Here is a 56,887-nt window from a genome sequence, read left to right on the forward strand (position 1 = left end):
TCTTCGCGTTGCATCGAATTAAACCACATACTCCACCGCTTGTGCGGGCCCCCGTCAATTCCTTTGAGTTTCAGTCTTGCGACCGTACTCCCCAGGCGGCGAACTTAACGCGTTAGCTTCGATACTGCGTGCCAAATTGCACCCAACATCCAGTTCGCATCGTTTAGGGCGTGGACTACCAGGGTATCTAATCCTGTTTGCTCCCCACGCTTTCGTGCCTCAGTGTCAGTGTTGGTCCAGGTAGCCGCCTTCGCCACGGATGTTCCTCCCGATCTCTACGCATTTCACTGCTACACCGGGAATTCCGCTACCCTCTACCACACTCTAGTGACCCAGTATCCACTGCAATTCCCAGGTTGAGCCCAGGGCTTTCACAACAGACTTAAACCACCACCTACGCACGCTTTACGCCCAGTAATTCCGAGTAACGCTTGCACCCTTCGTATTACCGCGGCTGCTGGCACGAAGTTAGCCGGTGCTTATTCTTTGGGTACCGTCAGAACAATCGGGTATTAACCGACTGCTTTTCTTTCCCAACAAAAGGGCTTTACAACCCGAAGGCCTTCTTCACCCACGCGGCATGGCTGGATCAGGCTTGCGCCCATTGTCCAATATTCCCCACTGCTGCCTCCCGTAGGAGTCTGGACCGTGTCTCAGTTCCAGTGTGGCTGATCATCCTCTCAGACCAGCTACGGATCGTCGCCTTGGTGGGCCTTTACCCCGCCAACTAGCTAATCCGACATCGGCTCATTCAATCGCGCGAAGCCCGAAGGTCCTCCGCTTTCACCCGTAGGTCGTATGCGGTATTAGCGTAAGTTTCCCTACGTTATCCCCCACGAAAGAGTAGATTCCGATGTATTCCTCACCCGTCCGCCACTCGCCACCCATAAGAGCAAGCTCTTACTGTGCTGCCGTTCGACTTGCATGTGTTAGGCCTGCCGCCAGCGTTCACTCTGAGCCAGGATCAAACTCTTCACTTAAAATTACATGTCCGAAGACAAATACTTTAGCTGCAGAAGTTCAACCACTGACAACTTATCGCTTGCAAAGCAATTAATATGTTGCTTTTTGATTAAACGTCTGCAAGATGGACAATCATCCTTCCTGCAGGCGTCCGCACAAATTACCTGCGCACACTGTCAAAGAACATTGGGAAGTGGCCTCAGCGCCGTTCCCGTCAGCTTCGTCGTTTCCGTCGAAGCGAGCCGCCCATTATAGCGGACTTTTTCTTGCCGTCAACACCTCATTTCGAGGAGGTTGACGCTGCTTCGTTTCGACCCGAAGGTTTTCTGCGAAGCGAGCCGGCCATATTAGCAGGCTTTTCATCCTCGTCAACCCCTCGTGAAGAGGAAGTTGCCGCCGCTGCACTTCAATCCGCCGTAGCGTCTTTCCGTGTAGCGAGCCGCCCATCATAGCCGGCTTTTTCGTTTCGTCAACACCTTAATTTCAAGGAGTTTTCGAACCCTTTCTGCTTTGGCGCCGTGTTTGCGGGCCGTTGCGTCGGGGGAGGCGAACTATATGCCCAGAGAACGGATTTGGGAAGGGTTTTGTGAAAAATTTTTCACTAAGCTGCCAAAAACTTGCGCTATGGCTCACTCAACCCCGGATCAGCCTCTTGCACATCTACGAATTCACCCTCTCTATCTAATGGCGTGGTTCGTACAACCGTCGAGGTTGCCGCCCTACAGCAACCTCGAATCGCTCCAGGCCAGTCACGAGTCAGGCACTCACGAGCGACACCCGGGCGAAATTGCGTTTGCCCACCTGGATGACACCTTCGAAGCCGTGGGCGAAGACGCGGCTGGCATCTTCCATCACTTCGCCGTCGATCTTGACCGCGCGCTCCTTGAGCTTGCGGGTGGCTTCGGAATTGCTGGGCGTCAGGCCGGCGGCTGTCAGCAAGCTGGCGATGCGCAGGCCTTCGGCCGGCACGACCACTTCCTGTAGTGGCAATAGGCTGGTGTCGCCCTGCCCTGTCACTACGGCGTGCCAGCCGGCAATGGCCTGCTCTGCGGTGGCCGCATCGTGGAAGCGCGTGGCCAGTTCGCGCGCCAGACGTAATTTGACCTCACGCGGGTGCAGCTCACCGGAGGCAACCTGTTCCTTCAGACGCGCGGCCTCGGCCATGCTGATCTCAAAGGACAGCAGGTCGATCCAGCGCCAGGTCAGCTCATCGCCGATCTTCATGGTCTTGGTGACGATGTCGATGGCCGGTTCGTTGATGCCAATGTAGTTGCCCAGCGACTTGGACATCTTGGCCACGCCGTCCAGGCCTTCCAGCAGCGGCATGGTGATCACGATCTGCGGCGCCTGGCCGTAGTGCTCCTGCAGGCCACGACCCATCAGCAGGTTGAACTTCTGATCGGTGCCGCCCAGCTCGACATCGGCTTTCAAGGCGACCGAGTCGTAGCCCTGTACCAATGGATAGAGAAATTCGTGGATGGCGATCGGCTGCTGGCCGCCGAAGCGCTTGGCGAAGTCGTCGCGCTCGAGCATGCGCGCCACCGTGTGCTGGGCGGACAGCTTGATCATGTCCGCCGCGCTCATCTGGCCGAACCACTCGGAGTTGAAGCGCACTTCGGTGCGTTCGCGGTCCAGGATCTTGAAGACCTGCTCCTCATACGTACGGGCATTGGCCAGCACGTCCTCGCGACTGAGCGGCTTGCGGGTGACGTTCTTGCCGCTCGGGTCGCCGATCATGCCGGTGAAGTCACCGATCAGGAAGATGACCTGGTGCCCAAGCTGCTGGAACTGCCGCATCTTGTTGAGCAGCACGGTGTGGCCCAGGTGCAGGTCCGGCGCGGTGGGATCGAAGCCGGCCTTCACCCGCAGCGGCACGCCGGATTTCAGTCGCGCTTCGAGCTGATCGAGCTTGAGGATCTCTTCGGCGCCACGGCCGATGAGTGCGAGGGATTCTTCGATAGTGGCCAACCACAGACTCCAGCGGCGCTTGCCGTCAAAAACGTGAATGATGTTAAACGCGGGTTAATTTCGCGCCAAGTGAAAATAATGAACAGGCTCAATGGTTTGACGCGCTGTTACAGGCTGTCTATGGTACCGGCGATTGGGCTCGCACTTCGAGCCAGCGAGGAATTTGAACGATGCAGAACTCAGAGCAGGGCCGTGCACGCAAGCGGCGCTTTCACGAACGCCTCCACGTCCTCCACGACACTGCACTGCATCGCAAGCTCAAGGCGCATCTTCCGGCGGCCTTCAATGACCGTTGGACACGCCGCCATTGGATCCACGCCAGCCTGTTCGCCACCATCGGTGCGTTGGTGGCCACCATTGTGCCGGGCTTTTCCAACGCCATCGATACGCCACTTTCCAGTCATTCGACGCTGGCATTGCCGTTGCCGCCGCTGGTGCCCAGCCGCAAGCAACTGGCGCCAAGCACCGATTGGGAGATTCTGCAGGTCAAGTCGGGCCAGACGCTGAGCACCTTGTTCGGCGAGCTGGGAATCCCGACGGCGGTGATGTATCAGGTACTGGCGCATCCGGGCACCAAGGAGGCGCTGACCAAACTGCGTCCCGGTACTGAAATTGCGTTTGACATGCCGACACCCGGCCAGCTGCGGGCGCTGCGCTTCGATCGCGATGACAGCCACCGGGTGGAATTGCGCCTGCTGGGCGACAGCGTGCGCGAGCATGTGACCGAGCGGGCGACCACCACGCGCACGGTGGTGGCCAGCGGGGAGATCAGCAGCTCGCTGTATGCCTCTGCCGGGAAATCCGGGCTGTCGCCGGCGGCGGTGGCGGTCATGACCGATGAAATCTTCAAGTACGACATCGACTTCGATAAAGACCTGCAGCCGGGCGACCGTTTCAGTGTGGTGATGGACGAGACCTGGCGCGAAGGTGAGCGGATCAGCACCGGCGACATCCTGGCGGCGACCTTCACCACCGGTGGCAAGACGTACACCGGCTTCCGCTTCGAGCGCGCCGGCAAGCCGGCCGAGTATTACGACATCACCGGCCGGCCCTTGAAGAAGAGCTTCATCCGCATGCCGGTGGCTTATAGCCGGATCAGCTCCACCTTCGGTGCGCGCAAGCACCCGGTGCTGGGCACCATGCGCATGCACAAGGGCGTGGACTATGCGGCCGCTTCGGGCACGCCGATCATGGCGGCCGGCGATGCGCGGGTGGTGTTTGTCGGTACCCAGCGCGGCTACGGCAATGTGGTGATCCTGGACCACGGCAAGAACTACAGCACGCTGTACGGGCACATGTCGCGCTTCGGCAAGATCAAGGCCGGCCAGCGCATCAACCAGGGCACGGTGATCGGCTATGTCGGCATGACCGGCCTGGCGACCGGCCCGCATCTGCATTACGAATTCCGCGTGGCCGGGCAGCAACGCAACCCGATGTCGGTGACGATGCCGCCGCCGGAGCCGCTGCAAGGTGCCGAGCTCGCGGCCTTCCGGGCGCAGACGGCGCCGGCCCTGGCGCGAATCGAAGGCATGGAAAAGTTGATCTATGCCGACGCCGCCAAGCCGGCCAAGGGCAAGTCGCGCGGTTGAGCGGCTGCGGCCAGGCAACCGAGGCAGTTGCTGCAACGGTGACGCGGCGCGGGCCGCGCAGAACGCCGACCACTGTATGCGGTCACGCTGGGTGGCTGATCCATCCGCAGCCACCGTTGTGGTCTGCTGGGTGTCGTAAGCGCCAGTAGCTCCCACACCCTGCCTTGGTCTCACTGCCGTCCGTTACTGCGATAGGTGCGGTGGCCGGAGAGGCCTGAGATCTGCGGGGAAACTGCGCGCCGCCGTGGCCCTGGCGGCACGCGTCCCGGTAGTGAGGTCCGGTGGCGACGCGGGTATCGCGCATCAGTGGCGCGCGCGAGACCGGTTGACGGACCTGGCCCGGCTGCACAAGCTGGCCGACCGTGCATCTCTGGCTTCGGCATGTCTGTCCTGGAACGCGTTGACTCTCCGCTCTATCTTGGCCTGATGTCGGGCACCAGCGCCGATGGCATCGATGCGGCCCTGGTGCGTTTTGCCGATGACAGCCACCGCCGCTGCGAACTGGTTGCGGGCACGACCGTGCCATGGGCGCCGCCGCTGCGCGCTGCCCTGATCGCACTAGGCCAGGGCGCCGAGACGGTGGCCATCGATGCACTGGGGGAACTGGATGCGCAGGTGGGGCTGGCCTTTGCGGACGCCGCCAACCGGTTGATCGCAGAGAGCGGCGTTGCGCGGCAACATATCCGCGCGATCGGCTCGCATGGGCAGACCATCCGCCACCGGCCCAAGGCCGACCCGGCCTTTACCTGGCAGATCGGCGATACCAGCCGGATTGCCGAGCATACCGGCATCACCACGGTGGCCGATTTCCGCCGCCGCGACGTGGCCGCCGGTGGCCAGGGCGCGCCGCTGATGCCGGCCTTTCACGTGGCCATGCTGGGTGCGGGCGATGAGGATCGCGCGGTACTCAACCTGGGCGGCATCGGCAACCTGACGCTGATTCCGCGCGATGGCACGGTACGGGGCTTCGACACCGGGCCGGCCAATGCGTTGCTGGACAGCTGGTGTCAGCAGCACCGCGGCACGGCCTTCGATGCCGATGGCCTGTTTGCTGCCAGTGGGCACGTCGATTCGGTCCTGCTGCAGGCACTGCTGACCGACCCGTGGTTTGCGTTGGCACCACCAAAGAGCACCGGGCGCGAGCAGTTCCATCTGGCCTGGGTCCGGGAGGCGATGGGCAGCACGGCGCTGCAGGCGGCAGATGTGCAGGCGACCTTGCTGGAACTCACGGCGGCCACGGTGGCCGAGGCCTTGCTGCGGCTGCAGCCGCAGACCCGGCGCGTGCTGGTGTGCGGCGGCGGCGTACGCAACCCGGTGTTGATGGCCCGCCTGGCAGCCCGGTTGCCAGGCGTGGTGGTGGAATCCAGCGCGCGGCACGGGCTGGATCCGGACTATCTGGAAGCGATGGGTTTTGCCTGGCTGGCGGCCGAACTGCTGGCCGGACGCCCGGCCAATCTGCCCTCGGTGACTGGGGCTGCGGGGCCACGGCTGCTGGGGGCGATCTATCCGGCGTAAGCGCAACAGCGGGCCGAACGGCCGCGCCGCTCGCCGGTGGTGGCTGCTTGCGCAGGTGCATGCATGGTGTGTCGACCGGCGCTGCCGCTGGACCGGACTACGGTTGACGCGGCAAGCCGCTGGCGATGGTCTGCGTGAACTGCGCGAGCGGCCGGCAGGCAGACTCCTCGTCAGCGCTATCGCCGATCGTCCGTCTTCCGGGTCGGCGCCGGATGGTCCGCGCCAGCACCACCGGCATCCGCTGTCAGGGGTTGTTGCCCGCCGGCAGCGCCTTGAGCGCGGCGATCGCTTCGGCCAGGGCATCGACCTCCGGATGCTGCAGGCCACCGGTGACTTCATATTCGCTGGCGAACAGGCCTTGTTCGAGCAGATGCATGACGGTCTGGTGCTGGGTCCAGCCACGTGCGACGGAAATGCGACGGATGCGGTCTACCAGCACCGGGTCGATGTCACGCAATACCAGATCGGTCATGCTTATTCCTTGTCTGCGAGGCACCGTCCCCTCGGCGCGTCGAGCGATCATCCCGTAACGATGGGGCGGCCCACAACGATTACACGACAGCCGTCTGCCGGCGCTGCTGCAGGATCAGCATCCCGCACAAGACCACAACCGGAATCGCAACTAGCGCGGTCCCGATAAAGAACAAGGCGTAGCCTTCCATCAACGTTCGCCCCTGCGTCAAGACCTGCACCGACCATCCAGAAAAGCCTTTCAGGGCTTTGCCAGGCATGGCGTAGAACGAACTCAATAAGGCGTACTGGGTTGCGGTATAGCCAATACTGGTCAGGCTGGACATGTACGCGATCAACGCGGTGCCGGCAAAGCCATTGGCAAAATTGTCGATCGCCATTGCTACTGCGAATTTGGTTGTGTCCGGACCAACATAGGCCAGCCAGGCAAATGCCAAATTTGAACAAGGTCCAAGTACCGCACCGGCCATCAGGGTCACCAAAACACCCCAACGCACTGACACTAAGCCAGCCGCCGCGATGCCGATGAAGGTCGCCACCAGACCCACCGATCCGCGGATGGTGCCGACGGTGTCTTCAGACAAGCCAAGGTCGACGTAGAACGGGTTTGCCATTGGCCCCATCACGAAGTCGGCCATGCGGTAAACACTGATGGCCACCAGGATCAGGATGGCGCCGCCACGATGTTCGCGGACGAATGCCAGAAATGGCCCGGCGATCGCGTCGAATAACCCTCCAGGCGTCCACAGTGACGCAGCCCGCGTCTTCACGGCGACCGCTTCGCGGGCCGGCTCTCGGGCCATGGTGACGGCGACCACGCCCAGCACCATCAGGGCGGCCATCACTTCATAGGACATCTGCCAGCCGACACGTGCGGCGATGATCAAGATCAGAGCATCGGTAACTAGCAGGGCCGAGCGATAGCCCAGTGCAGAAGCGGACGTGAGCAGGCCGAGCTGTTCACTGTTGTCGGCACTCTCGATGCGCCAGGCGTCAATGACGATGTCCTGCGTGGCCGAGGCGAAGGCAACCACCACCGCCGCCGCCCCAAAGACCACCAGGTGCTCCCAGACGATACCCATCACGAGCACCTCACCGCCCTTGGGCTGAACCAGCGCCATGCCAATCAGGCCTATCGCCACGATCGCCTGCGATAACAGCATCCAGCCGCGGCGTCGGCCCAACCGGCCCAACAGCGGCACGTCCGTCTTGTCGACAATCGGTGCCCATAAAAACTTCATGGTGTAGGCCAGACCCACCCAGGACAGGAACCCGATCGTGCCTAGATCGATGCCTTCCTTGCGCATCCAGAAGCCGAGGGTGTTGCCCACCAGATACAGCGGCAGGCCGGAACTGAAGCCCAGCAGCAACATCGCCAGCACTTTGCGCTGGCGAAGGTTGTTCAGCACTTGCTGCCAGCGTCGGCGCGGTTTGGCGGTCTCACTCACAGCGCGTAATCCACGATGTAAGGCGCGTGATCGGAAAAGCGCTGCTCGCGATAGATCGCGCAGGCCTGCAGTGCCTCGCGCAGGCCAGGGGTGACCAATTGATAGTCGATGCGCCACCCCACGTTGTTGGCGCGCGCCGCGCCGCGGTTGCTCCACCAGGTGTAGTCCTGGCCTTGCGGGTGCAGGACGCGGTAGCTATCGACCCAGCCGCGGCCTTCGGCGGCGTTGGCGTCGTCTGCCGCGTCGGCGCACAGGCCGTTGAGCCAGTCGCGCTCGGGCGGCAGGCAACCGGAATTCTTCTGGTTGGACTTCCAGTTCTTGATGTCCAGCGCAGTACGCACGATGTTCCAGTCGCCGCACAACACGTACTGGCGGCCGCTGGCCAGCCACTCGTCCAGGATCGGCCGCAGCCATTCCATCACCTGGAACTTGTAGCCCTGGCGCAGCTCGCCCGAAGAGCCGGACGGGATATAGAAAGAGACCACGCTGAGGTTGCCGAAGCGCGCCTCGATGTACCGGCCTTCTTCGTCGAACTCGGGCCAGCCCAGGGCGGTGCGCACTTCGTCGGGTTCGCGCCTGGCATAGATCGCCACACCGCTATAGCCCTTCTTGGTGCTGGCATCGCGAAACCAGGCCTTGTAACCGGCCGGCAAGAATTCCGGCCCGGCCAGCTGATGCTCCTGCGCCTTGGTCTCCTGGATGCACAGCACGTCGGCATCCTGGGTGGCGAACCAGTCGAAGAACCCCTTGCTGGCGGCCGAGCGCAGGCCGTTGGCATTGAAACTGATGATGCGCATGGATGAGGAGCCGGGATTCGGGAATGGGAATTGGAGATTCGTGAAAGCGTACCGCATCAGCGGATGCCGCAAGGCGCGACCGGCTATGCTTTCCAATCCCGAATCCCTACTCCCCAATCTCGTCACCATGACCAACCACCGCACCCGTTTCCTGCAGCTGGCCCTGGGCGCCGATGCCCTGCGCTTTGGCGAGTTCACGCTCAAGTCCGGGCGCGTCAGCCCGTACTTCTTCAATGCTGGGCGGTTCGATTCCGGGGTCAAGACCGCGGAACTGGCGCACTGCTACGCCGATGCGATCGATGCGGCCGGCGTGGAGTTCGACCTGCTGTTCGGCCCGGCCTACAAGGGCATCCCGCTGGCCACCGCACTGGCCTGTGCCTATGCCGGGCGTGGGCGTGGGCGTGACCTGCCGCTGGCGTTCAACCGCAAGGAGGCCAAGGACCATGGCGAAGGCGGCACCCTGATCGGCGCGCCGCTGGCCGGGCGCAAGGTACTGATCGTGGACGACGTGATCACCGCCGGCACCGCCATCCGCGAGGCCCAGGGCATCATTCGCGCCGCTGGCGGTACGCCGTCGGGCATCGTGGTGGCGCTGGACCGGCAGGAGATCGCCTCCGAGCAGGATCGCCGGTCGGCGGCGCAGGCGGTGGCGGCCGAGGCCGGTATTCCGGTGATCGCAGTGGCCAACCTCGCCGATCTGCTTGCTTTTGCGGAAGGAAACGCCGACCTTGTCGGCTACCGGGAACCGCTGCTGGCCTATCGAGGCCGCTACGGAACCGACACCACAGGCTGACGGCAGGCGACAGGGGGCTGCGATGATGCCGAGACACACACGTTTGGCATTGCTCGCTGCCGTTGCGGCAGCCGTCGTCGTGGCCCCTGGCCTGGCGCAGGACAAGCCGACGGCCAAGAAACTGTATTGCTGGAACCAGAACGGCGCCCGGGTGTGCAGCGACACGCTGCCACCGGAGGCGGTGAACCAGGCGCGCGACGAGTTCAACGTCAAGAGCGGGCTGCGCAGCGCCGAGGTGCAGCGCGCGATGAGCAGCGACGAGCGTGCTGCCGCTGCGGCCAGCGAGCAGCAACGCCAGGCCGATCTGGCCGCCGAGCAGATGCGCCAGCGCACCGACCAGGCGATGCTGATGTCGTATCAAAGCGAAGACGACCTGCGCCGGGTGTTCAACGAGCGCATCGCCATCGTCGACAACAACATCCACACCGCGCGCTTCAATGTGACCAGCCTGCGCGAAGGGCTGGCCAGCATGCTGCGCACGGCCGGCGACCGCGAACTGGCCGGCCAGGCCGTGGCCGACAAGCTGGCTGGCGACATTCAGCAACGCCATCGCGAGCTGATGGCGCAGTTGCGCCTGCAGACCAGCTTCGAGCAACAACGGGTGGCGCTGGACGGCGAGATCGCCGACATCCTGCAGCGCTACCGCGCCATGAAGGAACCGCCCGGCGGCGCTCCGCCCGCCGGCTGAGCGGCGGCCGTCATTCCCGTCCAGGCGCACGGTCGCTGCGGGCGGCATTTCCCGATCCGACGCCCTGCCCGCATAATGGCCGGTCTTACTCCTTGCCCACGAGGCTCTCCCGCATGGCCCGGATCATCGCCATTGCCAACCAGAAGGGCGGCGTCGGCAAGACCACGACGGCAGTCAATCTGGCGGCCGGCCTGGCGCGCGCGCCCAAGCGTGTGCTGCTGGTGGATCTGGACTCGCAGGGCAATGCCACCATGGGCAGCGGCATCGACAAGCGCGATGTGGCCGCGTCCACCTGCGATCTGCTGCTGGGCGAAAACACCGCGGCCGAGATCCGGGTCACCGCGCCGGAAGGCTTCGACCTGCTGCCGGGCAACATCGACCTGACTGCCGCCGAGATCCAGCTGATGGACCAGGGCGAGCGCGAGCAGCGGCTCAAGCGCGCGCTGGCGCCGATCCGCGACGAGTACGACTTCATCCTGATCGACTGCCCGCCGGCGCTGTCGCTGCTGACGCTCAATGCGCTGACCGCGGCCGATTCGATCATCGTGCCGATGCAGTGCGAGTACTACGCGCTGGAAGGGCTCACCGCGCTGCTGGAAACCATCGAAGCGCTGCGCGCCAACCTCAACCCGGCGCTGGAAATCGAAGGCGTGCTGCGCACGATGTTCGACATCCGCAACAACCTGGCCAACGCAGTGTCGGCGGAGCTGACCGAGCATTTTGGCGACAAGGTGTTCCGCACCATCGTGCCGCGCAACGTGCGCCTGGCCGAGGCGCCCAGCCATGGCCAGAGCATCGTCGGTTACGACCGCAGCTCCCGGGGTGGCGTGGCCTACCTGGGGCTGGCCGGCGAAATCGTGCGCCGCCAGAACGACCGTAACAAGGCCGTCCGGCCCGTGGAGACCGTCTGATGAGCAAGCCGCCTCTGGCGAAGAAGCGCGGCCTGGGCCGTGGCCTGGAAGCGCTATTGGGACCGAAGGGCGCAGCAGCGGCAACGGCGCCCGGCGCCACCAGCGACGACGTGCTGCAGCCGGGTGACACATTGCGCCAGTTGCCGGTAGGCCAGCTGCAACCGGGCAAGTACCAGCCGCGCCAGGAGATGGACGAGGTCAAGCTGGCCGAGCTGGCGGAGTCGATCAAGGCGCAGGGCGTGATCCAGCCGATCGTGGCGCGCGAGCTGGCGCCGGGGCAGTTCGAGATCGTGGCCGGCGAACGCCGCTGGCGCGCCTCGCAGCTGGCCGGGCTGACCGAGGTGCCGGTGGTGGTGCGCGAACTGGACGACCGCACCGTCATCGCGATGGCGCTGATCGAGAACATCCAGCGCGAAGATCTCAACCCGCTGGAAGAAGCGCAGGCGCTGCAGCGGCTGATCGACGAATTTTCGCTGACCCATGCCGAGGCCGCTGCGGCGGTGGGCCGCTCGCGGGCCTCGGTGTCCAACCTGTTGCGGTTGCTGGAATTGCCGGTGGCGATCCGGGTGCTGCTGGAAACCCGCCGCCTGGAAATGGGCCATGCGCGGGCGCTGCTCACGCTGGCACCGGAGCTGGCCAGCAAGCTGGCGCAGGAAGCGGCTGACCAGGGCTGGTCGGTGCGCGAGGTCGAACACCGTGCGCAGCAATTTGCCGCCGGCAAGGTGCCCGGTTCGCTGCGCAAGGGCAAGCCGGTGGCCGCGGCCCCGCAGGCCGATATCGCCTCGCTGCAGACCGAACTGTCCGAGTCGCTGGGCACCAAGGTGGTGTTCAACCATGGCCGCGGCGGCAAGGGCAAGCTGGTGATCCATTACACCGACCTGGACACCCTGGAAGGCGTGCTGGAACGTCTGCGCGCGCAGCGCGGCTGATCGCGGCCGCACATCCAACAGGATCCTCGTCGGCAATGAATCCCGCCAAGGTGGACCGCCAGCATCTGCTGCAGCTGACCGACCTGCCCAATGTCGGGCCGGCCTGCGAAAAGGACCTGCGCCTGATCGGTATCCGCGTGCCTGCGCAGCTGCGCGGTCGCGATGCCTACGACATGCATGCACAGCTCTGCCTGCGCACGGGCGTGCTGCACGACCCCTGCGTGATCGATGTGTTCCTGTCGATCGTGCGTTTCATGGAAGGCGGGGCGGCGCAGCCGTGGTGGAAGTTCAGCGCCGAACGCAAGGCCAAGCTCGCCAGCGAAGCGCCGCTCGCGCTGCGGTGAACGACCACGCATGGCGCGTTGCCGTCCTTCGCTGGAGCACCGCATGAGCCGCGCCCACCGCGAGCCGAGCCTGGCGCCCTGCGCACTGCAGGCACGTCAGCAGCATCAACCCGCCGGCGCCGCATGCAGCCATGCCTTTGGCGGCTGGCGCATGCAGATCGATCGCACCGGCCTTTTGTTTCCGCATTTTTCAGGATCACAGCCATGACCATCCTCGTCACCGGCGCCGCCGGTTTCATCGGTGCCTACACCTGCCGCGCGCTGGCCGCGCGTGGCGACACGGTGGTGGGTCTGGACAACTACAACAGCTACTACGATCCGCAGCTCAAGCACGACCGGGTTGCCGCGTTGTGCCCGGACATCGATCTGCGCACGCTGGACCTGACCGACCGCGATGGCCTGGCGGCGCTGTTCGACGAGATCCGGCCCACCCGCGTGGTACATCTGGCCGCGCAGGCCGGGGTTCGCTACTCGCTGGAAAACCCGCATGCCTACGTCGACAGCAACCTGGCCGGGTTCGTCAACATGCTGGAGCTGTGCCGGCACCGCGGCGTACAGCACCTGGTGTATGCCTCCAGCAGCTCGGTGTACGGCGATTCGGCCACGCCACCGTTCTCCGAAGACCAGCGCGTGGACCAGCCACGCTCGCTGTATGCGGCGACCAAGGCCGCCAACGAATTGATGGGCTACACCTATGCGCAGTTGTACGGCCTGCGCGCGACCGGGCTGCGCTTCTTCACCGTGTATGGCCCGTGGGGCCGGCCGGACATGGCGCCGCTGCTTTTCAGCCGCGCGGTGCTGGCCGGGCGCCCGATCGAGGTGTTCAACCACGGCAGGATGCAACGCGACTTCACGTTCGTGGACGACATCGTGGCCGGCGTGCTCGGCGCGCTGGACGCGCCAAGCAGCGAGCCGATACCGCACCGGGTGTTCAACCTGGGCAACCACACGCCGGTGGAGCTGGAATATTTCATCGACGTGATCGCCCAGGCCGCCGGCCGGCCGGCCGACAAGGTCTACCGGCCGATGCAGCCGGGCGACATGATCCGCACCATGGCCGACACCCGGCGCGCGCAGGCGGCGTTCGGCTTCGAACCGGCCACGCCGGTCGAACGCGGATTGCCGCAGGTGGTGGACTGGTGCCGCAGCTACTTCGGCGAGCGCGCTTAGAGCGACTGACAACGCTGCTGCGCAGCCGCCAGGCGGGTCCGGCCGGTGCCCGGAATCGGCATGATCTGCTCGTACTCCGGTTCCTGCGCGCCGTCCGCTCCCACCTGACCACCGTTCACCAGGTCTAGCCCCTCTCGGCCCTGGGGTCGGGATCGGTGTGTTGGCGGCTGCCGGAGGCGCGCAGCATTGGCTTGCAGTGGCTGACCGGTGTGGTTTTGGGCTGCGAGGCGACATCGCATGGCCATCTTGCCGCCTCTCGTCGCCCGCGCAGCAGCTGATCGCAGGGCAGACCGCGGTGCAAGACCCTGGCGTGGCTGCGCTGACACGGCATGATCCGGGTATTGGCCCGCGCCGTTGCCGTCTCTGCTTGCGCCCAACCACACGCTACAGGCCGCTTGCGGGTCGCAGCCCGGCACATGAGGTGTGCTTGCTTCATGCCTGACTCAGACAGTCAGGGCACAATGCGCGATCTTTTTCGCTCAGCCTTCATCCGGCCACCACGAATCCATGAGCCAACCTCAGCTTTCCGTCGTCGTCCCGGTGTTCAATGAGCGCGACAACGTCGCGGCCCTGGTCGAGGAAATCACGCGCGCCTTGCGCGGGGTGGTGGCCTTCGAAATCGTCTATGTCGACGACCATTCGCGCGATGACACCCTGGCGGTGCTGCAAGGCCTGAAGGCCACCACGCCGGAGCTGCGCGTGCTGCATCACCTGACCCAGAGCGGCCAGAGCACGGCGGTACGCAGCGGGGTCAAGGCCGCGCGCGCCAGCTGGATCGCCACGCTCGACGGCGATGGCCAGAACGACCCGGCCGACATCCCCAAGCTGCTGATCGCGCGCAGCCAGGCACAGGCGCAGGTCAAGTTGTTCGCCGGGTGGCGGGTCAACCGCCAGGACTCCGGCTCCAAGCGCTGGGCCAGCAAGTGGGCCAATGCGATCCGCTCGCGCATGCTGCAGGACAACACGCCCGACACCGGCTGCGGCATCAAGCTGTTCGAGCGCGAGGCGTTTCTGGACCTGCCCTATTTCGACCACATGCACCGCTATCTGCCGGCACTGATGCAGCGCGCCGGCTGGCGCACGGTGAGCGTGCCGGTGAACCACCGCCATCGCACCGCCGGCGTGTCCAAGTACAACAACCTCAATCGCGCCCTGGTCGGTATCCGCGACCTGCGCGGCGTGGCGTGGCTGATCACCCGCAGCAAGCGCACCGAGGTGGAGGAACGTTGATGGAACCGTCGTTTCTCGATCAGCAGCTGACCTGGCTGTACTGGACCGGCATCCACGTCACCGGCTGGAAGCTGATCGGCTATGTGGGCGCGCTGATGTTCGGCGGCCGCTGGCTTGTGCAGTTCGTGGCCTCCAAGCGCGCCGGCAAGCCGGTGATCCCGCGCCTATTCTGGTACATGAGCGTGGTCGGCAGCCTGATGACGCTGAGCTACTTCGTGTTCTCGGCCAAGCAGGATTCGGTGGGCGTGCTGCAGAACCTGTTCCCGGCATTTACCGCGTTCTACAGCCTGTATCTGGACGTGAAGCATCGCGGCTGGAAGCGCGATCGCGCGGCGCATTGATGTGTTGCCGGGATTGCGGACGTGCGCGGTCACCGGCGCAGGCGATGGCCTTGCGGGCGGGATAGGCGTCGCCAAGCCGCAGGGATTGATGGACGTCTGAGGGCGCGATCGCCGCTTGGCATGTGCTGCGGTGCGGGCGCGTAGACCAGACGCGTGGCGTCTGCCACGGTCCGGTGCGGGTGCCGACTGTGTGGCGACCGGATGGATCCGTCATGGCGGGTTGTCACGCGCGAGTGCCGGCGCTTGGTAGCCGAGTCGTACACGAGGCTGCGAAGCTTACCGACCTGCGCGCGGGAAGCTGACCGATAGTGCCGCCATCACCCCGTCGGCAGGCTGTGCGCATGTCCAGCACGCGCCACTTTCCCCTGCCCCTGCCTGCGCCCACTGCGGCGTGTTGGTCGCTGTGCCTGCATGCACATCAGGGTGTGCCTTTGTTTGCAGACTGGCGCTGCGCGCGTGCTGCGGCCGCCAGTCTGGCCCTGCCGGGCCAGTGGCCTGGCGCGCGGCTGCTGTGCTGGGTGCTGCTGCCACGACGGTGGTGCGCCCTGGTGCAGGCACCGGGCAAGGCCGCCGTGCTGCAGCTGGCGCTTGCTGCACGACAGGCCGCCGGCGATGCCGTCAATCGTGCGCGCGGGCGCGGCGGCACGGTCTGGCAGCCGGACATCGAGGCGACCGCGCTTGCGCCGCAGGCCGACCACCGCCACTTTGCGCGCAGCCTGGTGGCCTTGCCGTTGCGCGCGGGCCTGGCCGAGCGGATCGGCGCGTATCCGTATTGGGATGCGGTGTGGTTGCCCGACCAGCGCGATGCTGCACCACTGCGTGCGCCCCACCCTCCCGCGCAGCTGGCAGCAACAGGTGGCACGCGGTGAGCCGCGTCGACGCCGGCGCTTCATCGAGGCGGGCGGTCGATGTCCGCGTCGGCGCGCGCCCTGGCGTTCTGCAGGCAGGGCGGTGCGCCGCAAGCGTGCGGTGTTCAGAACGCCAGCGGGTGTTCCGGCAGCAGGGCCTGCAGTTCGCTGCGGAACAGCGCGCGGATGCGCTCCAGCGCGGCCTCGCTGTCGGCCTCGAAACGCAGCACCAGGATCGGCGTGGTATTGGAGGCGCGCACCAGGCCCCAGCCGTCCACGAAGTCCGCGCGCAATCCGTCTATCGTGGACAGGCGCGCCGATTCGAACGGCGATTCTTCGCCAGCCTGCGCACGCTCCACAAACCGCGCCACCAGTGCATGCGCATCGCCGTCCACCGGGACCTTGATCTCCGGCGTGGACACGCTCTCGGGCAGCGCGTCCAGCACCTCGGACGGGGTTTCCTCGCGCTGGGCCAGGATCTCCAGCAGGCGTGCGGCAGCATAGATGCCGTCGTCGAATCCGTACCAGCGTTCCTTGAAGAAGAAGTGCCCGCTCATCTCACCGGCCAGTTCGGCGTCGGTCTCGCGCATCTTGGACTTGATCAGCGAATGCCCGGTCTTCCACATCAGTGGGCTGCCGCCGTTGCGCAGCACGTAGTCGGACAGCTTGCCGGTGCACTTCACATCGTAGATGACCAGCGCGCCGGGATTGCGCTGCAGCACGTCGGCGGCAAACAGCATCAGCAAGCGGTCCGGGAACACGACCGTGCCTTTCTTGGTCACCACGCCCAGGCGGTCGGCATCGCCATCGAAGGCCACGCCGATGTCTGCATCGAAGCGCTGCACCATGTTCACCAGGTCGTCGAGATTGTGCGGCTCGCTCGGGTCGGGGTGATGATTGGGGAAGGTGCCGTCGATGTCGCAATACAGCGGCACGACCTCGGCACCGATGGCCTCCAGCAGGCGTGGCGCGATGTCGCCGGCCGCACCATTGCCAGCGTCCACCACCACCTTGATCGGGCGGTCGAGCTGCACGTCGTCGGCAATGCGCTGGATGTAGGCATCGCTGATGTCGCGCTGCTCCAGGTCGCCAGGCGTGGCCGCGGTATGCAGCCGGCCTTCGTTGATGCGCTGATGCAGTTCGGTGATGGCCGCGCCGGACAGCGTCTCGCCCCCGATGACGATCTTGAAGCCGTTGTAGTCCGGCGGGTTATGGCTGCCGGTCACCGCCACGCAGCTGCCGGCGCGCAGTTCATAGGCACCGAAGTACACCACCGGCGTGGGCGCCAGACCGATGTCGGTCACGTTGCAGCCGGCACGCCGCAGGCCTTCGATCAGGCCAGTGGCCAGCTCCGGCCCGGACAACCGCCCATCGCGGCCCACCACCACATCGCGCAGACCCTGCGCCTGCATCACGCTGCCGATGGCCTGGCCGATCAGCGCTGCAACCCCGGGAGTGAGCTCCTTCCCGACCACCCCGCGGATGTCGTAGGCGCGGAACATGTCGGTGGCGACCTGGACCACCGGCAGCGGCGGTGGCGGTGCAGGCGATACCGCCTGGTCCAGCGCACGCGCGTCGCTGGCAAGGCTGGCGTCGTGCTGCAGGCTTTGACTGAAGGTGGGCTCGTCGGCCGTGGTATCGCCGGCAACGCGACGACGTGGCAGTGCCACCCGGCCACGGCTTGCCAGCACCAGCAACACGGCAATGGCCAGCAACAAGGCGGCCACGATGGCGCACCCCAGCGCGCCCAGACCCAATGGGCCGTTGTCGCTCTGCGGTACCGCAGCGGCCACGCGCAAGCCACTGGTGCCGAGCGGGCGTGCCAGGGTTTCGGCGGCATCGGCCAGGCCTACGTCGCCTTGTTGGGCCACGTTGTAGCTGCCCTGGCGCAAGGCCAGGTAGGCGCTGCCGGGCACGGCGATCGCATCCAGCGGGCCGATCAGGCGCAACAGCGGCAGCCGGGCATACGCCACCGCCGGCTGCGCGCCCAGGCGCACTGCGGCAGCCACGCCCAAACGTACCTGCCTGGCATCGCGCACCACATGGACCTGCGCACGCTCGGCCACCAGCGCCGATTCGAGCAGGCTCAGTCGCGCATAGCCGAAGTCCTTGGGATTGGCATAGGCGGCGGCCAGATCGCCGGGCAGCACCTGCACGTCCTCGGCGCCCTTGAAGCGCTCGCGGATCGCCGAGGCGGCGGCCAGCGCATCGCCGTTGGCCAACGCAGCGGCCACCGGCGGCTGTTTGAGCACCGCGTCGAGCTGGCTGGCCTGCGCAGACATTGCCTGGCTGACATCCTGCACGGCGCGATCGCGCGCCTGTTCCAGGTCGTGCGCAATCGCGTCCTCACGCCATTGCGTGTAGCTGCTCCAGCCAAACCAGGCCGCCAGCAGCACCAGCACGCCCCCCAGCACCGGACCACTCGTACGCACGCTGGACATCGACTGCCTGCGCTCGTTCGCCTTGCTCATGTGACTCCCCCGTCAGCGCACGCCGGTGTGGCCGAATCCACCCGCTCCCCGCGCGCTGTCGACGAAAGTATCCACCACTTGCAAGCCCACGCGCACGATCGGAAGGATCACCAATTGCGCAATCCGGTCGCCCGGCTCGATGGTGAAGGCCTCACGGCCGCGATTCCAGGTACTGATCAGCAGCGGCCCCTGGTAGTCGGCATCGATGAGCCCGGTGCCGTTGCCCAGCACGATGCCGTGCCGGTGGCCCAGCCCCGAGCGCGGCAGGATCACTGCGCACACCTGCGGGTCGGCCAGATGGATGGCGATGCCGCTGGGAATCAGCGCCGCATCGCCCGGCTCCAGCGTCATCGGCGCTTCCAGGGCCGCGCGCAGGTCCATGCCCGCGCTGGCTTCGGTGGCGTAGGCCGGCAGCGGCCACAGATCGCCGAAGCGCGGGTCGAGCAGCTTCACCTGCAAGGACTGGGTCGGGATGCTCATGCCTGCAATCTCTCCGCGATCAGGGCCAGCAACTGGTCGGCCAGTTCAGTCTTGCTGCTGCTGGGAAACACGCGCTCGCCCCCCTGCCAATAGGCGGTGGCGGCATTGTTGTCGCTTTCGAACCCGCCGCCTTCGATCCCCACCTGGTTGGCGATGATCAGATCCAGCCGCTTGGCTGCCAGCTTGCCACGCGCGTAGTGCTCCACGTCGTGCGTTTCGGCCGCAAATCCGACCACCAGCTTGAGCGCGCCGGTCTGCGCGGCCACCTCGGACAGGATGTCCGGGGTGCGCACCAGTTCCAGGGTCAGGGTTTCGCCGGTCTTCTTGATCTTCTGCGCGACCACCCGCTTGGGGGTGTAGTCGGCCACCGCGGCGGCGCCGATGTAGATGTCGGCCGGGAACGCACCCAGTACCGCATCGCGCATCTGCGCGGCCGAGCGCACGTCGATGCGCTGCACGCCGGCCGGCGTGGTCTGGTGCACCGGCCCGCTGACCAGCACCACCTCGGCGCCCTGGCGGGCCGCGGCGGCGGCCAGGGCATAGCCCATCTTGCCGCTGCTGCGATTGCCGACGTAGCGCACCGGATCGAGGTCTTCGAACGTGGGGCCGGCGCTGATCACGATGCGCAGGCCCTCCAGTTGCGCGCTGCTGGGCACGAAGGCCGGCGCAGCACTGACCGACGGCGCGGCGGCGAGCGTGGCGGCATCACCCGCCAGTGCGGCAATGATCGCCGCCGGCTCGGCCAGCCGGCCGGGGCCGGATTCGCCTTCGGCCAGCGGGCCGTCGTCCGGGCCCACCACGGCCACGCCGCGCGCGCGCAACGTCGCCACGTTGGCCTGGGTGGCCGCATGCAGCCACATGCGATGGTTCATGGCCGGGGCTACTGTCAGCGGCGCAGTCGTGGCCAGGCACAGGGTGGTGACCAGATCGTCGGCCAGACCGTGCGCCAGGCGTGCCAGCAGGTCGGCGGTGGCCGGGGCCACGACCACCCGGTCGGCCCAGCGGGCAAGCTCGATATGCCCCATCGCCTGCTCGGCGGCGCTGTCCCACAGCGTGGTGCGGGTCGGGTGCCCGGACAGCGCCTGAAAGCTCAGCGGAGTCACGAACTGTTGTGCGCCGGCGGTCATGGCGACCTGCACCTGTGCGCCGGCGTCGCGCAGGCGACGGACCAGTTCAAGCGATTTGTAAGCGGCGATGCCTCCGCCGACGCACAGCAGCAAACGCTGTCCGTCCAGGGGGCGGGCCTGAGTGGAGCCGATCACGTCGGGGTCGTCCTACGGTTACAAGGACAACTAGATTAGCCGATGCCCCCGCTTGGCCTGATGGGCGTCGGCGATGAGCACCGGCAATCTCGCCATATGCACATACACGACTGGCCCACCCACGAACGTCCGCGCGAGAAACTTCTGGCGCGCAGTGCCGCTGCGCTTTCCGATGCCGAGCTGCTGGCGATCTTTGTCGGCTCGGGGCTGCGCGGCCAGGACGCGGTGCAGACCGCGCGCGATCTGCTGGATCGCCACGGCCCATTGCGCCCGCTGCTGGATCGTCCGCCCAAGGTCCTGGCGCGGCTGCCCGGGCTGGGCCCGGCATCGGCGTGCAAGCTCAGCGCCGCGATGGAGCTGGCGCATCGCCACCTGATGAGCGAGCTGGAGCGCGGCGACGTGCTCAGCGACCCGCTCAGCGTGGGCCACTATTTTTCGCAGCGGCTGCGCGCGCGGCCCTACGAAGTGTTTGCGGCGCTGTTCCTGGACAATCGCCATCGCGCAATCGCATTCGAGGAGCTGTTCACCGGCACCATCGACGGCGCCGATATCCATCCGCGTGAAGTGGTGCGCAAGGCGCTGCTGCACAACGCTGCGGCGGTGATCGTCGGCCACAACCACCCCTCCGGCAATCCGGAGCCGTCCGAGGCCGACCACGCAGTCACCGTGCGCCTGTCGCAGGGCCTGGAACTGGTGGATATCCGCCTGCTCGACCATTTTGTGATCGGCGATGGCCGCCCCGTCTCGCTGGCCGAGCGCGGCTGGCTGCGATGAGGCCGCCGCGTTGACCTGAACCATCACCCGGACCCCAGGGCCCGCGGTCGGGTAAAATCGCTGGTTTGGTTCCAAGCAGATCCCACGTGAAAGCCCTACTCCGCGCACTGATCGGCCAAGGCATCGAAGCCTTGCGCGCCAACGGCACCCTGCCTGCCGACACCCTGCCGCCGGATTTTGTGGTCGAGCGACCCAAGACACGCGAACACGGCGACTTCGCCACCAATGCGGCGATGCTGCTGGCCAAGGCGGCGCGCAGCAATCCGCGCGCGCTGGCGCAGGCGCTGGTGGCCGCACTGCCGGCCAGCGAGGACGTGGCCAAGGTCGAGATTGCCGGCCCCGGCTTCATCAACTTCCACCTCGCCCCCACCGCCTACCAGCGCGAAGTGGCGCATGTGATCAAGCAGGGCCACGACTACGGCCGCGGCCTGGCCGGCAATGGTCGCTCGGTGGGCGTGGAATACGTTTCGGCCAACCCGACCGGCCCGCTGCATGTCGGCCACGGCCGCGCGGCGGCGATCGGCGACAGCCTGGCGCGCGTGCTCGACGCCAACGGCTGGAACGTCAAGCGCGAGTTCTACTACAACGATGCCGGCGTGCAGATCGAAAACCTGGCGTTGTCGGTGCAGGCACGCGCGCAGGGGCTGACCCCCGACAGCGCGGGCTGGCCGGAGAACGGCTACCGCGGCGACTACATCGCCGACGTGGCCAATGCCTACCTGGCCGGCGACACCGTGGACCTGGAAGGCCACCTGGTCACCGGCACCAAGGATCCGGCGGACCTCGAATCGATCCGCCGCTTCGCCGTGGCCTATCTGCGTAACGAGCAGAACCACGACCTGGCCGCCTTCCGCGTCGATTTCGACATCTACTTCCTGGAAAGCTCGCTGTACAAGGACGGCAAGGTCGAAGAGGCGGTGCAAAAGCTCATCGCCTCCGGTCACACGTACGAGGAAGGCGGCGCGTTGTGGCTCAAGTCCACCGACTTCGGCGACGACAAGGACCGCGTCATGCGCAAGTCCGACGGCACCTACACCTACTTCGTGCCGGACGTGGCCTACCACCTGACCAAGTGGCAGCGCGGCTACGAGCGCGCGATCACCGAACTGGGCGCCGACCACCACGGCTCGCTGACGCGCGTGCGCGCCGGCCTGCAGGCGCTGGAGCTGGGCATCCCGCAGGGCTGGCCGGAATACGTGCTGCACCAGATGGTCACGGTGATGCGCGGCGGCGAGGAAGTGAAGCTGTCCAAGCGTGCCGGCAGCTACGTCACCCTGCGCGACCTGATCGAGGAAACCAGCGCCGATGCGGTGCGTTGGTTCCTGATCGCGCGAAAGCCCGATTCGCAGCTCACCTTCGACATCGACCTGGCACGCGCGCAGAGCAACGACAACCCGGTGTTCTACGTGCAGTACGCGCATGCGCGCGTGTGCAGCGTGCTGCGCCAGGCGCAGGAAAAGGGCTACAAATACGAGCAGGGCCACGGTCTTGCCCAGCTCGCCCGGCTGGACGATGAGCACTCGCTCACCGTGATGCTGGAGCTGTCGCGTTACCCGGAAGTGGTGGAAATCGCCGGTCAGGCACTGGAGCCGTACCAGATCGCGCAATACCTGCGTGAATTGGCGCACGCCTTCCACACGTGGTATCACAACAGCAAGGTGCTGGTGGACGATGCCGCCGAGCGCGACGCCAAGCTCACCCTGGCTGTCGCGACGCAACAGGTGCTGGCCAACGGTCTGGAACTGCTCGGCGTCAGCGCCCCGGAAAAGATGTAAGCGCTGTCGGAAAAGCACAGGCGCGGCGATCGACCGGGCGCGAGCGCCCCGCGCGGGCGTGCCACCTGCCGGGCTCAGCCGCCTGACGGCGACGCGGATCGCGCGCGCTACACGCAGGGCCTTCCACGGCCCGCAACGACATGATTCGGAGAAGTGGTAGATGGCAGCACGACGCGGTAAGAGCCAGGCACGACGCAACACCAGCAATGGCACCCCCGGTTGGGTGTGGTTGGTGGCGGGCGCCGCGATTGCGGCAGTGATCTTCCTGGCCGCCCCCAACCTGTTCAAGAAGGACGGCGACGGCTTCCTGCGCGTGGGCCCGCGGGCCAACCCGGACGCCCAGCCCGAACCGGTGGCCGACGCCGACACCGATACCCCTGCCGAACTGCCCAAGCCCAGCACGCCGCCTGCCAAGCCGCAGCCCAAGCCCGGCGATGCGCAGACCCAGTACGACTTCTATACCTTGCTGCCCGGCAAGGAAGTGCAGATGTCCGATGCCGAGCTGGCCGCCAGCGCACGCGCCGAAGAGGCCGCGCGTGCGCGCGCAGCGCTGGAAGGCAAGCCGGTGCCGCCAGCACCCGGTGCGGCCGCAAGCGTGGCCGCTGCTACGCCAGCCGCCAGCGTGCCGGTGCCCTTGAACGAATCTGCCGCCAGCGCACCCAAACCGCTGCCGGAAACCGCTCCGGCACGGCCGGCAGCCACGCCGGCGCCGGCCGGCACTGCGGCCATCACAACGCCCGCGGCCACGGCGCCGAAGCCTGCGACAACGCCTGCCGCTGCAGCGCCCTCGTCCGCTGCAGCGGCGGTGACCGACAACACCCGTTACATCCTGCAGGCCGGCTCGTTCGGCGCTTCCGGCGATGCCGAATCCACCAAGGCCAAGCTGGCGATGATGGGGCTGGCCGCACGCGTGGAATCGGCCGAAATCAGCGGGAAAACCGTCTATCGCGTGCGCATGGGGCCCTACGGCAGCGCCGGCGAACTGGCCGAGGCCAAGCAGAAACTCACCGGCAGCGGCCTGCCGGCCATTGCGATCAAGGCGCAGTAAGCGCGCATGCTGCGTCGCTGCGCCGGGCTGTTGCTGGGAACGCTGGCACTGACCGGCACGGCGCAGGCCACCGATCAGATCCGCGACCGCATCCAGATCGACGGCCAGCAGGCAACGTTGCTGGCCGAGCCGTTGTCCGGGCCCCTGGATGACCCGGACACCTGGACGCGCTTCGTGGCGCACGCACGCAGTGCGATGGGCAGCTGCACCGCCAACTGGCGCGGCTATCGCGCGGACTGGCGTCTGGACGCGCAGCAGCTGGTGCTTGATCGCGTCGTGCTGGGCGCCTGCGCCGATGCGCCACCAACCTTGCCGTTGGACGTCCTGTTCCCCGGCCAGCCGGCGCCAGTGCCGGCCGTGTGGGTGGATGGCGAAGTGATCGTCGCACTGCCGTCCACCGCGACGCCTGCCACGCACGCAGCGGGCGCCTACGTGGTGCTGCGGCTGCGCCGTGGCCATGTCGTCTCGCGCGAGAGCGTGACCGAAGAGATGCTGCGTGCGCGGCGTGCCGCAATGGCAAGCCCGCCCCCTGCGCTCTGAAACCGCCTTGCAGTGAATCCTGAATCCCCCGTCCCCCTGGAGTTCCGCATGTCCAAGACCGTCCTGATCACTGGTGCCACCTCCGGATTCGGCAGCGCTGCGGTGCGCCGCTTCGCCGCCGCTGGCTGGAAGGTCATCGCCACCGGCCGACGCGCCGAGCGCCTGCAGGCGCTGGCGGCCGCGCTGCCGGCCGGCCAGGTCCACACCGCCGCGTTCGACATGCGCGATGCGCAGGCCCTGTCGGCTGCCATCGACGCGCTGCCGCCAGCGTTCGCCGACATCGATGTGCTGGTCAACAACGCCGGCCTGGCGCTGGGCACCGCGCCGGCGCAGCAGGCCGACCTGGCCCAGTGGCAGCAGATGATCGACACCAATGTCACCGCGCTGGTCACGCTCACCCATCGCCTGCTGCCGGCGCTGATCGCGCGCCGCGGCGCCATCATCAACATCGCCTCGGTCGCGGCCACCTACCCATACACCGGTGGCAACGTCTACGGCGGCACCAAGGCCTTCGTGCAGCAGTTCTCGCTGGGGCTGCGCGCGGACTTGCACGGCACCGGCGTGCGCGTGACCTCGATCGAACCCGGCATGGCCGAAACCGAATTCACCCTGGTGCGTACCGGCGGCAACCAGGCCGCCTCGGACACGCTGTATCGCGGTGCCACGCCGATGACCGCCGACGACATCGCCGAGCAGATCTTCTATGTCGCCAGCCTGCCGGCCCACTTGAACATCAACCGGCTGGAAATCATGCCGGTGACGCAATCGTTCGCCGGATTTCAGGTGGCGCGCGACGCGCAGTGACATGCCGCGGCATGCTGGACGTATGCATCGGCAAGGGCCGAGCGCGTACGGAGGCAAGACGCCATCGCGCAATGCCTGAGAAGCCGCGCACTGCGCGGCTTTTCTTCCAGGAACGCATTCATGCGATCAAAGCACGCGCGCGTGGCAACGGCGATGCCACACAGCGTCGTTTGCCAAGCAATCATCGGCATGCGATCGATGGCCGAAGTCTGACCAGAGCGCACGCGGCAGCAGTGGTGCTGAGCGGCGTGGGCACGCTACGCCGCCTCGGCACCACCGGCCGGCCTGGCGCGCTGCCGCAGCAACATTCCACGCAGGCGCAGGAAAGGCCGCTCCACCGCGTAGTGCAGCAACGCGCCCACCAGCAACGCCACCCCACCATAGACGGCAAATGCCAGCAGGCCGTGGCCGTCCAGCGCGGCGCCGAGCCAGCCCTGCGTCACATGGAACATGGCCTTGTGGGTCAGATACAGGCTGTAGGAGATGGTTGCTAGCCACGCTGCGCCCGGCACCCGCAGCCGGCCGAAGGCGCTGCCGGTGGCAGTGCCGGCCAGCACGAGCAATGCCAAGCCCAGCGAAAGCACCGGCCAGCCCAAGGCATTGCCGATCAGGCCGGTGCGCTCGCGAAACAACCACATCGCCAGCGCTAGCACCGCCATGCCCGCCAGCAACCACGCGCTGCCGTACTGCTGCAGCCGTTGCCAGGTCTGCGGGCGGAAGACCTTCAGCACCGCGAGCATCACACCAGCCAGCAGGCCATCGAGGCGGTTCCAGGTGGGGTAGTAGATATCTTCGACGAACCAGTTGCGCTGCTGGTCACCGCCGATCTGGTCCAGCGCGGTGTTATGCAGCCAGACGCTGGTGCGCAAGGCGATGCCTGCCACTACCACCGCCATGCATAACGCGATGAATCGCCCGGCCGACGGACGCCGCAGCAGCACCGTGGCCAGTAGCGGAAACACCAGATAGAAGTGCTCCTCCACGCAAAGCGACCAGGCATGCGAAAACGCAGCCTGCTGGCCGTAATCGACGAACAGGTTCAGGGTGAAGGTGGCAAACATCCACCACGGCGCCAACCCGGGCGCTTCGCGAAACCCCGGCCATGTGATGTAGACGATCAGCACCAGCAGAAATGCCGGCAGGATGCGGAAGGCGCGACGCAGGTAGAAATCGGTGAAGTCCAGGCGCTGCCCGCGCGCCAGCGGCGTCAGCACCTGGCTGCCGATCAAAAAGCCGCTCAGCACGAAGAACAGGTCCACGCCCATCCAGCCGTAGCGCGACAGCCACGCCCAGTCCGGCCCCAGCCCGCCGACCACGAACGAATGGAACAGCATCACCCAGGCGATGGCGATGGCACGCAGCAGGTCCAAGGCGGGATAGCGCATGCGCACGCTCGATGACTGAAGGACGTCGATTGTGCCGCATGGCCGGTGTGATGGCGCCGGGATGTGGCGGCCGTGTCATTGCCATTGCATCGGGCAGTGCCGCCCGGGCATGCCATGCGACCGCAGACAGTCCCTGTCGGTGATGCGCGCATCGCCATCCATCAGCGGCGACGCAGGTGCAGGTCAACCTGGTGGGGGCACGACAACGGCGCCGCGATCATCGCGCCATCACCGCAGCCGCTGCCGCTGCCGCTCCAGGCGAGCGCCGTGACATGGCTCCAGCGCCTTACTACGCGCCACGGCAGTGCCGCAGCGCGTGCACGATCAGCCCAATGGTTCGTCGGACAGATAGGTGTAGCCGGTCAGCCCGGCTTCCAGCGCGTCGCTCAGTTCCTTTGCGCGCTCCGGTGGCAGCTGCGCGGCGGCAATGCGTTCGGCGTAGGTCGCGCGCAGCGTATCCAGCTGATAGCCCACGTAGTCGAGCATCACGTCGGTGGTATCGCCGCGACGCTGCTGCACGATGCGATAGCCATCGCCGTCCACCGCCACTTCCACCGCGTCGGTATCGCCGAACAGGTTGTGGATGTCGCCGAGAATTTCCTGGTAAGCACCGACCAGAAAGAAGCCGATACGGTAGCTTTCGCCCGGGTTCAATGTGTGCAGCGGCAACGAGCTGTCAAGGCTTTCGTTCTCGACATAGGTTTTGACCATGCCATCGGAATCGCAGGTCATGTCGGCGATGATGCCGCGCCGCTGCGGCGCTTCGTTCAGGCGTTCGATCGGCACGATCGGGAACACCTGGTCGATCGCCCACACATCCGGAATCGACTCGAACACGCTGAAGTTGACGAAGTACTTGTCCACCAGCCGCTCGTTGAGCTCGTCCAGTACCGGGCGGTGGCTCTTTTCGTCGAAACTCAACCGCGCACGCACGCCGTGCGCGATGGCATAGAACAGATCATCGATACGCGCACGATGGGTCAGGTCGATCTGGCCCAGGGCGTAGGCGCTCAAGCCCTCGGCATGGAAGTGCTGCGCCTCCTGGAAGAGTTCCACCGCCGGGCGCACATCCAGTTCGTCGTGGATCTCGCGCAGGTGGCGGATGGCCGCCGGTTCATCGTCGTGCGCATCGGGCACGCGGCCTTCCGGCGCCTGCTCCACTTCGGAGACATTGGCGATCAGCACCGCGTGGTGCGCGGTCATCGCGCGCCCGCATTCGGTGACGATGCGCGGCGGGGTCAGCCCGTGCTCTTCGCAGGCGCTGGCCAGGGGCTGCACGATGTTGCTGGCGTACGAGTGCAGGCCATAATTGATCGAGCAATAGCTCCGCGAGCGGGTGCCTTCGTAATCGATACCCAGGCCGCCACCGACGTCCACATGGCTGATCTTGGCACCCAGGCGCGAAAGCTCCACGAAATAGCGGGTGGCCTCGCGCATGCCGTTGGCGATGTCGCGCACGTTGGAGATCTGCGAGCCCATGTGGAAATGCAGCAGATTCAGGCTGTCGGCGTACTCGGTGTCGCGCAGCGTCTTCCACAGGTCCAGCACCTGCCGCGGCGACAGCCCGAACTTGGCCTTGTCGCCACCGCTGTTCTGCCACTTGCCCGCGCCCAGCGAGGCCAGGCGCATGCGCACGCCCAAGCCCGGCTTGACGTCCAGCGCGCGCGCCTCTTCCAGCACCAGCTTCAGCTCGGAAGGCTTTTCGATCACGATGAAGGTCTGCAGGCCCAGCTTGCGCCCGATCAGCGCCAGGCGGATGTATTCGCGGTCCTTGTAGCCGTTGCACACGATCAGCCCGCCCGGGCGCGACAGCGCCAGCACCGCCATCAGCTCCGGCTTGCTGCCCGCTTCCAGCCCGAAGCCGTCGCCGTGGTGGCCGGCCAGGGTACCGGCCACGCCGCGGTGCTGGTTGACCTTGATCGGGTACACGGCGGTATAGCCGCCGGCGTAGTCCCACTCCGACTGCGCCTGCGCAAAGGCCGCCTGCAGCTTGCCCAGGCGCTGGCCCAGGATGTCCGGAAAGCGCACCAGCAGCGGCAGCTTGGCGCCGGCCGCACGCGCGGCGTCCACCACCTCGGGCAGCGACACCGACGGGCCATTGGCGGTCGGGCTGACCACCACGTGGCCGGCGGCGTTCACATCGAAATACCCATCGGCCCAATGCGGGATCGAGTAGGTCTTGCGGGCTTGGTCGAGGGACCAATCGCTCATTTCGCTGTCTCGGCTGGAATAAAAAAGGGCGTGAAGTGTAACGCCTGGCATGCGCAGGGTCCGTTACAATCCGCGCCGACTTCACGCCCCGCTCCTGCTGGAGCGGGTTGGAATGCAGGTTCAGCCGCCGCGCAGGTTGACTGCACGAGGCTGCGCCCGACCCTCATCCGGCGCTTTGCGCCACCTTCTCCCGGTGGGAGAAGGAACAGCTCCCCTTCTTTTCAGGATCTTTGCATGAGCGCCAACGACAACTGGTACATCGAACACTTCCAGCCCACCGGGTCGGCCATCGGCTTCCGCATCAGCGGCAAGCTGGACGAGGTGCAGTCCCCGTTCCAGAAGATCGAGATCTACCAGACCACGGACTGGGGCAAGCTGATGCTCATCGACGGCGCGGTGATGCTGACCAGCCGCGACAACTTCTTCTATCACGAGATGATCAGCCACCCAGCGCTGTTCACCCATCCCGCGCCCAAGCGCGTGGTGATCATTGGCGGCGGCGACTGCGGCACCCTGCGCGAGGTGCTCAAGCACCCGGGCGTGGAAAGCGCCACCCAATGCGATATCGACGAGCAGGTTACCCGCATGTCGGAGACCTATTTTCCCGAGCTGTGCGATTCCAACCACGATGCGCGCGCCGAGCTGTTGTTCGACGATGGCGTGGCCTACATGGCCAATTGCCCGGCCGGCAGCGTGGACATCGTGATCGTCGACTCCACCGATCCGGTGGGCCCGGCCGAGGGCCTGTTCAACAAGGCGTTCTACGAGAGCTGCTTCAAGGCGTTGAAGGACGACGGCATCCTGGTGCAGCAGTCAGAATCGCCGCTGGCGCTGCTGGACCTGATCAACGAGATGCGCACCGAAATGGGCAAGGCCGGCTTCCAGTCGTTCAAGACCCTGCCGTTCCCGCAGCCGTGCTACCCCACCGGCTGGTGGAGCGTGACCATGGCCAGCAAGCAGGCCAAGGCCGATTTCGCGTTCCGTCAGGACGCCGCGCAGGCCAAGGGCTTCGACACGCTGTATTACACCGCCCACCTGCACACCGGCGTGCTGGTCGCCCCGCCGTTCGTGGCCAAGGCGCTGGGCGAGTAGGCGCGGCGAGCAACCCTTTGCCTGCGGGCGCGGACGGCGCGCGCAGGCGCGATGCTTGAATGGTTGCGGCCGATTGACGACACCGGCCGCAACAGCCTGGCAGTGACGCCCCCGGGCTATCGGCAGCCGCCCGTTGACGAGACTGCCTGCGCGCCTGCAGCGCGCGGGCTGATCTGCCAGTGCGTTTCGCCTGGCGTGCTGTCGCACCCATGGCCGATGACGCGGCGATGCGCCGCTCACATTCCCTTGAACGGCGCTCGATCGACAGTGCAGCCGTGCGCGGGACGCATCGGTCTTGCGCGCCATTGCTGCGTCACGCTGCGGTCGATGCCGCTGCCCATGCCTTGCCGACCAATGTACGGGACCGCGCAGCCTATAACCGGGCCAGGACTTCCGTCTTCTTGGCGTCGAATTCGTCCTGCGTGACCAGCCCCGCATCCAGCAATTGCTTCAGCTTGCTCAACACCTGCACCGGATCGTCTGTGGCGGGAACGGCACTGGCCTGAGATGGCACTGCCGCGCCGTGCGCACCCGGCGCATGCACCACCACGCCACCGGCCGCCGCACGCAATTTGTCGATCTCCAGCTGCTGGCGCTTTTCGTAGGCGGATTCTTCCACCTGCTGCGCATAGGCATAGACGCGCCGCGCCTGCTTCTTGGGCAGGCTGTCGATGGAGGCGGAGGTGCCTTGGGTGGTGCGGCACATGATGGTCGCCCCGAGCATCTGTTCGCTCATGTGCACATCGAGCACCTCGCGCCAGGGGAAATCGCGGAAGGTCATGCCGAACAACGTGGGGTAGACCACGATAAACCTGCGGTTGGTCAGCACCACCGCATCCGGCGACAGGTTCATCACCATCTTCTTCTGCACGGCGATGTACTCGACCTGCTCGTCGCGGGTCAGCAACTCACTGACCTTGGGCAGGATCTTGCCGACTGCCACCGGGTCCTGCTCGTCTGTCAAAAACTGCGCCACTGCGTCCATAGGCCCTCCCAACGACTGTCACCGTTGGACACGACACTACAGCACCTTGCATGGATCGCCCCGCAACGTGGGAGTCGGTGGCCTGGGTACGCCCCCGCCGGCGTGGCAGTAACGCTGACTGGGTCGATTTCCTCAACGATCAGGGGCGGACGCTGCCGCCCGCCTTGCGGTCCTGGCCGCTGCAATCAGAAGCGGACTTCGGCGCCGAAGCTCAACACCTCGGCGCGATTGATGGTGATGTCCTCGTAGTCGTCGTAATACTCGTCGGCATACACGTAGTTGGTGTACAGCGCGCTCAGGCTGACATGCCTGCCGATATCCACGCCGAGCCCGGCGCCCACGTAGGCGCCATACACACGCTCGTCGTAGTCCTCTCCCTTGGCCTTGCCACCCCAATAGCCCAGCCGTACGAGTGCAAACACCGGAGCGTCGCCGAAGTTGAAGCGCGCCGTTCCACCAACACTGCCGAAGTCCACCGTCGGGATGACGACAAACCCATCCTCATCCTTTGAACCATCGACGTTTCCGGTTGCCGCTTCGATGCCGATCAGGGTCACCGGACCTGCGCGCCAGCGATACCCGACATTGAAGCCCAACAGGTCCTGCTTGACTCCGTCGAATACCTTGGCCTTGCCGCTCTGCACGCCAAGGAACATGCCGCTCTTGAGCCGTTGGTCGTCTTCGATCGGCGCAGGAGAGACATCAACCGGCACGGGCGGCGCTGCCATCTCCGTCTGCGTCGTAACCGTGGTGAATCCGCCGGATTCGCCGGTGCCAGTGCCGCTTCCACCGACGGCAGCCGGCGCGCCGCCGATGCCGGCTTGCGAGGTGCGCGACGACTGCGCGACCGGCGCGCGCGCGTCCTGCGTGCCGGTCTGCTGCTTTTGCTGTTGCCGGTAGCTGTCCCAGCCGCGCGACAACGATTGCGCCGAGGCCTGTGCCGTGACGCCGAAGGCCGTGCAGGCCAACAGCAGTGTTGCGGTCCTTTTCATCGCTTCCCCAATGAGTCGTACTCCATCGTTCCCGCATCCTTGCGCACGCAGGGGTCACCTGACGGCGTCTGGAAGTGGCGCAGTTGCTGTCGAATTCGGGGGCTTTCCCGGCATCACCGGATGTCGTGCGACATCGATCCAGGCGCCGTCCCTGAGAACGTGCCCGTACTAACGCGTGATGCAGCCCCCTGACCGCAGCCGGCACAGTGTCTGGAGTCTCAGCAGCTGTCAAGAAGGGATGTGACCGCTCGCGCTTGGTTGAAGCGATCGCAAGTCATGCGCTGATCGAAGCAGGCAGCTGGCATCGCCGATGCCGGCTTTCTGCGCGCGCACGCGCGGCGTGCCTGCCCTGCCCACCTGATGCCAACAGAGTCCTAGCGAAGGGGCCGCCAAGCACTTGATTAGCAAAGCCGTTCCACTTCCGGAACATTTCATTTGTTAAATAAAGGTAATTTCAATACTGACAAGTTCTAAAATTGCGCGCACCGATCCCTCGCGATCATCGTGAACCTGCGCAACGCGTGACATCTCCGCGCCGCCAAGGTCCGGAGAACTGTCATGCATTACCAGCCGCTGGACGTGTCCAGCCTGCACGTTGTCACGCCCGTGTTGCTCAAGCAGGGCACCCGCCTGCTGGAACCCGACGTCTACCGCACCCACGTGGATGGGCAGCTGGCGGTGGTCAAGGACTACGGCCGCTACCGCCGCACGCTGCTGGCACCGGTCGCGCGGTTGATGGTGCGCCACGAGGCCAGGATGCTGGAACAGCTGAAGGGCTGGCGGCATGCGCCGGCCCTGCTCGGCACCCTGGGCGGGCTGGCACTGGGCATGGAGTTCATTCCCGGCGACACGCTCAGCGCCAGCGCGGTGGTGGGCCAGGAAGTCTTCCAGCAACTGCAGCAGGCCTTGCGCCGGCTGCATGCGTTCGGCATCACCCATAACGATCTGCATGGCACCAATGTGGTGGTCAGCGCGGGCGTGCCGGTGCTGATCGATTTCACTTCGGCGTGGCGATTCCCGCGCTGGTTGCGTCGCGGCACGCTGGCGCGTCAGCTGCAACGCAGCGACGTGGCCAACTTCCAGAAAATGCGCCAGCGCCTGGCCGGCATCGCACCGACGGCCGACGAAGCCGCACACAGCGCCGAACCGCGCTGGGTGCATGCCGTTCGCAGCGGCTGGAAGCGGCTGTATCGGCGTCTGAAAGGCACTGCGTAACCAGCGCTGCTGACCGGGAGCCGCTTTGGAGCGGCTGGCCAACGTTGTGGCGTCATCCGCTGCGTCGATCGCATCGGTTTGATCTGCAGCGCGGAACGTCCCCGAGTGCTCTGTGCATACCACGTGCTGCGACGCGGATGGCTAGGGCGCTCCCGCGGTTGCCTGCACCGCGACGCGAACAGTCACCCATGCGCGTCGCGGTGCCTGCGCACTAACCCATCACTTTGCTGCTGCCGAAGCGGCAACTGCCGGCGTGCGATAGGCGATCAGGCTCGGTGCATCGGTGACAAAGCGGTCGAGCACGCCGTCGGCGATCTTGACCGGGCCCCCGAAGCGGGTGGCGCCGGGAATCGATGGAATGGCTGCCGCTTTGGCTGCAAGCGCAGCCGCGTCCGCAAACAATGCCGGTGCCTCGGTGCCGCCGCGATTGGCGGCATCCAGCCCGGCTGCGGTCTGCTGCAGCGCGCGGCCCCAGCCTTCCATTGCCTCCAGCCAGGGACGCGATTGCGCGGCAAAGCCCTTGTCGGCCACGCCGTCACGGATGATCTGCGGCGCGGCGGCCATCTCGTCGGCCGTACGCGCCAGCTCGGCAATCGCCTGCGTGCGCGCGGCCGCATCGCCCAGCGCGATCGCTTCGCGCACATGGTCGAGCACGGCCTTCAGCCGCGGCGCCTGCTCCTGCCACGGCTGGCTGCCGAAGGTGGGCGCCAGGTGCTGGGTGTCGAAGAAGGTCAGCAAGGCCGCGGTGACGCGCGCATCGCCGCCGGCCAGATCGCGCGCCGCCGCATGCCAGGTGCGTTGTGCATCGTAGCCTTTGTCGTTCCAGGCGAAGGCGGTCAAGCCCATCACCGCCACGCGGCTGGGCACTTCCTGGTTCATCGGGTTGGAGACGATGCCCGACAATTCGGCCGACAGGCCGGCCTCGCGCCGCGCGTACGGCGCCATCAACAGGCGCCCGGCCGAGGTTTCGAAATCGTTGACCGGGTAGTTGTCCCACAACAAGGTCTTGCGGCCGAACGCCTTGGTGGCGGCGCGCGCATCGGGAATGGAAATGGCCGGGGGCACCACGTCGGTGCCGGTCCACTGCACCACGATCTTCGGGTCCAGATGCTTGCGCAGCGCTTCCTTGTACGGGCTCTCTTTGGCGTCGTAATACTCGGTCGGCACCATGATCAATTCCGACGCTGCATCGTGCCGCGCGACCAGATCGGCCTGCACCAGATTGAGCAGGTGCGATTGCGCGATGCCCGCCGCCTGCGCGCCGGATTCACCGAAGGTGGCCTTGTCGCGTTCGCAGTTCCACTTGGTGTATTCGATATCGTCCAGCGCCACATAGAAGCTGCGCACGCCCAGCGCGCGGAACGCATCGAACTTGCGCAGCAGTGCCTTGGCGTCGGCGGGATCCGAGAAGCACACGGTCGGGCCCGGTGAGATCGCGTAGACGAAATCGACGTGATTGCGCTTGGCGGTGGCAGCCAGCTGGCCGAGCGCCTTCAAGGTCGGTTTCGGATACGGCTCGCGCCAGCGATCGCGCGCGTACGGGTCGTCCTTGGGGCTGTAGATGTAGGTGTTGGCCTTGGTCCGGGCGAGGAAATCGATGTGCTTGCTGCGGTCAGCCATCGACCACGGCGCACCGTAGAAGCCTTCGATCGTGCCGCGGATCGGCATGGCCGGGTAATCCTGGATCACCAGCGTCGGGATGGTCGGCCGCGCGAGCAGCTGACGCAGCGTCTGCGCGGCGTGGAACAGGCCATCGCCGTCGTGGCCGGCCAGGGTGATCAGGCTGCCGCGATCCAGGGCAATGCTGGCCAGCGTGTAGCCCTCCTTGTGCGTGTCCTGCACCGCCTTGCTGCGCGTCAGCGCGTCACGCACCACTGCCGCATCGCCGGTGCCAAGCACGATGTGCGGGCGGTCCAGCGTGGCGGGCAGGCGCGTGGCGGTGGCAATGTTGCTGACGCCGGCCGTGGTGAGGATGCCGCGCACCAGCGCGAGTGTGGCCTTGTCCGCGCCAGGCGCGACCACCAGCACCACGGACCGGCCCAGGCTGATCGTCTCGACATCCAGGGTGATCGATACCGGGGCCGGAAAGATCGCCGGCTGGGTGACCGGCTCGGCCAGCGCCGACGTCGCCAGACCCAGCGCCACCACCATCGGGAGCAGGCGCAAGCCCGACTTGCCACTGCGTCGCTTCATGTCCGAACTCCGGTATTGGAATGGTATTAACGCCTAGAGTAGGCAAGTCGCTACGCGGGGACAAGAGCGCGCCGTGCCTTGGGTCGAGTCCGTTTTGCGCGTGACGAAAACCGTTGTTGCCTAGTTTCCGCAATACGGCGACGGCGCTGCGCAGCCTGCAGGCTGCGGTATTGAAATGGTATGAAGCGAGATGGCTACGCGGCTCGGAGCGACAGCCGACTCACGGTCAACGGATTCTTGTCGGTACCGGTAGGCGCACCGCTGGCTGGTGCGTCGTTCATGGAGGCAGCCGCCAGGCAACCGCAAACCCCGTCGCGCAAGCCCTTTGGCATCACGCGCTGGCCTGCTTGTCGTCGATCGGGCCCGTTGATGCCGACACGTTCGACCCGGGCATCGCGGTCGCGCGGAGACCAGCAACGCCGCCGCAGGCTCGGCCTACGGCGTGCGCTCACTCCTACAGTGCGTCGCTATCCAGCTCGCCGGTGCGGATGCGCACCACCGTGCCCAGGTCGTAGACGAACACCTTGCCATCGCCGATCTTGCCGGTACCGGCCGCCGCCACGATGGCTTCGACCACGCGCTCGGCCTGGTCGTCGGTCACCGCCACTTCGATCTTCACCTTGGGCAGGAAGTCGACCACGTATTCGGCACCGCGATACAGCTCGGTATGCCCCTTCTGCCGGCCGAAGCCCTTGACCTCGGTCACCGTGATACCTGCCACGCCGCAGCCGGCGAGCGCTTCGCGCACATCGTCGAGCTTGAACGGTTTGACGATGGCCATGATCATTTTCATCGGTGCAGATCCCAGGGCATGACGGCCGCGCAGCATACCGTGGACGCAGGCAACACTCATCTAATGCGGCAGCGCCGTCACCGCGGACCACAGCCGAATGGGACTATCCTTACTGCCTGCCGACTGCCTTGCCGATGTCCCGCGTGTCCCGGCCTGCACTAGGCTTCCTACGGACCTGCGGAGAACACCATGATCGATTTCAATCAGCTCGACGACCTCGCCCGCCGCCTCAGCGACCTGGTGCCACCGGGCCTGCGCCAATCGCGCGAAGAATTGCAGAGCACCTTCAAGGGCGCGCTGCAGGCCGGCCTGGGCAAGCTGGACTTGGTCACCCGCGAAGAATTCGACGTGCAGCGCGCGGTGCTGCTGCGCACGCGCGAAAAGCTCGACGCGCTCGAACAGGCCGTCGCCGCACTGGAAGCGCGCGCAGCGGGCGCACCGCCCAGCGCCGCTGCCAGCGCCGACAGTCCCTGAGCTGAGCCGCCCACCATGAGTCTGGCGCTGGTGCACAGCCGTGCCCGCGTAGGGGTGCAAGCGCCCGAGGTCCGGGTGGAAGTGCATCTCTCCGGGGGTCTCCCCTCCACCCAGATCGTGGGCCTGCCCGAGGCGGCGGTGCGCGAATCGCGCGAACGCGTGCGTGCGGCCCTGCTGTGTGCGCAGTTTGAATTCCCGGCGCGGCGCATCACCATCAACCTGGCGCCAGCGGATCTGCCCAAGGACGGCGGCCGCTTCGATCTGCCAATCGCACTCGGCATCCTGGCTGCCAGCGGGCAGATCGACCGGCAGGCGCTGGCCGACTACGAATTCCTCGGCGAGCTGGCGCTGACCGGCGAGTTGCGCGGCGTCGACGGCGTGCTGCCGGCGGCCCTGGCGGCCGCGCAGGCCGGGCGGCGGCTGATCGTGCCGCTGGCCAATGGCGCCGAAGCCGCCATTGCCGGGCATGTCCAGGCCTTCACCGCACGCACCCTGCTGGAGGTGTGCGCCACGCTCAACGGCACCCAGCAGGCACCAGCCGCCGCGCTGGCGGTGGCCACCCTGGACACAGCGGCCCTGCCCGACATGGCGGATGTGCGTGGCCAACCGCACGCACGCCGCGCACTGGAGATCGCCGCCGCAGGGAGCCACCACTTGCTGCTGATGGGCAGCCCCGGATGCGGCAAGACCCTGCTCGCCTCGCGCCTGCCCGGCCTGCTGCCGGACGCCAGCGATGCCGAGGCGCTGGAAACCGCCGCCATCCGCTCCATCAGCGGGCGCGGGCTGGATCTGGCGCGCTGGCGGCAGCGGCCCTACCGATCCCCCCATCACACCGCCAGTGCGGTCGCCCTGGTCGGTGGTGGCACGCACCCGCGCCCCGGCGAGATCTCGCTGGCCCATAACGGCGTGTTGTTTCTGGACGAGCTGCCCGAGTGGCAACGACAGACGCTCGAGGTCCTGCGCGAGCCGCTGGAATCGGGGCTGGTCACGATCTCGCGGGCAGCGCGCAGCGTGGATTTCCCGGCACGGTTCCAGCTGGTTGCCGCCATGAACCCGTGCCCGTGCGGCTGGGCCGGCGATGGCAGCGGGCGCTGTCGCTGCAGCAGCGACAGCATCCGCCGGTATCGCAGCCGCATCTCCGGGCCGCTGCTGGACCGCATCGACCTGCATGTCGACGTACCGCGCCTGCCGCCGCAAGCGCTGCGCAGTGGCAACCCGGGCGAGGACAGCGCCAGCGTGCGTGCACGCGTGGTCGCCGCGCGGCAGCGCCAGCTTGCGCGCGGCCCGCTGCCCAACGCACGCCTCGACCAGCCAGACACCGATCGCCACTGCCGCCTGCACGGCGACGACCAATTGCTGCTGGAGCGCGCGATCGAGCACCTGCAACTGTCCGCACGCTCGATGCACCGCATCCTGCGCGTGGCGCGCACCATCGCCGACCTGGACGACAGTGCCGTCATCGCCACGCGCCACCTGACCGAAGCCATCGGCTACCGCAAGCTCGATCGCGCGCTTGCCCCTGCCAGCGCGGCCTAGCGGGGCGGCCGGAAATGCCGGAACCGTGCTGCGGCGATTGAAGCAACACAAGCGGCTTCCGCACGCCCTGAGTGATGTGCGACTGCGGGCAGCGCCGCGCGATGCTTGGTCGCCGCATCGAGCGCAAGGCGGGACATCGCAACATCCACTTCATGGCGCTCCACGTACAACGTCTGCCACTCCATTGCGCAGAGGCCGTCATGAGCCGACATCCCGACCTGACCACCGTTCCGTCGCTGGATCTGAACCGCTATCTGGGCACCTGGTACGAGATTGCGCGGCTGCCGATCCGCTTCGAGGATGCAGACTGCACCGACGTGTCGGCGCACTATTCGCTGCAGGACGACGGCAGCGTGCGCGTGCAGAACCGCTGCCTGACTGCGGCGGGCGAGCTGGAAGAGGCCGTGGGAGAGGCCCGCGCCATCGACGACACGCATGGCCGGCTGGAAGTGACGTTCCTGCCCGAAGGATTGCGCTGGATTCCCTTCACCAAAGGGGACTACTGGGTGATGCGGATCGATCCCGAGTACACCGCCGCCCTGGTGGGCAGCCCCGATCGCAAGTACCTGTGGCTGCTGGCGCGGCTGCCGCAGCTGGATGAGAACATCGCCCAGGCCTATCTGGCGCAGGCGCGCGAGCAGGGGTTCGATCTGGCGCCGCTGATCCACACCCCACACACCGGACGGTTGACCGAACAACCGCTTCCCTGAAAACCCGTGAGGTACCAGCGCTGCTGCGCGACAGCCGAGCGGTGCGAGGTATCCTCGCTCGACCTGTCTCCTGCAGCAACTGATTGCGAGCGCATGCGACGGATAGCCGACTGATCCGGGACACGTCCGACGACGTTGTCCTCGTGCCATGCAGCCACGTACGCAGCGCCGCACATGCGACGCCGCAGCAGGTCACCCGGACTCGGCTGGCGCGCCGGCTTGGCTGCGGCGACAGCCGCGCAACGTTGTCCAGCCCGCGGCGCGAGCTGGCGCATGCCGCACCACACCCTTCCTCTCCTACCGGCAGCCTTATGAGAACGGCCGGGGCCGGAACAGCACTACCGGATCGGCACTGCCATCCTGACCCCGGCCGCACCGGCTCCTGCGCGCGATGGGTGGCCATACCGCCCGGCCGGTTTACCCGTTGAGGGTGCCCAGATCCTTGGCCGCGGCCTGGGCACCTTCCAGGCTATCGAAGGCCACGCCGGTATCGCCCACCACGTACTTGATCAGTTCGCCATCGCGCGTGGTTTCATGCATCTTGAAGATCGGCACTGCGTCAGTGCCGCCGACGCGTTCTTTCTGCGTTGTCATGGTGATTCCTCCAGTGAGAGCGCCTTGCAAGGGACCGGGTGGCCCCGCAGCCCGCGGTGGCGAGCACAGACGCACCGACCCTAGCGCGCCCATGCGTGCAGGCGCGTGAACCCCTCCAACGTAGCGGCCGCCCTGTGCGTGCGTGGTCCGCCGCAAGAAAATCACAGCGACTTCGCTCCGCGGACGCGCGCAACGCACGCGTGTGTCGTACATTCGCGACGTGCAGCCTCATCCGTCCACTTCCGTTGTTCACCTAACGCCGTTACGGCGCACTGCCTGGCGCGGGGGCAGTGCCATGGCGCTGGCTCGATGCGTGCTGTGCCACCGGCATCACGCAAGGCCGTGTGCGTGAGCTGGCCTGTATGTCGATGCGGGTGAGGGCATGAAGCGTCAACGCATCATCAGTCTGACCGTGCTGCTGGTGGTGGTGTGCGCAACGCTCCCGATCGGACTGTCGTATTACCTGGCCTGGCGGCTGGCGCTGTCGCGCGAGGAGAGCAGGCTCAGCCAACTTGCGGCGCTGTCGATCCGGCGTACCGACACGGCCTTCGACGAAGCCCATGGCGCGTTGTTGAGCATGGCCGCCTCGCAGGTGCCGCCCTGCTCGCCCGCCCATCTGGCGCAGATGCGCGCGCTGGTGCTGACCAGCCATTACATCGTCGAGCTGGGCCACTTTCGGCACCGCTGGCTGCGCTGCACCTCGTGGGGGCAACTTCCCGACAACATTCCCCAGACCGCTCCGGATTTCGTGGTCAAGCGCGGCATTGCAGTGACCACCCGGCTGCTGCCGCTGGCCAATCCGCAACATCCGTTGATGGCGCTGCAGCTGGGCAACTACAACGTGCTGATCAATCCGAACACGCTGGCCGACATCAACATCCCGCCGGGCCTGCAGCTGGCGATCGGCACGCCCGACGGCCAGGTGCTCAGTAGCACCGGCACCGCGGCCGAACAGTTGCTGGTGGCGCCGCCCGCCGACGCCGCCACGTCCCGCACCGACGGCGACACGCAGCCACAGGTGCTGTACGGCCGCGACCGCCGCGGCGACTGGGTGGCGGTAGTCACCGAGCCGGCGGCCTATCTGCGCGGGCCGCTGGCGGCGGCACGCCTGCAGGTGATGCCAGCCGGCATCGCGGTGGCCGTGCTGCTGGTGGGCCTGGTGCTGTGGGTGTCGCGGCGCCGCCTCTCGCCGCTGGCACGACTGGAGATTGCGGTGCAGCGCGGCGAATTCATCGTGCACTACCAGCCCATCATCTCGCTCGATAGCGGCCACTGCGTCGGTGCGGAGGCACTGGTGCGCTGGCAGCAACCCGACGGCGTGCTGGTGCCGCCGGATGCCTTCATTCCGCTGGCCGAAGAAAGCGGGTTGATCCTGCCGATCACCGATCTGGTGGTGGCCGAGGTCATTCGCGAGCTCGGCCCCACCCTGGCCGCCGACCCGACCCTGCATGTGGCCATCAACGTGTCGGCCGACGACATCAAGAGCGGCCGGGTGCAGTCGGTCCTGGCGCAGGCGCTGCAAGGCACCGGGGTGGACAGCGGACAACTGTGGGTAGAGGCGACCGAGCGCAGCCTGATGGATATCGACGCGGCGCGCACCACCATCACCCACCTGCGCGGCGCCGGCCACACGGTGTCGATCGACGATTTCGGCACCGGCTATTCGAGCCTGCAATACCTGCAGGGGCTACCGCTGGATGCGCTGAAGATCGACAAGTCGTTTGTGGACACCATCGGCACCCACTCGGCTACAAGTTCGGTGACCGCGCATATCATCGAGATGGCCAAGACGCTGCAGTTGCGCACCATCGCCGAGGGCGTGGAGCGCCAGGAACAGCTGGATTACCTGCGCGCGCATGGCGTGGACCTGGCGCAGGGCTGGCTGTTCTCACGCGCGCTGCCGGCAACCGGCTTTATCGCCTACCACGCACAGACCCGCAGCGCGGCGCACTGATCCACTCGGCGGCATCACCCGCACGTGCCGAGTCGGCTCGCTGCAGCGGTGGGTCGAAGGCAGATCTGCCGCCGCGCCGCGCGCCCATCGCCGACGGATATGGGCTGGCGCTGAGCGCGTCATCGACAGACGCGCGCGAGCCGATCATCCAACCACGACGGGAAAGTCGGTGCTGCGCCCGACCAGGCTGCGTGCGCAGCGCATCCTGCTCCAGCTGCGCGCCCAAGTGTTGGCCACCATCGCCGCAAGACAGCGACGGGCGCTGCCCATGGCCGAACAAGGCACCAGCCTGCGTGCGAGAACCCAAGGTGGACCTCTCCGCCGCCGTTGCCACGCGGCCTACCTGCAAAAAGAAAGGCCGCCAATGGCGGCCTTGCGATAGCGGCAGCGCGCTCGATCAGGCGCTCTGCAATGCGCCGCTGCGTTCGCGCACCGGCTTGGGCCGGCTGGGAAACGCATGCCGCACGATCCGCCACATCACCTGGCCAAACTGCCGCGGCAGCGAGCCGGTGTTGTAGTGCTGGCCGTAACGGGCGCAGATCTGCTTCACTTCGACGGCGATCTGCGCATAGCGATTGGCCGGCAGGTCCGGATAGAAGTGATGTTCGATCTGGTGGCTCAGGTTGCCCGACAGCACGTTCATCAGCTTGCCGCCGGTCAGGTTCGACGAACCGCGCAGCTGACGCAGGTACCAGTGACCGCGCGACTCGTTGCGGATCGATTCCTTCGGAAACACTTCCGCATCGGCGGTGAAGTGGCCGCAGAAGATGATCACGAAGGTCCAGATACTGCGCAGCACGTTGGCGGCCAGGTTGCCCAGCAGCACGGTCAGGAAGAACGGGCCGGCCAGCGCCGGAAACACGATGTAGTCCTTGAGCATCTGGCGGCCGATCTTGCGGCCGACCGGCAGGAACGAGGCGCGCAATTCGGCGGCCTTCATCTTGCCGGCGAACCAGCGGCCCAGGCGCAGGTCCTGGATCGCCACGCCCCATTCGAACAGCAGCGCAAAGACCACCGCGATGAAGGGCTGCATCAGGTAGAACGGGCGCCAGCGCTGCTCGGGGAAGATGCGCAGCAGGCCGTAGCCGATGTCATCGTCCATGCCGCGCACATTGGTGTAGGTGTGGTGCTTGAAGTTGTGCGTCTTGCGCCAGTTGTCGCCGGTGGCGACGATGTCCCACTCGTAGGTGTTGCCGTTGAGCTGTGGGTCACCCATCCAGTCGTACTGACCATGCATGACGTTGTGGCCCAGCTCCATGTTCTCCAGGATCTTGGACAACGTCAGCAGCAGCACGCCGGCGATCCAGGCCGGGATCAGCACGCTGTGCACGAACGCGCCCAGAAACAGCAGCGCGCGGCCGGCCACGCCGGTCCAGCGCACGGCCGCCACGATGCGGCGGATGTAGCGCGCATCGTCGGCCCCGACCTGGCGCTGCACGCGGGCGCGGATGGCATCGAGTTCGTCGCCGAAGGACTGCAGTTCGGCAGCGGACAGGGCACGGTTGTGGACTCGGCTCATGTGGGTTCCTTACAGATCCAGGATCAGGTCAGTGCTCGGGGCACTGATGCACAGGCGGACCTGTGCGGTGGGTTCGTTGCTGCGCTCACCGGTCAGCAGGTGGCGCGTGGTGCCGGACTGGCGCGCGCAGGCGCAGCTGTTGCAGATGCCCATGCGGCAGCCGTGCTTCGGCCGCAGGCCCTGGGCTTCCAGTCCTTCCAGCAGTGACTGGCCGCGCGGCAGGGTGAGCGTACGGCCGCTGCGTGACAGCTGGACCTGCACCTGCCCGGCTTCGCTTTCGTCCAGTGCCGGCACGCTGAAGGCTTCGGCCTGGAAGGCGGCCACGCGCCCTTGCAAGCGCTCGCGCGCCGCCTGCACAAAACCGCCCGGGCCGCAGACCATCACATGGCGCTGGTCCAGCGCGGCAATCTGCTCCAGCGGATAGTTGTCCACGCGCGCGGCCGGTGTCTGGCCCTCGCGAGTGGTGAGAAGGCGCACGCGCAGGCGCGGATGCGCCGCAGCCATCGCCTCGAACTCATCCATGAAGCAGGCTTCGTCGCGCTGGCGCACCCAGTACAGCAGGTCCACGTCCATCGGCATGCCGGCCTGTGCGGCGGCCTGCAGCAACGCCCGCATCGGGGTGATGCCCGAGCCGGCGGCCAGCAACAGCAACGGGGTGGGGGTGGCCGGCAGCAGCATGTCGCCAAAGGCCGGGTCCAGCGACACCACCGTGCCCAGCGCTGCATCGCGCGCCAGGTACCGGCTGACCTGCCCGCCTTCGATCGCCTTGACGGTGATCGCCAGCCGGCCGTCGGCCAGCACGGTCGGGCTGTAGCTGCGCAGCAGGCGGCGGCCATCGATCTCCACGCCAACGCTGACGTGCTGACCGGCCTGCAGACCCTGCCAATGGCCATTGGGCTGCAACACCAGCGTCACCGCATCGCGGCTGGCGGCGCTGCGGCCGACCAGGCGGGCCATCGGCCGCTCCAGCGTCCACAGCGGGTTGATCCGGGTTGCCCAGAAATCGAACAGCTGCGGCGACACCAGGCGGCGCGCCAGCCGTGCAGGCAGGGGGGACTTGGACTTGGAGGTGGATGCCAGGCTCATAGGGTGCACTATACGCATGCATGCACACACGTGTATACAGTTGTATATCGGCCGAAAGCGCTATGATTCATCCCCACGCCCGGCTGCTGCCTCATGACCTCCATCGCCCTGCCTTCCCACGACGCGCCGCCGTCACGCAAGCCGGCGATTTCACGCGAGGACCTGATCGCTGCGGCGTTGTCGCTGATCGGCCCGCACCGCAGCCTGTCCACCTTGAGCCTGCGTGAAGTGGCGCGCGAGGCCGGCATCGCGCCGAACAGCTTCTACCGCCAGTTCCGCGACATGGACGAGCTCGCCGTGGCCTTGATCGACCTGGCCGGGCGCTCGCTGCGCACCATCATCGGCCAGGCGCGCCAGCGCGCCACCTCCACCGACCGCAGCGTCATCCGCGTCTCGGTGGAAGCCTTCATGGAGCAGTTGCGCGCCGACGACAAGTTGCTGCACGTGCTGCTGCGCGAAGGTGCGGTGGGTTCGGACGCCTTCAAGCAGGCGGTGGAGCGCGAGCTCACCTACTTCGAAGACGAGCTGCGGGTGGACCTGATCCGCCTGGCCGCCGCCGACAATGCCAAGCTGCATGCGCCGGCGCTGGTGTCCAAGGCGATCACCCGGCTGGTATTTGCGATGGGCGCGGTGGCGATGGACTCACCGCCGGGAAAAGACCCCGAACTGGTCGAACAGATCTCGCAGATGCTGCGCATGATCCTCACCGGCGCGCGCACCCTGGGCACGCACGGCGGTTGATTGTTCGCGGTGGCGATCGCGTTGCCGCGAACGAGCAGCGGCATCGGCGCATGGACCAGCGCACACGCCGATGCTGAGCACGCCGTACATACCGCCTGACAAATGCTTGCTACGTTTGTCCGCGTGCTTCATCTGCAATGCCTGACATCAGGTCATCGCCGGACACCGACCGTCGCATTCAAATGCAATACTGCCTTGCGGTCGTTACACAACTGCATTCTCTTTCGACCACCCGAAAGATAATCTGAAAAATAATTGCATAAAGTGCTTGCGCAATGAAAAGGACGCAGGTAGTGTTCGCGCCCTCAGCAGGTACGCCTGCACTTTCACCGACTCGACCTCATGCCCCTGCTCCATTCCGCCACATTCAATCGACTGCCCAGCGCACACCGCGCGGCGTCGTTTGTGCGCACGAAGAAAGCAGTCGTGCGCATCACCCGATTCGACTGATGTCCTGACGAGGAGATCGGTCACCCGATCTCCGAGGCAAGCGAACGCCCTCGGATGCTGCATCCGGGGGCGTTTTCGTTTGCGCGTTCGCATCGCATCGTGTGGATGACCTTCCAGGCACCCGGGCATGGATTGCCCGACAACATGGACGTTGCATGCGGTCAGGCGCGAAAGCGCTGTGCCCAGGTGCCGGGCACGGGTCGCGCGTGGTCATGCACATACAAGATTACCGTTTGAATAAAACGGTGATCAGAAACACTGCGGAAGAGATTCAGCGGCCTGGAGTTTATTCCAGCTGGTGCGCGCGGCGATGCCGTGGCGTATACCGAACGCTTCCTCAATGTTTCTCGTTATGGGTATCGGCTCCTGGTGGAGCGGCGGCGTAATCCGCAGGCCTGGTTCGATTCCGGAATACTCACCACTGGATAGCTCAGTTGGGTAGAGCAACAGATTTCTAATCTGTCTGTCGCGGGTTCGAATCCCGCTCCATGCATGACCTTCTCGGTCATCTCTCGGGACGCAAGTCCCTTTACGGAAACGCCCATGCCGCAGGCACACAGGCAACCCATCGTCTGACTGCCTGCAGCAGCGGCGCCATTGCCGGGCCCTCGCCCTGAACGCGCACGCTGCACCGTTCGCAACCGCTGCGCACTACATCGCACAGCGCCCGCAACGCGCATGCAGGCGCCAATAGCGCATCGCGCCCCGCACGGCCGCCGTCACCGGCGTTTCCACCTTTCAACGCCGCGTTGCATCGGCACACGTCTCGCCAGCAGTCCGATCTGGGCGGCGCGACGGCTATATCCCCCCCGGATCGGACCACCAGAGCCAAATGTAAAAGGAGTAGTGCCATGTTCTGGACCAAGAGGGTCGTGATCGGTGACGGCGAGCGCGGCCTGGTGTATCGCAACCGTCGGTTCGAGCGCGTGCTCGTCCCCGGTGTCTATCGCCTGTTCGACCCACTGGGTCGCAGCGAGGTCATCGTCCACGCCATCAGCCAGGGCGCCTATGTCGGCCGCGACGCGGAGATGCTGATCGACACGCTCGGCAGCACCCTGCCGCAGCACTTCGTGCTGGCCGATATCGGGACCGCGCAGGTCGGCCTGCTGATCCGCAACGGCAAGCTTGAGGAGGTGCTGCCACCGGGCACGCGCGCGCTGTACTGGCGTGGCCCGGCAGCGATCGAAGTGCAGACCCTGCCGCTGGGCGATGGGCTGCAGGTGCCTACCGATGTGCAGCACAGGATGCGTCAGCTCGGCACGCTGTCGCGGGTGGCAGTGTGCATGGACGTGCCCGCCGAGTCGCAAGGGCTGGTGTTTGTGGACGGCAAGCTGGTCGCGCCATTCGGACCGGGGGCATACGCGTTCTGGAATTTCCAGAAGAACATCGCCACCGAGGTGATCGATCTGCGCGTGCAGTCGGTCGAGGTCTCCGGGCAGGAGCTGTTGACGCGCGACAAGGTGTCGTTGCGGGTCAACCTGGCCGCCAGCATGCGCGTCACCGATGCCGTGGCGATGCGCACGCGCGTGGCCAAGGCGGGCGATTATCTGTACCGCGAGTTGCAATACGGCTTGCGCCGTGCGGTATCGGCCAAGACGCTGGACGAGTTGCTGGGCGACAAGGCCTGCCTGGATGCGGATATCTTCGGTTATGTGCGTGGCAGCATGAGCGGCTTCGGTATCGAGGTGCTGGGCGTCGGCGTCAAGGACGTGATCCTGCCGGGCGAAATGCGCGAGATCCTCAATGCGGTCGTGCAGGCGGAGAAGCAGGCGCAGGCCAACGTCATCCGCCGGCGCGAAGAGGCCAACGCCACGCGTTCGTTGCTCAACACCGCCAAGCTGATCGAAGACAGCCCGGTGCTGATGCGTTTGAAGGAACTGGAGGCGCTGGAAAAGGTCACCGAAAAGATCGACAAGCTCACCGTGTTCAGCGGCCTGGATGGCGTGCTGAAGCAATTGGTGACGATCAGGCAATGAAGGCTGCGCGTGGCAGAAGGATCTGCCATGCACTGCCGCAAGGGAATGACGACAATGAGTACCTCACAACATTTTGAATTACTGCATGCCGAAGGCAGCACCACACCGATCAAGGGCTGGGTGCGCGGCGTGCCGCTGGAAGCGCAGGCGCATGCACAGTTGCGCAACATCGCCGCGGTGCCGTTCGTCGGCCCCTGGGTGGCGGTGATGCCCGACGTGCATCTGGGCAAGGGCGCAACCGTGGGCTCGGTGATCCCGACCCGTGGCGCCATCATCCCGGCAGCGGTGGGCGTGGACATCGGCTGCGGCATGGCCGCCGTGCGTACCACGCTGCGTGCCAGTGATCTGCCGGACAATCTGGCGCAGTTGCGCTCCAGCATCGAGCGCAGCGTGCCGGTGGGCAACGGTCGCGGCGGCGAACACCGCATGCTGCCCGACAGCGTCGAAACCCGCATCGCGCGGTCGGGGTTGGTGCAACGTCTCGACGCGATCAAACAGCAGCACAGGCGCATCCGCACCGACAAGCTGGAATGCCAGATCGGCACGCTGGGCGGCGGCAATCACTTCATCGAACTGTGCCTGGACGAAACCGATGCGGTCTGGGTGATGCTGCACAGCGGCTCGCGCGGCACCGGTAACCTGATCGGCAGCTACTTCATCGAGCGCGCACGTGAGCAACTGGCGCACCGTGTGCTGGGCTTTCATCTGCCCGACAAGGACCTGGCCTTCTTCATGCAGGGCGAGCCCTTGTTCGACGAGTACGTCGAAGCGGTGTCGTGGGCGCAGGATTACGCCCGCGAAAATCGCGAGGCGATGATGGCGCGCGTGCTGGCCGAGATGCGTCACCGCTTGCCCAAATTCCAGCTGGAAAAGCTCGCGGTCAATTGCCACCACAACTACGTGCAGAAGGAGACGCACGCCGGCGAGGAGCTGTTGATCACCCGCAAGGGCGCAGTGAGCGCACGCGCCGGCGAGCTGGGCATCATTCCGGGCAGCATGGGCACGCGCAGCTACATCGTGCGCGGGCTGGGTAACGCAGAGAGTTTTCACAGCTGCAGCCACGGCGCAGGCCGCGTGATGAGCAGGACGGCCGCACGTGCGCAGATCACCCTCGCCCAGCATCGCCAGGCAACGGCGCATGTGGAATGCCGCAAGGACGCCGCCGTCATCGATGAGTCGCCGGCCGCCTACAAGTCGATCGAGGCAGTAATGGCAGCACAGCAGGATCTGGTCGAAGTACTGCACACGTTGCGCCAGGTAGTGTGCATCAAGGGGTAAAGCAAGGGCCGCAGCAGCGGCCCCTCTTCTGTAAGAAGCGTGTTCTGCAAGAAGCATGCAACACCCGTCAGCGACCTCATCCCCAGTGCGACTGCACAGTTCAGTCATGTCGCGATCGCACTCACATCCAAGCACACGCGTTTCACTCCCGCGACGCCATCGTTGCGCCACATTCGCGGCCTGCGTTGCAGGGCGCATCCATTATCAGGCAACCGGAGGCGGCATGAGCAATCTCGACAAGCAGGAACGCAAGGAAGAAGCAAAGGATCTGAACCGCGACCCGATCTCCGGCGCACCCGGTTCGCACCCGGTGGGTGTGGGCGTGGGCGGCATCGCCGGCGGTGCGGCGGCGGGCGCGCTGGCAGGCACGGTGTTCGGTCCGTTGGGCACCTTGATCGGCGCAGCGGCCGGCGTGGTTGCCGGCGCGGCGGCAGGCAAGGGTGTGGCCGAACGCCTCGACCCTACCGTGGAAACCGAATATTGGCGCCAGGAGCACCGGAACCGTCCTTACTACAAGGAAGGCACTGACTACGACCGCGACTACGCCACCGTGTACGGGTTTGGCCTGCAGGCGCGCGAAACGCGTCCGACCAGCACCTGGGAAGAAACCGAAGCCACGTTGGCCGGCGAATGGCCGCGCAACCGTGGTGAATCGCGCCTGGAGTGGGACGATGCCCGCCTCGCTGCGCGTGATGCCTGGGACCGCGCCGACCGTACCCACACCGTGTATCGCGACGGCGATACCCACTACGCCGGTCGCTTCGATAGTGCCAGCTACCGTGATGCCGAGTATTCGTATGACGATTATCGCCCGGCCTACCGGTACGGCATGCAGGCGCGCCAGCAGCACGCTGGCCGCCAGTGGGACGACCATCTGGAACGCGATCTGGGCGATGGCTGGGACCGTTTCAAGGCAGGTTCGCGTCTGAACTGGGAAAAGGCCAAGCACGCCGTGCGGGAAGCGTTCGATTCGGATCATCACGGTGACGCTGCGCGTCGTAACCCGACCGACCCACGGGTGTAACGGCTTCATGGGATGCAAGCTGTCGCGTCCATCGCGTCAATTGCATGATGCAAAAAACGAACGGGCCCCACGGGCCCGTTCGTTTGTCGGAGGTTTGTGGTGGCGCTGGAGTAATCGAGACAACCACGCTGCAAGCAGATCGCAACGCTCACCCGGCATGACGCCTTCGTCAGTGGCGCTCCATCCAGCGCAACGGTGCCGCCAAACGCTGGCGAACAGGTCCGCGATCGACTAACCGGACGTCTTCTCCACCGCGCGGATGTCGCCGCGGAACACCGCAGCGTCGGCGCCTGCCGATGGCGCCTCTTCCTGCTGCTTGATCAGTTGCTTGCGCGCTGCCACCACTTCGCGGGCCAGCGCAATCCGGCGACCCACCACCATTTCGGTCAACCAGTCGATCAATGCGCGCGTGTAGCGCTGCTGATGCTCCTTGACGCTCAGGGCGTGGTCGGCTCCGGCGATCACCCGCGAGGTCAATGAGCGCGCCTTGCCAAAGGCATTTGCGTAATTGCGCAGCACCGGTTGCGGCACGATGACATCGTGCTCGGCTTCGACCAGCAGGACATCGCCGGTGTACGCAGCGCATGCCGCCAACGCAATGTTGTCGTCGGGCGTCAGCGTGCGATGCCGGTAAGCCATCAGATCCGGATCGGCATTGAGGCTGACCTTGGGTTGGTCCCACTGCGCATCCTTGTAGAGCGCAGGCGAACGTAGTGCCAACCACTCCACCGGGCGCTCGCGTGTCAGCAGGGCGGACAGATAACCACCGTAGCTCAGGCCCACCACCGCAATCGACTGCGGATCCACGTACGGCAGGCCTGCCAACTGGTCGTAGGCGGCAATGATGTCGCGCAGGTTTTGCGCACGGGTGACGGTCTGCCGCATCGACGCATGGCCTTCATGCCCACGCAAATCGAAGGTCATGCAGATGCAGCCCAGACCTACCGCCTCGCGCGCGCGCACCAGGCTGTGGTGCTGACTTCCGCCCCAGCCGTGGACGAACAGCACCGCCGGAATGCCGGTGGGCGTGAGCAAGGTGCCGCTGAGTGCGTCGTGATCGACTGCGATGTCGATACTGGAAAGTTTGGCTTCCATCAGTCGGTTGAAACCCTCCGGTATTTGTAGCGCGGGCCTGCGCCGGGGCGGCTTGCACGGTAGTACACCTGTGCGTCGGCCGGCGGCTCGCCTTCATAGATCTCGTGGGTGGATGCCCGCACCCAGTGCAGCCCCGGATGTTGCTGAAAACAGGCGATGGCCGCAAGTTCGGCCGGGGTGGCGCCACCGATCCGCCAGGACTGCTCGAGGACGCCGCACACCGCGCCCGCGTGCGGGTCTTCACCGCTGACCACATCGTAATTGCGCCGGGACACCTGCAGGTCTGCAAATGCAGCGGCAACGCTGCGATCGTACCGGCACGCCTGTTCCACCACGCGGCGCTGCAGCGGCGGCAGCCCGGTGCCCAACAGTGCCTCCAGCGATCCGCGATGGACGCGCAACGACGAGCCGCCATAGACATCCTCGCCCTCGGCATTGCGCACGCTGCATTGCGTTCCGTAGTACGCGATCTGCACACCGGCCACGCATAGCTCACCCACGCTGTGGGTCAGCGGCTGCAGGATATTGCGCTCCAGCACTGCGCCATGGGTTTGCAGATAGTGTTCGGGCAACCCGTCGAGTACGAGTGCCAGCGCGGCCGCATCGGCGATGCGCCACTGCCCGTTGCCGCCGACGCCGGTGGGCAGCTTCAGGCGCACCTGACCATCAGGCAGCAATCGGTCCAACGCCTGCAAGGCATCGTCCCGCGAGAACACCGTGTAGCCGGGCAAGGTGGTCGGGATCAGGGCGAGCGCCAATGCCTGATTCCAGCCGGTGATACGCATCGCCGCAGGGTCGATCAAGGGGTGACCGATCACCTTGGTGGCCACAAATGCATGCGGCACGATGCCGCCCAGCAGGCCGTGACGACCATCGATGCCAAGCGCACGGGCCTGCTCGGTGGTCAGCGTGTCGTCGGGCACATGCAACGCAGCATGTTGGTCACCTGCGGCGGAAGCCATCGCAGTGTCCAGGCCTGCATCATGTGCGCCCAGCAGGCGCGCAAGTTCGCTGCACACCCAGGCATGCGTGGCACGTTCGTGGCCATGCTCGACCACGGCACGCATGGTATGCCCGAGCACCTGCAAGTACCGTGGCTCCGCCATCTGCTGTCCCCGTGCTCGTGCCACATCCAGACGCCTCCAGCTGCGTGCCGGGACGCACCGCTGCAAACGCTGAAACCAGGCCTATTTCATGGCGAGATACAAACCCACCACGATCAACACCACCACGATCAGGCTGATGGCCACCCGGCCCCCGCGCAGCTCCAGCAGGGCGTGCCACCACACGCGTGCTTCCGGTGTTCCGCTGGCATGGTGCGGCTTACGATGACTGCTTTCGCTGTCCTGCATCCTGAGTACTCTCTCCTATACGTCGATGCCTACCTTAATGATCAGACGTTACACAGGTGTGGAGCGGTTCAGAATCTTCCGTGAAATGCGGCACCGCACGCAGGCGATTGCGTGAATCTGGGCGCCACGCCGTGCCGTGCGACGGTGAGAATCGCAACGTCGTGCTGCGTTGCGCTGCAGGTTAGAGGTGTTCGTCCATCGAACAGAGTCGATCACGCCGATCAACATCCACAACGCGAACGAGGGTGCATGCACAGTGTGTAGAAACACCGACGCAGCCTGAGCAGTTAAGCGTTGGTGTTCCCGCTAACGCACTATTGTCGCGTTCGATGATCATTCGTTGACATACCCGCAGTTACTCTGCAGGTCAAGTTTGTTTAATCCGGAACGCCCCAAGCCATGAGCAGAGACCCATCCGTCATCGATGTACAGGCCGAAATCGCGCATTGGCAGGCGCGGCACGCCCAGGGGAACCTGGGTAGCGGCAAGTTCAGCGAATTGTCCCCGGTGGTGAAAATGGCCTGCGACATCTACCTGCAGGCGCCGCGTTCTAGCGATCAGGAACGTCTGCGCCTGTTTCGCGATCGCCTTGAGCATCACTTCATTTCATCCAGCACCCAGTCCAACTACGAACAGTTAGCGACCGACTGCTGGCAACGTCTGGGCACGCGCAATAGTTGAGCACGCCAGTGACGCCGGCGTTAAGCAAGACCCGTTATTCATTGGAGATCGTCATGAAAACCCCGTATCAAGTGCAGCAGGAGCTGGAACGATTGGAGCGGTTGGTGCCGCACATCATCAGCGACCAGGGCGACCGCGCGGAGGAAATCCTTGGCTTCCATGTGGCCAGCCTGCTCGGCAGCGCACCTGCCAGCGAGCACGCCATGATTCGTGAGCGCACTGCGCGCATGGCACGCATGTGCCGTACGGCGCAGGACGCGGTTCGCGCGCCAGTCAGACCCATGGGCATCGCCCCGGTCGCCCAGCCGCAGTGGGCCTGACCAACGCATCGCCGGAGCCGCCTAGCGGCTCCTTTGCATTTCATCGTCGGCCAGTGCCGACTTACCTCAGGACCTCCATGAAATCCACTCTCGCTGCCGCTTCGCTGCTTGCCATGCTGACTCTCACTGCCTGCGATCGCCCAGGTGGCGACGCCTCGCGCACTGCACCGGCGGTGTCGCCGGAACCGACTGCGGCGCCGGTCAGCGGCAGCGGAGCGACCGAGCTGGCCAAGGGCGATGGTGCAGTGCTGGGCGTGCTGGCGGCCATTGACGAAAACGAGATTGCGCTGGCCAAGCAGGCCATCGGGCAGGACCTGGGCGGCTCCACCGGCCCGTTTGCCGAGCAGATGCTGCACGACCACCAGGCCAATCTCGAGAAGACCAAGGCCCTGGGCGCAAAGGACGGCCCGCGCGCCGATGCGGTGCGCGCCAAGGGCAAGGCCGCAGTGGAGGCGCTGGAAAAGACGTTGACGCTGCCCGATGGCAAGGATGCGTACCGCAATGCCTTCATGCGCAACATGGTCATCGACCATGGCGACACCATCAAGATTCTGGATTCGGAGCTGTTGCCCGCCGCCGAAAGCGCACCGGTCAAGCAACACCTGGAAGAAACCCGCCGTGTGGTGTCGGCACACTTCGAACGCGCCCATGCAGTGTCGTCGTCGAAATAAGCACGCTGCATGCAGCACCTTGCAAACGCGCCGGCCTGTCCGGCGCGTCTGCGTTTGGGGATGAGGCGGCTACCCGGTGCCGCATTACGGCGCCGGCCCGGCGCGCCTGACGCCACGCCTGACGCCACGCACCACCGGCCGCTGGCCGTATCGCTGCGTCGGCAGCGACATCGGCATCGGCTTCACTGCGCTTCAGCCCGCACTGGCCTATGGTGCCGCATCCCTCCGGCCAGGAACTTCTCATGCGCGTGCTCATCACCGGCGGTACCGGCTTCATCGGCCAGGCCTTGTGCCCGGCCTTGGTGCAGGCCGGCCATCAGGTCTGCGTCCTGACCCGCAATACCGGCCGCGCCAGCCGCAGCCTGCCCGGCATCACCGCCGTGGAGACGCTGGACGGCATACAGGCCGAGGCCGTCATCAACCTGGCCGGTGAGCCGCTGGCGGCCGGCCGCTGGAGCGATGCACGCAAGCAGCGCTTTCGTGAGTCGCGGCTGGGCACCACTGACCGGTTGCACGACTGGATTGCGCAGCAGCCGGCGCAGCAGCGCCCGGCAGTGGTGGTGTCCGGTTCGGCGGTGGGCTATTACGGCGAGCGCGGCGATGCGGCGCTGACCGAAGCGGACGGCGCCGGCGAGGATTTTTCGGCCGTACTCTGCCGCGACTGGGAGGCCGCCGCCGCCCGCATCGGCGCGCTTGGCCCACGCGTAAGCTGGGTCCGCACCGGCATCGTGCTGGACCGCGACGGCGGCGCACTGGCACGCATGCTGCCGGCGTTCCAGCTGGGTGGCGGCGGGCCGTTCGGCGATGGGCGGCACTGGATGAGCTGGATCCACCGCGCCGACATGGTCGCGCTGCTGGTATGGCTGCTGCAACACGGGCAGCCCGGCGCCTACAACGCCACCGCCCCCAACCCGGTGACCAATGCGGAATTCGCCCGCACCCTGGCCAAGGTCCTGCACCGCCCGGCCTTGCTGGCGCTGCCGGCCGGGCTGCTGCGATTGGGCTTTGGCGAAATGGCCGACCTGCTGCTGATCAGCCAGCGCGTGCTGCCGCAGCGTGCGCTCGATGCCGGGTTCGGCTTCCGCCACGAGCGGCTGGAGCCGGCCCTGCGCGCGATTCTGCAGCGCTGAACCGGCCGCGCAGGCAACTCGCCTGCGCATCCCGGCCGCCCCTCGGTTCGCCTGCCGGGCCGGTTTGCGCATGCACTAATATTTGCCTAACGCGCATCTCCGACAGTGCTGCGGATCTTGGAATGGCCCGGCGCCCGGCGGAACCCTGATGCACCTGCTGCTTGTCGAAGACGCCCCCCTGTTGGCCAACGCCATCTGCGACGGCATGCGCCAGCACAGCTGGACCATCGACCACGTGGGCAACGCCGCCACCGCCAGGGCGGCGCTGGTGGACCATCGCTACACCGCTGTCCTGCTGGATATCGGCCTGCCCGGCGAGTCGGGGCTGGCGGTACTCCGCTTCATGCGCAGCCATTACGACCCGACCCCGGTGATCGCGTTGACCGCACGTGGCCAGCTCACCGACCGCATCCGCGGCCTGGACGCCGGCGCCGACGATTACCTGGTCAAACCCTTTCAGTTCGATGAGCTGATGGCGCGGTTGCGCGCGGTCACCCGGCGCAGCCAGGGCCGCGTGGTGCCGCTGCTCAGCCAGGGCGATGTCTGCGTGGACCCGAGCAGCCGCAAGGTCACCAGGGCCGGCAAATGGGTGGCGCTGAGCGCGCACGAATATCGACTGCTGCTGGCCTTGATGGAACGTGCCGGGCGCGTGGTCACCAAGGATCAGCTGGAAGAAGGCGTGTATGGCGGCCCGTCCGACGGCGGCAGCAACATGATCGCGGTATATGTGCATCAGTTGCGCCGCAAGCTGGGCGAAGAGCTCATCGCCACCGTTTACGGCCAGGGGTACATGGTCGGCAAGTCCCCCGAATGAAGTCCCTGCAGGCACGCATGCTGGCGGCGCTGGCCGCAATCGTCCTGCTGAGCTGGTCCACTTCGCTGTGGATCCTGGTGGCGCTGGTCACCGAGGGTCACCATAGCGTGTTCGAGCAGGAGCTCAACCTGCTGGGCGACCACCTGGTCGGCATCCTGCCCGAAGCGCTGCAGCACCGCTTCGACAGCCCGTCAGCGCCGGCCAGTGGTGCAGACCTTGAAACGCCGATCGGCAATGCGTCCTCGCGCATGAGTTTCAAGCAGACCCTGATCGCGATGGTGCTCAACACCGTGCAACTGGGCGTGCTCGGCGTGCTGGTGTGGTGGGCGGTACGTACCGCGCTGGCGCCGTTGCGCAGCGTCTCCTGCGCCATTGCGCAACGCACCGGGCTGGACACCGACCCCGTCCCGCTGGACCGGGTGCCCGACGAGATCCGTCCGCTGATCGCCGCGTTCAACACCTTGCTGGCACGGATGGAACAGGCCGTGCAGGCCGAGCGCAATTTTGTCGCCGACGCCGCGCATGAACTGCGCACTCCGCTCTCGGCGCTGCATGCCTACGCCGAAGTCGCCTTGCGCGCGCCCACGCTGCAGGACAAGGACGCTGCCCTGCGCCAGTTGCTGGAAACCGCGCGCCGCAGCAATCGGTTGGCCGAACAATTGCTGGATCTGGCGCGGCTGGATGCCGGCATCAGTTCGGCTGCCTACCAACAGGTCGAGATGGGCGAATTGATCTCGCATGTCCTAGACGAATTCAGCGTGCAGGCCGATGCACGCCAGCTCAATCTGCACGTGGAAGCGGCACCCTGCCTGCTGCGTTGCGATGTGGATGCAGTGGGCATCCTGATCCGCAACCTGGTCGACAACGCCATCCGCTACGGACGCGTTCGCGGCACCGTGGAAGTGAGTTGCGGCTACTGCCTGCGCGCCGATGCACTGCACCCGTTCGTCCAGGTCAGCGATGACGGCCCCGGCGTACCGGACGCGGCGCATGCGTCCATCTTCGAGCGGTTCTATCGCGTGCCCGGCAGCGAGGTGCAGGGCAGCGGAATCGGACTGTCGCTGGTGGCGGGCATTGCCCGCCTGCACGGAGCCACCATCGAAACCTGCGAAGGCAACGAAGGGCGAGGCCTGTGCGTGCGCGTGGTGTTCGCCGATGACCGCGCGCCGACAACGGCGTGAACACCCAGGGCGGACGGTACTGCGGCCCGGCACCTCCAATAAGTTTCCAATCCTGGCCGCCTAGAGTGCACGCACCACACGCATCAGGCTGCATGGTGATGACTTCCTCGACCCGCTCCACCTCGCCCATCGCCGCCCTGTCGCCGTGGGCCACGCACGCCGCAGCCAACGACAGCGTCGGCATGACGGTCAGTCACGTTGCCGCGTCGCCGGCATGTCGCTGTGGCCGCACCGGCACACGTAACCGCGACATCTGGTGCGCCTTGCCCGATATCC

The 56,887-nt window shown here is 66.2% G+C and carries 51 protein-coding genes, 1 rRNA gene and 1 other RNA gene (2 of these 53 running past the window's edge); 34 read left to right on the forward strand and 19 right to left on the reverse strand.

Going from position 1 to position 56,887, the window contains the following annotated elements; genetic code table 11:
* Both OZ10_RS01175 and tyrS read right to left on the reverse strand, forming a co-directional pair.
* Window positions 1-980 (reverse strand): 16S ribosomal RNA (locus tag OZ10_RS01175); it reaches 567 nt to the left of the window's first position.
* A 739-nt stretch (window positions 981-1,719) separates the two neighbouring features.
* Entirely contained in the window at window positions 1,720-2,931 is a 1,212-nt protein-coding gene (gene tyrS, locus OZ10_RS01180) for a tyrosine--tRNA ligase (RefSeq protein WP_039413364.1), read from the reverse strand.
* Window positions 2,932-3,101: 170 nt separating this feature from the next.
* Between tyrS and OZ10_RS01185 the strand changes: the two genes are divergently transcribed.
* Window positions 3,102-4,520 (forward strand): M23 family metallopeptidase, encoded by a 1,419-nt coding sequence (locus OZ10_RS01185; RefSeq protein ID WP_039563720.1) that lies wholly within the window; start codon window positions 3,102-3,104, stop codon window positions 4,518-4,520.
* A 381-nt stretch (window positions 4,521-4,901) separates the two neighbouring features.
* The gene (locus OZ10_RS01190; RefSeq protein WP_039563721.1) at window positions 4,902-6,035 is read left to right on the forward strand and encodes an anhydro-N-acetylmuramic acid kinase; all 1,134 of its coding nucleotides are present in this window, start codon (window positions 4,902-4,904) and stop codon (window positions 6,033-6,035) included.
* A gap of 244 nt (window positions 6,036-6,279) precedes the next feature.
* On the opposite strand, the gene OZ10_RS01195 is transcribed toward OZ10_RS01190, so the two are convergent.
* The 3 genes from OZ10_RS01195 to OZ10_RS01205 form a co-directional block, all read right to left on the reverse strand.
* On the reverse strand, window positions 6,280-6,507 hold the full coding sequence (locus OZ10_RS01195) for a hypothetical protein (RefSeq protein WP_003489057.1): 228 nt from the start codon (window positions 6,505-6,507) through the stop codon (window positions 6,280-6,282).
* 79 nt (window positions 6,508-6,586) lie between these two features.
* The gene (locus OZ10_RS01200; RefSeq protein WP_039413381.1) at window positions 6,587-7,954 is read right to left on the reverse strand and encodes an AmpG family muropeptide MFS transporter; all 1,368 of its coding nucleotides are present in this window, start codon (window positions 7,952-7,954) and stop codon (window positions 6,587-6,589) included.
* A complete protein-coding gene (locus OZ10_RS01205; RefSeq protein WP_039413384.1) occupies window positions 7,951-8,751 on the reverse strand; it encodes an exodeoxyribonuclease III in 801 nt (266 codons plus the stop codon). The genes OZ10_RS01200 and OZ10_RS01205 overlap by 4 nt, the downstream gene beginning before the upstream one ends.
* A gap of 127 nt (window positions 8,752-8,878) precedes the next feature.
* Between OZ10_RS01205 and pyrE the strand changes: the two genes are divergently transcribed.
* From pyrE to OZ10_RS01250, 10 genes are all read left to right on the forward strand, one after another.
* The gene (gene pyrE, locus OZ10_RS01210; RefSeq protein ID WP_039413386.1) at window positions 8,879-9,544 is read left to right on the forward strand and encodes an orotate phosphoribosyltransferase; all 666 of its coding nucleotides are present in this window, start codon (window positions 8,879-8,881) and stop codon (window positions 9,542-9,544) included.
* Between the two features lie 22 nt (window positions 9,545-9,566).
* Window positions 9,567-10,232 (forward strand): hypothetical protein, encoded by a 666-nt coding sequence (locus OZ10_RS01215; protein ID WP_039413390.1) that lies wholly within the window; start codon window positions 9,567-9,569, stop codon window positions 10,230-10,232.
* A 113-nt stretch (window positions 10,233-10,345) separates the two neighbouring features.
* Complete coding sequence (locus tag OZ10_RS01220) at window positions 10,346-11,143, forward strand: ParA family protein (protein WP_039413394.1); 798 nt, start codon at window positions 10,346-10,348, stop codon at window positions 11,141-11,143.
* On the forward strand, window positions 11,143-12,072 hold the full coding sequence (locus tag OZ10_RS01225) for a ParB/RepB/Spo0J family partition protein (RefSeq protein WP_039413397.1): 930 nt from the start codon (window positions 11,143-11,145) through the stop codon (window positions 12,070-12,072). Before OZ10_RS01220 ends, OZ10_RS01225 begins: the two co-directional genes overlap by 1 nt.
* Before the next feature lie 35 nt (window positions 12,073-12,107).
* Window positions 12,108-12,416, forward strand: a complete 309-nt coding sequence (locus tag OZ10_RS01230) for a helix-hairpin-helix domain-containing protein (RefSeq protein ID WP_039563722.1) — start codon at window positions 12,108-12,110, stop codon at window positions 12,414-12,416.
* Between the two features lie 204 nt (window positions 12,417-12,620).
* On the forward strand, window positions 12,621-13,586 hold the full coding sequence (locus OZ10_RS01235; RefSeq protein ID WP_039563723.1) for an SDR family NAD(P)-dependent oxidoreductase: 966 nt from the start codon (window positions 12,621-12,623) through the stop codon (window positions 13,584-13,586).
* Window positions 13,587-13,646: 60 nt separating this feature from the next.
* A non-coding RNA gene (locus OZ10_RS20480) (sX9 sRNA) lies at window positions 13,647-13,716 on the forward strand.
* Between the two features lie 377 nt (window positions 13,717-14,093).
* Window positions 14,094-14,816, forward strand: coding sequence for a glycosyltransferase family 2 protein (locus OZ10_RS01240; RefSeq protein ID WP_039563724.1), 723 nt, complete (start codon window positions 14,094-14,096; stop codon window positions 14,814-14,816).
* Window positions 14,816-15,157 (forward strand): lipid-A-disaccharide synthase N-terminal domain-containing protein, encoded by a 342-nt coding sequence (locus OZ10_RS01245; protein WP_039411109.1) that lies wholly within the window; start codon window positions 14,816-14,818, stop codon window positions 15,155-15,157. Before OZ10_RS01240 ends, OZ10_RS01245 begins: the two co-directional genes overlap by 1 nt.
* Before the next feature lie 308 nt (window positions 15,158-15,465).
* Complete coding sequence (locus OZ10_RS01250) at window positions 15,466-16,026, forward strand: hypothetical protein (protein WP_228889153.1); 561 nt, start codon at window positions 15,466-15,468, stop codon at window positions 16,024-16,026.
* Window positions 16,027-16,130: 104 nt separating this feature from the next.
* On the opposite strand, the gene OZ10_RS21950 is transcribed toward OZ10_RS01250, so the two are convergent.
* The 3 genes from OZ10_RS21950 to coaBC are packed head-to-tail and all read right to left on the reverse strand — an operon-like array spanning window position 16,131 to window position 20,218.
* Window positions 16,131-18,476, reverse strand: a complete 2,346-nt coding sequence (locus tag OZ10_RS21950) for a phosphomannomutase/phosphoglucomutase (RefSeq protein ID WP_039563725.1) — start codon at window positions 18,474-18,476, stop codon at window positions 16,131-16,133.
* Between the two features lie 12 nt (window positions 18,477-18,488).
* Window positions 18,489-18,956 (reverse strand): dUTP diphosphatase, encoded by a 468-nt coding sequence (dut, locus tag OZ10_RS01260; RefSeq protein WP_039411114.1) that lies wholly within the window; start codon window positions 18,954-18,956, stop codon window positions 18,489-18,491.
* Entirely contained in the window at window positions 18,953-20,218 is a 1,266-nt protein-coding gene (coaBC, locus tag OZ10_RS01265; protein WP_039411116.1) for a bifunctional phosphopantothenoylcysteine decarboxylase/phosphopantothenate--cysteine ligase CoaBC, read from the reverse strand. Before coaBC ends, dut begins: the two co-directional genes overlap by 4 nt.
* Window positions 20,219-20,314: 96 nt before the next feature.
* Here coaBC and radC point away from each other — a divergent pair, with 96 nt between their 5' ends.
* From radC to OZ10_RS01290, 5 genes are all read left to right on the forward strand, one after another.
* Window positions 20,315-20,992 carry a RadC family protein gene (radC, locus tag OZ10_RS01270; RefSeq protein WP_039411118.1) on the forward strand — a complete coding sequence of 226 codons (678 nt, stop codon included), beginning with the start codon at window positions 20,315-20,317 and terminating at the stop codon, window positions 20,990-20,992.
* Window positions 20,993-21,078: 86 nt separating this feature from the next.
* Complete coding sequence (gene argS / locus OZ10_RS01275; RefSeq protein WP_039411120.1) at window positions 21,079-22,767, forward strand: arginine--tRNA ligase; 1,689 nt, start codon at window positions 21,079-21,081, stop codon at window positions 22,765-22,767.
* A gap of 160 nt (window positions 22,768-22,927) precedes the next feature.
* Entirely contained in the window at window positions 22,928-23,815 is an 888-nt protein-coding gene (locus OZ10_RS01280) for an SPOR domain-containing protein (RefSeq protein WP_039411122.1), read from the forward strand.
* Window positions 23,816-23,821: 6 nt separating this feature from the next.
* Window positions 23,822-24,355, forward strand: a complete 534-nt coding sequence (locus OZ10_RS01285; RefSeq protein ID WP_039411124.1) for a hypothetical protein — start codon at window positions 23,822-23,824, stop codon at window positions 24,353-24,355.
* A 48-nt stretch (window positions 24,356-24,403) separates the two neighbouring features.
* The gene (locus OZ10_RS01290) at window positions 24,404-25,159 is read left to right on the forward strand and encodes an SDR family NAD(P)-dependent oxidoreductase (protein ID WP_039411126.1); all 756 of its coding nucleotides are present in this window, start codon (window positions 24,404-24,406) and stop codon (window positions 25,157-25,159) included.
* A 257-nt stretch (window positions 25,160-25,416) separates the two neighbouring features.
* Here OZ10_RS01290 and OZ10_RS01295 read toward each other — a convergent pair whose 3' ends face one another.
* Together OZ10_RS01295 and speA are read right to left on the reverse strand one after the other, a co-directional pair.
* A complete protein-coding gene (locus OZ10_RS01295; RefSeq protein ID WP_039563727.1) occupies window positions 25,417-26,544 on the reverse strand; it encodes an acyltransferase family protein in 1,128 nt (375 codons plus the stop codon).
* Between the two features lie 324 nt (window positions 26,545-26,868).
* Window positions 26,869-28,755, reverse strand: coding sequence for an arginine decarboxylase (gene speA / locus OZ10_RS01300; protein ID WP_039411130.1), 1,887 nt, complete (start codon window positions 28,753-28,755; stop codon window positions 26,869-26,871).
* A gap of 234 nt (window positions 28,756-28,989) precedes the next feature.
* On the opposite strand from speA, the gene speE reads away from it, so the two are divergent.
* Window positions 28,990-29,847, forward strand: coding sequence for a polyamine aminopropyltransferase (gene speE / locus OZ10_RS01305; protein WP_039411132.1), 858 nt, complete (start codon window positions 28,990-28,992; stop codon window positions 29,845-29,847).
* A 373-nt stretch (window positions 29,848-30,220) separates the two neighbouring features.
* Here the strand turns inward: speE and OZ10_RS01310 are convergent, their stop codons facing one another.
* Both OZ10_RS01310 and OZ10_RS01315 read right to left on the reverse strand, forming a co-directional pair.
* A complete protein-coding gene (locus OZ10_RS01310; protein WP_039411133.1) occupies window positions 30,221-30,832 on the reverse strand; it encodes a PH domain-containing protein in 612 nt (203 codons plus the stop codon).
* Between the two features lie 185 nt (window positions 30,833-31,017).
* Window positions 31,018-31,824 (reverse strand): porin family protein, encoded by an 807-nt coding sequence (locus OZ10_RS01315; RefSeq protein WP_039411135.1) that lies wholly within the window; start codon window positions 31,822-31,824, stop codon window positions 31,018-31,020.
* A 558-nt stretch (window positions 31,825-32,382) separates the two neighbouring features.
* On the opposite strand from OZ10_RS01315, the gene OZ10_RS01320 reads away from it, so the two are divergent.
* Window positions 32,383-33,039, forward strand: coding sequence for an RIO1 family regulatory kinase/ATPase domain-containing protein (locus OZ10_RS01320; protein ID WP_039411137.1), 657 nt, complete (start codon window positions 32,383-32,385; stop codon window positions 33,037-33,039).
* Between the two features lie 219 nt (window positions 33,040-33,258).
* Here OZ10_RS01320 and OZ10_RS01325 read toward each other — a convergent pair whose 3' ends face one another.
* Entirely contained in the window at window positions 33,259-35,232 is a 1,974-nt protein-coding gene (locus tag OZ10_RS01325; protein WP_039563728.1) for a glycoside hydrolase family 84 protein, read from the reverse strand.
* 454 nt (window positions 35,233-35,686) lie between these two features.
* Window positions 35,687-36,061: a P-II family nitrogen regulator gene (locus OZ10_RS01330; protein ID WP_199680230.1), complete on the reverse strand. Its 375-nt coding sequence runs from the start codon at window positions 36,059-36,061 to the stop codon at window positions 35,687-35,689.
* 153 nt (window positions 36,062-36,214) lie between these two features.
* Between OZ10_RS01330 and ubiK the strand changes: the two genes are divergently transcribed.
* The 3 genes from ubiK (at window position 36,215) to OZ10_RS01345 (ending at window position 38,745) form a co-directional block, all read left to right on the forward strand.
* Window positions 36,215-36,499, forward strand: coding sequence for a ubiquinone biosynthesis accessory factor UbiK (gene ubiK, locus OZ10_RS01335; RefSeq protein ID WP_039411142.1), 285 nt, complete (start codon window positions 36,215-36,217; stop codon window positions 36,497-36,499).
* A gap of 15 nt (window positions 36,500-36,514) precedes the next feature.
* Window positions 36,515-38,035 (forward strand): YifB family Mg chelatase-like AAA ATPase, encoded by a 1,521-nt coding sequence (locus OZ10_RS01340; RefSeq protein WP_039411144.1) that lies wholly within the window; start codon window positions 36,515-36,517, stop codon window positions 38,033-38,035.
* 200 nt (window positions 38,036-38,235) lie between these two features.
* Window positions 38,236-38,745 carry a lipocalin family protein gene (locus tag OZ10_RS01345; protein WP_039411161.1) on the forward strand — a complete coding sequence of 170 codons (510 nt, stop codon included), beginning with the start codon at window positions 38,236-38,238 and terminating at the stop codon, window positions 38,743-38,745.
* Between the two features lie 417 nt (window positions 38,746-39,162).
* Here OZ10_RS01345 and OZ10_RS22650 read toward each other — a convergent pair whose 3' ends face one another.
* On the reverse strand, window positions 39,163-39,339 hold the full coding sequence (locus OZ10_RS22650; RefSeq protein ID WP_068835690.1) for a hypothetical protein: 177 nt from the start codon (window positions 39,337-39,339) through the stop codon (window positions 39,163-39,165).
* A 382-nt stretch (window positions 39,340-39,721) separates the two neighbouring features.
* Between OZ10_RS22650 and OZ10_RS01355 the strand changes: the two genes are divergently transcribed.
* The gene (locus OZ10_RS01355; protein ID WP_039563730.1) at window positions 39,722-41,293 is read left to right on the forward strand and encodes an EAL domain-containing protein; all 1,572 of its coding nucleotides are present in this window, start codon (window positions 39,722-39,724) and stop codon (window positions 41,291-41,293) included.
* A gap of 397 nt (window positions 41,294-41,690) precedes the next feature.
* Here the strand turns inward: OZ10_RS01355 and OZ10_RS01360 are convergent, their stop codons facing one another.
* Complete coding sequence (locus OZ10_RS01360; RefSeq protein ID WP_039411148.1) at window positions 41,691-42,812, reverse strand: fatty acid desaturase family protein; 1,122 nt, start codon at window positions 42,810-42,812, stop codon at window positions 41,691-41,693.
* A gap of 9 nt (window positions 42,813-42,821) precedes the next feature.
* Complete coding sequence (locus OZ10_RS01365) at window positions 42,822-43,898, reverse strand: ferredoxin reductase (protein WP_039411150.1); 1,077 nt, start codon at window positions 43,896-43,898, stop codon at window positions 42,822-42,824.
* Between the two features lie 93 nt (window positions 43,899-43,991).
* Here OZ10_RS01365 and fabR point away from each other — a divergent pair, with 93 nt between their 5' ends.
* The 4 genes from fabR (at window position 43,992) to OZ10_RS01390 (ending at window position 49,367) form a co-directional block, all read left to right on the forward strand.
* Window positions 43,992-44,639 (forward strand): HTH-type transcriptional repressor FabR, encoded by a 648-nt coding sequence (fabR, locus tag OZ10_RS01370; protein ID WP_039563732.1) that lies wholly within the window; start codon window positions 43,992-43,994, stop codon window positions 44,637-44,639.
* 1,301 nt (window positions 44,640-45,940) lie between these two features.
* On the forward strand, window positions 45,941-47,065 hold the full coding sequence (locus OZ10_RS01380) for a slipin family protein (RefSeq protein WP_039563733.1): 1,125 nt from the start codon (window positions 45,941-45,943) through the stop codon (window positions 47,063-47,065).
* 54 nt (window positions 47,066-47,119) lie between these two features.
* The gene (locus OZ10_RS01385) at window positions 47,120-48,343 is read left to right on the forward strand and encodes an RtcB family protein (protein ID WP_039404496.1); all 1,224 of its coding nucleotides are present in this window, start codon (window positions 47,120-47,122) and stop codon (window positions 48,341-48,343) included.
* A gap of 223 nt (window positions 48,344-48,566) precedes the next feature.
* Window positions 48,567-49,367 carry a hypothetical protein gene (locus OZ10_RS01390; protein WP_039404499.1) on the forward strand — a complete coding sequence of 267 codons (801 nt, stop codon included), beginning with the start codon at window positions 48,567-48,569 and terminating at the stop codon, window positions 49,365-49,367.
* A 231-nt stretch (window positions 49,368-49,598) separates the two neighbouring features.
* Here OZ10_RS01390 and OZ10_RS01395 read toward each other — a convergent pair whose 3' ends face one another.
* Entirely contained in the window at window positions 49,599-50,462 is an 864-nt protein-coding gene (locus OZ10_RS01395; protein ID WP_039404502.1) for an alpha/beta hydrolase family protein, read from the reverse strand.
* On the reverse strand, window positions 50,462-51,568 hold the full coding sequence (locus OZ10_RS01400; protein WP_039563734.1) for a DUF3182 family protein: 1,107 nt from the start codon (window positions 51,566-51,568) through the stop codon (window positions 50,462-50,464). The genes OZ10_RS01395 and OZ10_RS01400 overlap by 1 nt, the downstream gene beginning before the upstream one ends.
* A gap of 645 nt (window positions 51,569-52,213) precedes the next feature.
* On the opposite strand from OZ10_RS01400, the gene OZ10_RS01410 reads away from it, so the two are divergent.
* The 7 genes from OZ10_RS01410 to OZ10_RS01440 all read left to right on the forward strand — a co-directional run.
* Window positions 52,214-52,495: a hypothetical protein gene (locus tag OZ10_RS01410; protein ID WP_039404509.1), complete on the forward strand. Its 282-nt coding sequence runs from the start codon at window positions 52,214-52,216 to the stop codon at window positions 52,493-52,495.
* A 53-nt stretch (window positions 52,496-52,548) separates the two neighbouring features.
* Window positions 52,549-52,815, forward strand: coding sequence for a hypothetical protein (locus tag OZ10_RS01415; protein WP_039404512.1), 267 nt, complete (start codon window positions 52,549-52,551; stop codon window positions 52,813-52,815).
* Window positions 52,816-52,892: 77 nt separating this feature from the next.
* Window positions 52,893-53,486, forward strand: a complete 594-nt coding sequence (locus OZ10_RS01420) for a DUF4142 domain-containing protein (protein ID WP_039563735.1) — start codon at window positions 52,893-52,895, stop codon at window positions 53,484-53,486.
* Between the two features lie 242 nt (window positions 53,487-53,728).
* On the forward strand, window positions 53,729-54,616 hold the full coding sequence (locus tag OZ10_RS01425; protein WP_039404622.1) for a TIGR01777 family oxidoreductase: 888 nt from the start codon (window positions 53,729-53,731) through the stop codon (window positions 54,614-54,616).
* Window positions 54,617-54,764: 148 nt separating this feature from the next.
* Window positions 54,765-55,430: a response regulator transcription factor gene (locus OZ10_RS01430; RefSeq protein WP_039563736.1), complete on the forward strand. Its 666-nt coding sequence runs from the start codon at window positions 54,765-54,767 to the stop codon at window positions 55,428-55,430.
* Complete coding sequence (locus tag OZ10_RS01435; RefSeq protein WP_039404519.1) at window positions 55,427-56,611, forward strand: ATP-binding protein; 1,185 nt, start codon at window positions 55,427-55,429, stop codon at window positions 56,609-56,611. Before OZ10_RS01430 ends, OZ10_RS01435 begins: the two co-directional genes overlap by 4 nt.
* A 98-nt stretch (window positions 56,612-56,709) precedes the next feature.
* Window positions 56,710-56,887 carry the 5' portion of a hypothetical protein gene (locus OZ10_RS01440; protein ID WP_236726789.1) on the forward strand. 110 nt of this gene lie beyond the right edge of the window, so 178 of the gene's 288 nt are visible here — the first part of the coding sequence; its start codon is at window positions 56,710-56,712; its stop codon lies beyond the right edge, outside the window.

Origin of the sequence: Xanthomonas cannabis pv. cannabis (assembly GCF_000802365.1) — a bacterium.
Classification (GTDB): domain Bacteria; phylum Pseudomonadota; class Gammaproteobacteria; order Xanthomonadales; family Xanthomonadaceae; genus Xanthomonas; species Xanthomonas cannabis.

Bases quoted from the DNA above. Each gene is read 5' to 3' on its own strand.
- OZ10_RS01185 (WP_039563720.1), top strand. From the start codon at position 3,102: ATGCAGAACTCAGAGCAGGGCCGTGCACGCAAGCGGCGCTTTCACGAA.
- OZ10_RS01190 (WP_039563721.1), top strand. From the start codon at position 4,902: ATGTCTGTCCTGGAACGCGTTGACTCTCCGCTCTATCTTGGCCTGATG.
- OZ10_RS01195 (WP_003489057.1), bottom strand. From the start codon at position 6,507: ATGACCGATCTGGTATTGCGTGACATCGACCCGGTGCTGGTAGACCGC.
- OZ10_RS01205 (WP_039413384.1), bottom strand. From the start codon at position 8,751: ATGCGCATCATCAGTTTCAATGCCAACGGCCTGCGCTCGGCCGCCAGC.
- pyrE (WP_039413386.1), top strand. From the start codon at position 8,879: ATGACCAACCACCGCACCCGTTTCCTGCAGCTGGCCCTGGGCGCCGAT.
- OZ10_RS01215 (WP_039413390.1), top strand. From the start codon at position 9,567: ATGATGCCGAGACACACACGTTTGGCATTGCTCGCTGCCGTTGCGGCA.
- OZ10_RS01220 (WP_039413394.1), top strand. From the start codon at position 10,346: ATGGCCCGGATCATCGCCATTGCCAACCAGAAGGGCGGCGTCGGCAAG.
- OZ10_RS01225 (WP_039413397.1), top strand. From the start codon at position 11,143: ATGAGCAAGCCGCCTCTGGCGAAGAAGCGCGGCCTGGGCCGTGGCCTG.
- OZ10_RS01230 (WP_039563722.1), top strand. From the start codon at position 12,108: ATGAATCCCGCCAAGGTGGACCGCCAGCATCTGCTGCAGCTGACCGAC.
- OZ10_RS01235 (WP_039563723.1), top strand. From the start codon at position 12,621: ATGACCATCCTCGTCACCGGCGCCGCCGGTTTCATCGGTGCCTACACC.
- OZ10_RS01240 (WP_039563724.1), top strand. From the start codon at position 14,094: ATGAGCCAACCTCAGCTTTCCGTCGTCGTCCCGGTGTTCAATGAGCGC.
- OZ10_RS01245 (WP_039411109.1), top strand. From the start codon at position 14,816: ATGGAACCGTCGTTTCTCGATCAGCAGCTGACCTGGCTGTACTGGACC.
- OZ10_RS21950 (WP_039563725.1), bottom strand. From the start codon at position 18,476: ATGAGCAAGGCGAACGAGCGCAGGCAGTCGATGTCCAGCGTGCGTACG.
- dut (WP_039411114.1), bottom strand. From the start codon at position 18,956: ATGAGCATCCCGACCCAGTCCTTGCAGGTGAAGCTGCTCGACCCGCGC.
- radC (WP_039411118.1), top strand. From the start codon at position 20,315: ATGCACATACACGACTGGCCCACCCACGAACGTCCGCGCGAGAAACTT.
- OZ10_RS01280 (WP_039411122.1), top strand. From the start codon at position 22,928: ATGGCAGCACGACGCGGTAAGAGCCAGGCACGACGCAACACCAGCAAT.
- OZ10_RS01285 (WP_039411124.1), top strand. From the start codon at position 23,822: ATGCTGCGTCGCTGCGCCGGGCTGTTGCTGGGAACGCTGGCACTGACC.
- OZ10_RS01290 (WP_039411126.1), top strand. From the start codon at position 24,404: ATGTCCAAGACCGTCCTGATCACTGGTGCCACCTCCGGATTCGGCAGC.
- OZ10_RS01295 (WP_039563727.1), bottom strand. From the start codon at position 26,544: ATGCGCTATCCCGCCTTGGACCTGCTGCGTGCCATCGCCATCGCCTGG.
- speA (WP_039411130.1), bottom strand. From the start codon at position 28,755: ATGAGCGATTGGTCCCTCGACCAAGCCCGCAAGACCTACTCGATCCCG.
- speE (WP_039411132.1), top strand. From the start codon at position 28,990: ATGAGCGCCAACGACAACTGGTACATCGAACACTTCCAGCCCACCGGG.
- OZ10_RS01310 (WP_039411133.1), bottom strand. From the start codon at position 30,832: ATGGACGCAGTGGCGCAGTTTTTGACAGACGAGCAGGACCCGGTGGCA.
- OZ10_RS01315 (WP_039411135.1), bottom strand. From the start codon at position 31,824: ATGAAAAGGACCGCAACACTGCTGTTGGCCTGCACGGCCTTCGGCGTC.
- OZ10_RS01320 (WP_039411137.1), top strand. From the start codon at position 32,383: ATGCATTACCAGCCGCTGGACGTGTCCAGCCTGCACGTTGTCACGCCC.
- OZ10_RS01325 (WP_039563728.1), bottom strand. From the start codon at position 35,232: ATGAAGCGACGCAGTGGCAAGTCGGGCTTGCGCCTGCTCCCGATGGTG.
- OZ10_RS01330 (WP_199680230.1), bottom strand. From the start codon at position 36,061: ATGCTGCGCGGCCGTCATGCCCTGGGATCTGCACCGATGAAAATGATC.
- ubiK (WP_039411142.1), top strand. From the start codon at position 36,215: ATGATCGATTTCAATCAGCTCGACGACCTCGCCCGCCGCCTCAGCGAC.
- OZ10_RS01340 (WP_039411144.1), top strand. From the start codon at position 36,515: ATGAGTCTGGCGCTGGTGCACAGCCGTGCCCGCGTAGGGGTGCAAGCG.
- OZ10_RS01345 (WP_039411161.1), top strand. From the start codon at position 38,236: ATGAGCCGACATCCCGACCTGACCACCGTTCCGTCGCTGGATCTGAAC.
- OZ10_RS22650 (WP_068835690.1), bottom strand. From the start codon at position 39,339: ATGACAACGCAGAAAGAACGCGTCGGCGGCACTGACGCAGTGCCGATC.
- OZ10_RS01355 (WP_039563730.1), top strand. From the start codon at position 39,722: ATGAAGCGTCAACGCATCATCAGTCTGACCGTGCTGCTGGTGGTGGTG.
- OZ10_RS01360 (WP_039411148.1), bottom strand. From the start codon at position 42,812: ATGAGCCGAGTCCACAACCGTGCCCTGTCCGCTGCCGAACTGCAGTCC.
- OZ10_RS01365 (WP_039411150.1), bottom strand. From the start codon at position 43,898: ATGAGCCTGGCATCCACCTCCAAGTCCAAGTCCCCCCTGCCTGCACGG.
- fabR (WP_039563732.1), top strand. From the start codon at position 43,992: ATGACCTCCATCGCCCTGCCTTCCCACGACGCGCCGCCGTCACGCAAG.
- OZ10_RS01380 (WP_039563733.1), top strand. From the start codon at position 45,941: ATGTTCTGGACCAAGAGGGTCGTGATCGGTGACGGCGAGCGCGGCCTG.
- OZ10_RS01385 (WP_039404496.1), top strand. From the start codon at position 47,120: ATGAGTACCTCACAACATTTTGAATTACTGCATGCCGAAGGCAGCACC.
- OZ10_RS01390 (WP_039404499.1), top strand. From the start codon at position 48,567: ATGAGCAATCTCGACAAGCAGGAACGCAAGGAAGAAGCAAAGGATCTG.
- OZ10_RS01395 (WP_039404502.1), bottom strand. From the start codon at position 50,462: ATGGAAGCCAAACTTTCCAGTATCGACATCGCAGTCGATCACGACGCA.
- OZ10_RS01400 (WP_039563734.1), bottom strand. From the start codon at position 51,568: ATGGCGGAGCCACGGTACTTGCAGGTGCTCGGGCATACCATGCGTGCC.
- OZ10_RS01410 (WP_039404509.1), top strand. From the start codon at position 52,214: ATGAGCAGAGACCCATCCGTCATCGATGTACAGGCCGAAATCGCGCAT.
- OZ10_RS01415 (WP_039404512.1), top strand. From the start codon at position 52,549: ATGAAAACCCCGTATCAAGTGCAGCAGGAGCTGGAACGATTGGAGCGG.
- OZ10_RS01420 (WP_039563735.1), top strand. From the start codon at position 52,893: ATGAAATCCACTCTCGCTGCCGCTTCGCTGCTTGCCATGCTGACTCTC.
- OZ10_RS01425 (WP_039404622.1), top strand. From the start codon at position 53,729: ATGCGCGTGCTCATCACCGGCGGTACCGGCTTCATCGGCCAGGCCTTG.
- OZ10_RS01430 (WP_039563736.1), top strand. From the start codon at position 54,765: ATGCACCTGCTGCTTGTCGAAGACGCCCCCCTGTTGGCCAACGCCATC.
- OZ10_RS01435 (WP_039404519.1), top strand. From the start codon at position 55,427: ATGAAGTCCCTGCAGGCACGCATGCTGGCGGCGCTGGCCGCAATCGTC.